The following is a 55,507-nucleotide window of genomic DNA, read 5'->3' as shown; positions in this document are numbered from 1 at the left end:
CCTCGGCGGTGCCGGCCGGCACTCTGGCGAACACGCGCTCGTCGGCGGGGTCGACGACGTCGATCGTCCCCGTACCGGCGGCGGGCCGCCAGTCGCCGTCGATGTACATCCCGTCGTGCGGCTTCATCCCTCGTCCCTCCGGGTGGACCTGCCCTGGCCCGCCCAAACTAGCGCCGATAGTTTTCCTTTTCCAGGGCGGCGCCCGAACCGTCGGGAGTCCTCCGACGGGATCGCCGCTGCCGCACCGCAGGGCGGGGTGCCCGCAGGCGACCGTCGCCGTCATGGGCGCGAGGTGCGGCACAGGTTCTCCACAGGCCCCCGCGATCCCTTGCGGTCGCGATTCCTATGGACAACCATAGGAATCGTGACCAGCACAGAGATCGCCAGCACAGAGACCTCCGGCACACGGACCCCCGGCGCACAGACCCCCGGCACACGGACCCCCGGCACCGGGATCATGAACGGCCAGGTCCTCACCTACCTCCCCGGCTTCGGCAACGAGCACATGAGCGAGGCGGTCCCCGGTGCGGTTCCGGTGGGCCGGAACTCACCACAGCGCGCCCCGCTCGGGCTGTACGCGGAGCAGCTCAGCGGCACCGCCTTCACCGAGCCGCGGCATCACAACCGCCGCTCGTGGCTGTACCGCATCCGGCCGTCGGCGGCGCATCCGCCGTTCCGCCGCATCCCCAACGGGCGGCTGCGCAGCGCGCCCTTCACGGCCGAGCCCGATCCCAACCGGCTGCGGTGGAGCCCGCTGCCGCTGCCGCAGGAGCCGGCCGACTTCATCGAGGGCCTGGTCACCGTCGGCGGCAACGGCGATGTGCTGCGGCGCGAGGGCATCGGCATCCACTGGTACGCGGCCAATCGCTCCATGGACAGCCGGGTGTTCTCCTCCTCCGACGGCGAGCTGCTGATCGTGCCGGAGCGCGGGCGGCTGCTGCTCCGCACCGAGATGGGGGTCCTGGCAGCCGGTCCCGGCCATGTCGCGCTGATCCCGCGCGGGGTGCGCTTCCGGGTCGAACTGCCGGACGGCGAGGCGCGCGGCTACGTCTGCGAGAACTACGGCCAGCACTTCCGGCTGCCCGATCTGGGGCCGATCGGCGCCAACGGCCTGGCCAACGCGCGGGACTTCATGGCGCCGGTGGCGGCGTACGAGGACCGGGAGGAGCCGGTGGAGGTGGTGAACAAGTTCGGCGGCAACCTCTGGGCCGCCGAGTACGGCCACTCCCCCCTCGATGTCGTCGGCTGGCACGGCAACCTGGCGCCGTACGTGTACGACCTGCGGCGCTTCAATGTGCTGGGCAGCGTGAGCTACGACCACCCGGACCCGTCGATCTACACGGTGCTGACCTCTCCCTCCGACACCCCGGGCCTGGCCAACGCCGACTTCGTGGTCTTCGCGCCGCGCTGGCTGGTCGGCGAGGACACCTTCCGCCCGCCGTACTTCCACCGGAACGTGATGAGCGAGTTCATGGGGCTCATCGAGGGCGCGTACGACGCCAAGGCGGAGGGCTTCGTCCCCGGCGGGGCCTCGCTGCACAACATGATGTCGGCGCACGGCCCGGACCGGACGACCTTCGACAGGGCGAGCGCAGCCGAACTGGTCCCGCAGAAAGTGGACGACGGGCTGGCCTTCATGTTCGAGACGCGCTGGCCGGTCGTGGCGACGGCGGAGGCGCTGGCGGCGGAGCACCTGCAGCGGGACTACGACGGTGTGTGGCGGGGGCTTGAGCGACACTTCAGAGCATGACGACGAGCCCGAGCCGCGCCTTCGCCCCCGACTCGCTGGTGCTGAACCGCAAGCTCCCGCTGTGGTACCAGGTCTCGCAGTCCCTGCGTGCCTCGATACTCGGCCGCCGGCCTGACGATCCGCTGCGACTGCCGACCGAGGACGCGCTCGCGGGCCACTACGGCGTCAGCGTGCTCACGATGCGCCAGGCCCTGCGGGAGCTGGAGGAGGAGGGGCTGATCAGCCGCCACCGGCGACGCGGCACGTTCATCGAACCCGCCGCGCTGCGCGGCGCGCCGGTGCGGCTGCTCGGCTCGGTCGACGCGATCGTCGCCCAGCAGTCGGGAGAGCGCACCAGCGTGCTCAGCCACGGTCCGTCGCCCGTGCCGCCGGAGTTCGCCGAGTACTTCCCGGGGCTCGCGGACACCGTCGCCTACCGCCGGCTGCGCTGCGACGAGTCGGGGGAGCCGACCAACTGGGCGGAGAACTTCGTCCTGCCGGAACTCGCCGCACGGATCGACCTGGCGGACCTGGCACGCTGGCCGATGACGAAGGTGCTCCGGGACGCCCTCGGGGTGCGGATCAGCCGCATCACCGACACCGTCGAGGCGCGGCTGGCCGACCCGGACACCGCCCGGCTGCTGCAGGTGCCCCTGCTCAGCCCGATCCTGCACTACACGGGGGTGACCTATGACGACACCGGCCGAGTGGTCGACGTGGTGCGCATCCACTACCGGGGCGACCGCTTCTCCTTCACCGTGACCATGGAGGCGCCCTGAGTGCCTCAGTAGCATGCTCACGGTGAGCCATGAAGCACCCATGCTGGCCGACCTGATGCCGTGGTCCGTCCCGCCCCTGCGCATGGGGCGGAGCTGGGTCATGGCTCCCGAGGCGGCGACTCTCACCGCCCGCTGGGACCGGTTGGTGACGGCGCGGGGCGCCGAGCGCGAAGTGCTGTTCCGCCCGACCCGGGCGCGCACCCCGCGCACCGCCGTCGCCCAGTTGCCGGGCCACCCGGCGCCCACCACGCGGCTGGAACGGGAGGACGGCCCGTGCGCGGACCCGGTGCGGGTGCTGCACGGCCCGTACGACCTGCAGTGGCTCATCCCCGACCACCGCCTCATCGACGCCGCCCGCCCCGAGTTGTGGCGGGTCGCCGACCGGGACCGGCAGGTGTACGCGGTGGAGATCGCGCGGCTGCCGCAGCTCCCGGGGCCGCCGCTGGCGTTCTCCGCGCTGCTCCCCGACGGCCACTCCCCCGCCGGGCGGCCGGGCCGGATCCGGCCGCTCTTCCGCCGCCCGGGCGGACGCGACCCGAACCTGGCACCGGGCCTGCTCGACCGCCTCGCCGAGCGGCTGGCCACCCCGGTCACCGCGGAGGACGTGCTCGCCTGGATCGCCGCCCTGGCCACGGGCTCGCCCGTCGAGGTCCCGCTGACCGCCGATCCGGCGCTGTGGGCGGAGGGGGTCGCGCTGGGCCGCCGTGTGCTGTGGCTGCACACCCGGGGCGCGCGCTACGCCGATCCGGCGCAGGACCGCCCCGCCGGGCATCCCCGCTTGCCGGGCGGTCGGCGCCCCTACGTCCGCGCGGCGCTGCCGGAGGTGCCGCGGGAGGCGCCTTCGTACGACCCGGGGGCCGAGGCGCTGATGCTGGGGAGCGGGCGGGTGGCGCCGCTGCCGGAGGCGGCCTGGGAGTTCCATGCCGCGGGGACGCGGGTGCTGGGGGCCTGGTTCGAACGGCGGATCCCCGCCGGGGCGGCCGACGGCCTGGACGCGATCGCGCCCGGCGCCTGGCCGCGGGCGAGGACGACCGAACTGCTGGAGATGATCAGTGTGCTGGCGCTGCTGGCGGAACTGCGGCCGTCACGTCGCGCGCTGGCCGCCCGGGTCGCGGACGGACCGCGGATCGGCGTCGCCGAACTGCGCGCCGCGCGCGTCCTTCCGGTGCCGGAGACGGCGCGCCGTCCGGCCTCCGTGCTGGACCATCACGAGGAAGGGCCGGACGGGCAGTTCGCCCTGCTGTGACCACAAGTCGATATGCCACAGGCCCGGACGGAGCACACCGACGCGCCGCATGACACGGCGCGGTGCCGGGACGGTGTGCTGCGCCCGAGCCTGTCCACTGAAGGAGCTCCGGAAAACGCCGGGAACTCTGAGATCAGTGGCGGCTGCCGAAGAGCGAACGGCGCAGCCGCCGCAGCGGGGCGAACAACGACACGCGCGCCCCGCGGTTGGCGTTCGCGCGCACATGGTCGCGCGCGGTCAGCTCGCGCATGAGCAGCGTGGCCTCCTCCGCCTCCCGCTGCGGCACGGCAGGGCCGGCCAGCACCGAGAGATGGCGGTCGAGACGCGCGCTGGTCGCGCTGCTCCCACACGTGATGGCAGGCACTCGCGGCCTGCTCCGCATTGCTATCTGATCCATGACACTCCCCACCCGTTCGAGGGCACCCGGCACCGGGCAGGGTAACCCTATCGTCCTGCGGCGTCACCTATGCATCCGCGCTCCCGGATTCACCTGTCCGTCAAGGGGGTTGACGAGATGCGGCTGATTCTCAGCGCTCACAGGGGGAGTTGAGCCACGGGATCCATGATCGGCTCCGCTGATCCGCCAGTCGGCTCAACCGTCACGGTGACGGTGTACGAAGGCGCCCCCGTCCCTCGGTCGCTCACGCACGGGCGCGCCGCGCGCCGCCGCGTCAGCGCCCGCGCCGACGCCGGGTGGCCCCCAGCACGCGGACGAGCGGCAGGGCACCGCGCGGCGCGGCGGGCGCCCCCGGCACCACCGCCGGTCCACTGACGCGCACACCGGCGCCGGCGACGACCGGTTGAGGGAGCTTTCCGCCGAAAGGGTCCGTTCGGCCCGAAGTTCGGTCATGCTGGACTCGGGCGGAGCGAAGGGGGCACGCCGATGACACGGCTCGTGGCGGGACGCTACCGGCTGATCAGCGAGCTGGGACGGGGCGGTATGGGCGTGGTGTGGCTGGCCCGCGACGAGCTGCTCCACCGCGAGGTGGCCATCAAGGAGGTCAAGGCGCCGGCGGGCCTGGAGGACAGCGAGATCGAGCGTCTGTACGCCCGGCTGCAGCAGGAGGGGATCGCCGCCGCCCGCGTCGAACACCCCAACGTCATCAAGGTGTACGACGTGGCCATGGCCGAGGGCAGTCCCTGGATCGTCATGGAGCTCGTGCGGGGCGTGGCGCTCGCCGACGTCCTCGACGCCGAGGGCCCCGTCGACCCGAGGCGCGCCGCGGGCATCGGCGGCAAGGTGCTGCGGGCACTGCGCGCCGGCCATGCCGCAGGGGTGCTGCACCGCGATGTGAAGCCGGGGAACGTGCTCATCGGCAACGACGGCCGCGTCGTGCTCACCGACTTCGGCATCGCCGTGATCGAGGGCACCTCGGCGATCACCCGCACCGGCGAACTGGTGGGCTCGCCCGAGTACCTGGCCCCCGAGCGGGCGCTGGGCCGCCGCCCGGGACCGGAGTCGGATCTGTGGTCGCTCGGCGTGCTGCTGTACGTGGCGGTGGAGGGCGGCTCCCCGTTCCGGCCGCGCCGCACGGCGGTGGCGGTGGGCGTGCTCGTCCTCGCACTGGGCCTCGGGGGCCTGGCCTACGCCCTGTTCGATGACGAGCCGGTCGGCCGTCCCGGTCGCGGGACCAGTGCCGGGGACACCCCCGGCGGGGGGCGATCCCCGTCCGCCGCGGACACGCAAGAGGACGACGGCGGCGACGCGGACGCCGCCGGTCACGAGACGACGGCCGGCAGCGGTTCACCGCCCTCCCCGCCCACCTCGGCGCCGCCCACCACACCCGTCCCGGTGAACGTCCACGTCACGGTGTCGGCCGTACGCGACAGCTACATCGGGAGCTGTCCACCGCCCCCGGAGCAGGCGCCGTCCTTCTCGGCGGTCGTCACGGTGGACCGCACTCCGGCGACGGTCACCTACCGCTGGACGTCGAACGCCGGCGGTTCCGGCGAGGACCGGCGGACCCTCGGCTTCGCCGAGGGGGGCCCGAAGAGCCGCACGATCCACTCCACGGAGGCGGCCTACGAGCCGGACGGCACTGTCGAGGGCTGGGTCGCGGTAGCTGTGCTGAGCCCGGTGAAGACGGAGTCCGGGCACGTCCCCTTCACGGTCACGTGCCGGGCTCCGAGCCCGTCGCCGAGCGGTTCCACCGAAACGGCGCCGACCTCTGAAGCCGACGCCCTGGAACCCACCGAGCAGCCGACGCCGTGAAACCGACCGAGCAGTCGGCGTCCCGAAACCCGCGTCCTGGGCCGCTTCCCGAAGTTCGGCCACGAAGCCGCCCTCCCGCGACCCGTCGCGCCCACCCCAGGACCGCCCGGCACGGAGGAGGGGTGCCGGGTGATGCCGGCACCCCTGGTCTCACGCCGTGCGGGTGCCGGGCGCGGCCGTCCCGCGTGCGTCACGCGGCCGAGGTGAACACCGGCAGGTAGCCGCCCGACTGCCCGGAGGCGGTGGGGTGGTACGACTCGTAGACAGGCAGGGTGAGGCTGTGCAGCCACGCCGAGCCGGAGCAGAGCTCGTGCCCGGTGAAGGTTCCCCGGACGTCGCCGAAGGCGAAGCCGTGATCGGCGGCGCGCTTGGCGGTGACGGTGTCGAGGAGGTCGGCCGCGTCGTTGATGGCCTTGCGCTTGGTCTCGCTGAGGCCGATGCAGGTCGTGCCCAGCTTGTAGAAGCGCGGGTAGCCGAGGACGACGACACGGGCTGAGGGGGCCCGGGAGCTGATGGCGTTGTAGACGGAGTCGAGGCGTGCGGGCAGCTGGTTGTTGGCGAAGTCCTTGGCCTGGTTGACACGGCTGAGGCAGGTGCTGTCCGAACTGAGGACGCAGGTGGTCATCACGTCGACAAAGCCGGCGTCGTTGCCTCCGATGCTGATGCTGACCAGGGCGGTCGAGGAGTTGAGCGGACCGAGTTGGTTGTTGAGCACGTCGGTCGTGGTCGCTCCGGAACACGCGGTGAAGGAGAACGCGGACGGGCTGTGCGCGTTGGCCCACAGTCGGGGGAACGCCTTGGTGCTGCGGTAGCAGCTGCCGCTCGAGCTGTCGTAGCTTCCGGCCCCGACTCCGGCGGAGTACGAGTCGCCCAGGGCCACGTAGACGGGACCGGCGGCCTGGGCGGTGCCGGCGCCGAACAGGGCGAGTACGGCGGTGAGGAGGAGTGTGGATGCGGCTGACACGGAACGGGACAGTCTCATGGAACCTCCCTCGGCAGGCTCTCTGCCGCGTCTTTCGTACCGCGCGGTAACCCGTTCGGGAAGTGTCCATGCCAAAAATTGTTCGCACGGTCCATTGCCGGGTCCGCAGGCAGCAGCATCTTGACGGCCGCTCAGACATCCTGCAGCCGACCGCTGAACAGCGTTTCTCCCGGACCTTTCCGCGGTGGCCCGGCTCGAACGCCGCAGCCTCCGGACCGCGCTGACACCGCCGCACGCACCCGGCGCCTCCCTCCCGCCAGGCCGGCCGGGCGCTCCGGCAACCGCATCGGCCATCGCACCCGGCGCGCGAACCGGCGTGCCTCCACCGGGCGTTCGAGGATCGCCGGGAATGGCCCCGCCCCGCAAAAACCCGGTGCGACGGGCAGCCCCGTGCCGGATCATGTGCGGCATGCCCGACGCAACGCCCCCGCATCGCGCCCTGTCCATCCGTCTCGGCATGAACGACGACGACTCGCCGTCCGACGCCATCGACGCCCTGTTCCTCAGCCGCTTCGTCACCGGCGAGCAGCCCCACTCGTGCGGCACGTCCCTGGACCGGGTCACGTCGGGGCACTCACTCGTCCCACGGGGCGGGTCGGTGCTGCGCTCCGCACGGGACAAGGACCGCGGCGCGACCCTGGCCGAGGGCGACGGCTGGACGATCCTCGTCTCGCGCTGGCACCGACGGGCCGACGTGACGGTGACGGCGGTCAGCGAGGAACTGGCGCGGCGTGTCCTCGCCGAGGCCGTCGAGGGCGCCGAGGACCAGCCGGAGCCGCAACCCGACGACGTGGCCATGGGTTTCTGGTACGTCGCCCCGCGCCGCGGGCCGCACCGCATCACCCGGCAGATCAGCGCCGCCCCCTGGGACGACGTGCGGGGCAACTACACGGCACCCGTGGCCGAGGCCATGGACGGGTTGATGAAGCTCGGCGCCGACGACGTCAGTGGCCGGTTGCTGCTCCTGCACGGCCCGCCGGGGACCGGCAAGACTTCCGTGCTGCGCACGCTGGCCCGCTCCTGGCGCGACTGGTGCCAGGTGGACTGCGTCCTCGACCCCGAGGTGCTCTTCAACGACGTCGGATACCTGATGGAGATCGCCATCGGCGAGGATGACGCCGAAGGGCCGGGCCGCTGGCGGTTGCTGCTCCTGGAGGACTGCGACGAACTCATCCGCGGCCAGGCCAAGCACCAGACCGGCCAGGCCCTGTCGCGGCTGCTCAACCTCACCGACGGCCTGCTCGGCCAGGGCCGCAACGTCCTGGTCGGCATCACCACCAACGAGGACCTTGAGCGACTGCACCCGGCAGTGGTCCGGCCCGGCCGCTGCCTGGCCCGTATAGAGGTGGGCCCGCTGACCCGCGCCGAGGCGACCGGCTGGCTCGGCACGTCCGAGGGGATCGGCCGGGACGGCGCCACGCTCGCGGAGCTGTACGCGCTGCGCCGCGCCGCCGCGTCCTCCGGCGGCGCCGCACTCCCCCACCAGACGGCCCCGGCCTCCGCCCCCGGAGGCCTCTACCTCTGACGGACGGCCCCCGGGGCCGTCCGCGGTCGCACGGCTGCTGGGACCATCTGTACGCGGCGCCGCTGTGGCCGCTGCACAGCGCCGATCTGAGGACGCTGCTGCGCACGTGCGACGCGGTCGGCGCGTGCCTGGTCGTCCCGCGCTTCCCTGGTGCCGCAGGCGCTCGGCCACGGCAACACCCTGCGGCGGCCGGTCTGCGTCCACTGGACCGTTGATCCCCTGGGCTGTTGCAGCGGCGGCGCGACCGCGGGGCGCACGTCTTCGGGCTCGAACTCGCCGACGAGGCCGTACGGCCGGCCGATCTGCCGGCAGCGCGGCGCACCACGGTCGTCGTGCTGGGGCACGAGCAGCACGGGATCCCGCCGGAGGCGCTGGACCTGCTCGACCTCGCCGTCGGGATCCCCACGGTGGGCACGGGCGCCGGCCTCGATATCGCGGCCGCCGGCTCGCCGGCGCTCTGCAAACCGGCCGACCGCTGTAGCGGCGCGGGCTACCCCTCGTACGCGGCGCGCAGCGCCTCCCGCACGGCGCTCTCCGCGGCGGCCCGGTCCAGTCCGAGGCGCCGGGCGCGCTGGGCGTAGGCGGACGCGGCCGCGGCCGCTTCCCGGGCGGCGGCGTCGCCCGCGGCCGCGACGAAGGTGCCGTTGCGGCCGCGGGTCTCGATCACACCGTCCGCCTCCAGGGCACGATAGGCCTTGGCCACGGTGTTCGCCGCCAGGCCGAGTTCGTCGGCGAGGCCGCGGACGGTCGGCAGCCGGTACCCGACCGGGAGGGCGCCGGAACGGGCCTGGTCCGCGATCTGCTCGCGCACCTGCTCGTAGGGCGCGGTGTCCACGCCCGGCCTGACGGTGATCTTGAGGCTCACGGTGTGTCGTCCTCCCGGCGGGACGGTTCGGCGTATTTTGTCGCGGCCATTGTGCTGCACGCGCCGTCCGCGAGGACGACGGCACGGTCCGGCCCCGCGGGATCGTGGGCGATGGCGTCGCCCGGATCGTGCAGATGCAGCACGAAACGCTCACCCGCACGGTATGCCTCCAGGCCTGCCCTGCAGTAGGCCACCATGTCGTCCGGCAGCGCGTGCAGCGGGAACCAGCCGAGCTCCGAGCACTTGTCGGGCTCGCGGTTGACCGGTTCGTGGGCGCCGCCGTCCGCCACGAAGAACCATCCGATGCGCTCGCGTCCGCCGGGCGCGCGGTGCTGCATGACGAGGGCGACCGAGACCTCCTCGGGGCGCAGCACGACACCCACCTCTTCGCGGGCCTCGCGGATCAGCGCCGTCAGGACGTCCTCACCGTCCTCGACATGGCCGGAGGGGGCGTGCAGCAGGCCGTCGGCATATCCGGTGTCGACGCGGCGGCCGAGCAGGACCTCGTCGCCGCGGCGGAGTACCAGGTGGACGTCGACGATCTCCGTGTGCCTGCGGGGCGGGCCGCTCCGCACGACCGCCACGTAGCGCTCGTCGTGGACCGGGCGGCCCCACAGCGCGGTGTCGTGCGCGAGCTGCTCGACCTCGGTGTGCTCGGCGAAGGGCCGCACCATGGCGGCCAGTTCGGCGGCGCGGATGCCCACCGGCTCGGCCTCCCCCCAGCGGCCCTCGACCAGCACCAGGCGCCCGCCGCGGCGCAGCAGCCCCGTCCAGCGACGCAGCACCGCCACGGGATCGGGCAGCGCCCACAGCAGGTGCCGGACGAGAACGACGTCGAACCGGCCCTCCGCGACGGGCGGTTCTGCCGCGTCCCCGAGCAGGACGCGGGCCTCGGTGCCGGCCAGCTTCGCCCGGGCCAGCGCGGCCATGCGCGGTGAGCGGTCGACGGCGGTCACCCGGTGGCCCTGCTCGGCGGCGAGCCGCGCGAGGCTGCCCGTACCGCAGCCGAGGTCGAGCACGTCCGCCGGGACCGCGGGCAGCCACTCGCGCAGCCGCGCCGCCCATGCCTCCCGCACCGCGGGCTCCCGCAAACCGTGGTCCGGCTCCTCGTCGAAGCGGTCCGCCATGCTGTCCCAGTACGCGTCTGTGCTCGAGCTCCCCATCCCGCGATCCTGCCACGCGCCACCGACAACGCCCGGCGGACGCCGGAGCCGAGGGGCCTCGGGGCGTCGGGACGCCGGGGCACGGCTTTGGCCCGCGAAGGGACGGGGCGTCAGCTCAGGCCCAGATTGCGGTAGCGGGTGCGGCGGGCGGCGAGGCGGACGGCACGGGGCCAGGTGCGCAGGGACGCGAGTTCGGCGCCCAGGACCGCGCCGAGGCGGGCGAGGAACGCCTCCGGCTCGTCCGCCGCGTCCGGCGTCTCCTCCACCACGCGGTCGACGATCCCGCGCGCGGCCAGGTCGGCCGACCGCGCACCCTGGCGGCCGGCCACTTCGTACGCCCGTTCCGTCGTCCGGTACAGGATCGCGGAGGCCCCCTCGGGCGGCAGCGGGGAGAGCCAGGCGTGCCGTGCCGCCACCACCCGGTCCGCGGGCAGCAGCGCGAGCGCGCCCCCGCCGGCGCCCTGCCCGAGCAGCAGGCACAGCGTGGGCGTGGGCACGGCCATCAGATCGGCGAGGGAGCGGGCGATCTCGCCCGCCAGGCCGCCCTCCTCGGCCTCCCGGGAGAGCGCGGCGCCCGCCGTGTCGACGACGGACAGCAGGGGCAGGTCCAGTTCCGCCGCGATGCCCATGCCGCGCCGGGCGACCCGCAGGCCGGCCGGGCCGAGCGCGGGCGGGCGGCCGTCGCCGGTCTCGCGCCGGTCGTGGCCGAGGACGACGCAGGGCGTGCCGCCGATGCGGGCGAGCGCGAGCAGGAGTCCGGGGTCCCGCTCCCCCGCACCGGTGCCGCTGAGCGGGGTCACGTCTCGGGCGGCCACCGCCAGCAGGGCCCGCAGGCCGGGCCGCTCGGGGCGCCGTGAGCGCCGGATGGACTCCTCGGCCGAGGGGACGGCGCGGGGTACGGCGGCGGCCTCGGGCTCGGTTCCGGGCTCCGGACCGGTTCCGGGCTCCGGCCCCGGCTCGGTGCGGGAGCCCCGCGCGCCCGTCGTGTCGCCGCACAGCACCCCGAGGACGCGTGCCACCGCGGCTGCGAGCTCCCCGGAGGGCAGGACCGCGTCGACGATGCCGTGGGCCAGCAGGTTCTCCGCGACCTGGACGCCGGGCGGGAACTGCTCTCCGTACAGGGCCTCGTGGACGCGCGGTCCGAGGAAACCGATGAGCGCGCCGGGTTCGGCGACGGTGACGTGCCCGAGCGAGCCCCAGGACGCGAAGACCCCGCCCGTGGTCGGATGCCGCAGGTACACCAGGTAGGGCAGGGCCGCGGCCTTGTGGTCGGCGATGGCTGCCGCGACCTTGACCATCTGCAGGAACGCGACGGTGCCCTCCTGCATCCGCGTCCCGCCCGAGGCCGGCGCGGCCAGCAGCGGCAGCCGCTCGCGGGTGGCCCGTTCGACGGCCCGTACGAGGCGTTCGCCCGCGGCGACGCCGATCGAGCCGCCGAGGAAGCCGAACTCGCCCGCCACGACGGCGACCCGGCGGCCGCGGATCCGGCCCGCACCGGTGACGACCGACTCGTCGAGACCGGTGCGCTCCCGTGCCCGGGCGAGGTCGGCGCGGTAGCCGGGATCGTCGAGATACCCGGGCAGAGCGGTCACGGGCTCGTCCCAGCCGCGCCAGGTGCCGGGGTGGACGACGGCGTCGAGGAGATCGAGGGCGGCCGCGCGCCGGGGCGTCGGTTCGGTCATGGCACCCACCCTAGGATGCCCGCGGCGACCCGCCGCCGGGGGCCGCCGCCTCACAGAACGCGGGGCGGTGTCACTCGTACGGCGCAACTCCATCACGGGTCGAGGGTCGTTGTGGGAATGTGGTCACAGTCGATCCCCAGAACGTGCCGTGTGCGCCGTCCGGGAGTGCGGTCCCCCGGACGCCGCCGGCGCCCGTCCGCCGCAGCCATCCGTACCGCCCGGCACAAGCCCTCCCCCTCGGGGAATGGATGCTCGTCCCGGGAACGGCGGGGCTCTTCGGCCGGAGTTGCGACGCCTACATCGAGCGTGGCGAGGAGCACGTTCCACTTGTGTACTGCTCTTCGGAACTGGAGCAGTTCGCCAACGAGATGGCCGGGATCGAGGGGGATTTCACCCGCCGCTGCTCCGGAGCCGATCCGGATGCGCGGTATTAGGGCGTGCATTCCCCGTACCCGCCGCCCGCGCCCGGCCCCGACAGGAATCTCTTCATGCCGCCTTTGCAGGACCGTTTCCGTTTCGAGAACGACGTGCCGTACGAGGACCACCACCTCAACGGCCACGCCATCTTCCGTCCCCGCCAGACCACGGACGACACTTCGGGGAACGGCGTGTTCTCCGCCCCGGACTACGACGTCCTGAACGGGGCGTGGACGTCCGAGGAGGAGCTGGCCCAGCTCCTGGAATCGCCTCTGCCGGAGGACGTGGACGAGGACGAGGACGACGACGTCTTCGCCGCGCCCTCCCCGCAGTCCGCGACCCACGAGCTGCCGCTCACCCGGCACCGGCACCGCAGGATCCGCCGGGCGGCGCTGCGCCAGAAGGTGAGCCGTACCCAGACGCTCAGCTTCGTCGTGGCGGCCGTCACCGCCACCATCGTGGCCATGGTGAGCGTGCTCGGCGGGATGGTCGCCCACGACCCGCTGCGCCACATCGCGTCCCCCGACGGGGCGTCGAAGCTGGCGAACTGGTGGCCGCTGCTCGTCTACGGCCCCTGGATGGTGGCCTCGTTGTCGATCCTGCGGGCCGCGCTCCACCAGCGCCGCGCCCCGCACTCCTGGGCGGTCGTCCTGCTCTTCTCCGCCTTCGCGATCCTGTTCTGCGTCGCCTCCGCCCCCCGGACGATCACCGACTGGACCGTCGCGAGCCTCCCGGCCATCGCCGCGCTGTCCTGCTTCCACCAGCTCGTGCGGCAGATCACCCTCACCCACCCCCCGCGGCGCACCTCCCGCAGCCGGCACGCCTCCTGAGGGGCGGGCACGGCGGACACCGCCCGCGATCCGCATCATTGGCGTGTCCATTGCGATGGTGTGAGGACGCCGGTGATCCAGTCGGGCAACGAGCCTTTCCTGGAGGGGACTGAACAAGCCCAGGGGCGCCTCGGTCGCCGCGGCCGTGGCCGCGACGCTCACCGGAATGCCGGCGCTCGCCGCCCCGGCGAACGCGAGCGCGCCCTGCAAGGCGTACGCGACGAGCGCGGCCTGCAAGACGGCCGGCCAGAACGTCGTCAACTCCGGCCAGGACTGCCAGTGCACGTGCACATGGGACAGCCCGGGCCACCTCCTGACGCTCTGGCTCGGCTGACGGCCCCGCCGGGACCGGGAACAGCAGCACCCGCGCCGCCTCGCCGACGACGGCGGGTGCACCGCCGCCGTCACCCGGTGCGCCGGTGCTGCTGCCCGCCCCCGCAGCCGCCGGGCGGCGGGGGCCGATGCGGACCGTCAGCTGAAGGCGTCCCCGCAGTCGGTCGCCTCGGCGTGCGCCGGGTCGAGGGCGTTGGCCGTCTCATGGAACACGATGCGGTCGGCCAGCCCGACGAGGACGTGCTCGGACAGGTCGAGCGGGCACAGGTCCTGCAGCACCACGTTGCGGACACCGGGGCCGGACAGGAACTGCGAGGTGTACGGCGTGACCACCTCGTCGTACCTGGTCGCGATCACCGTGTAGCGGATGCCTGGGAGGGTGTCCCCGCCGGCGTTCAGCCGGGTGAGGAAGGCCGATCCCGCCATCTGGTCGGTCAGTGCCTGCGGGGTGAGGTGCTCGATGGCCTCGGCCGCCCCGGGGAAGTAGGGCAGCAGCCTGAGCAGCCCGCCGAGGTCCGTCCCGTGGTTGCTGGGCGCCAGGCCGACGAGCGCGTTCACCTTCGGGGCGCCGCCCAGGAAGTTGATGTAGTGGCGCGGCATCACGCCGCCCTGGGAGTGCCCGACGATGTCGACCTTGGCCGCGCCGGTGGCCGCGAGCACCCGGTCGACGTGGTCGGCGAGCTGCCCGGCGGACGCGGCGATGGAGCCGAGCCCGTGGAAGAGGGGCACACCGGGCAGTTGGCCGTAGTCGAGGGAGTAGACGCAGTAGCCCCGCTTGACCAGGTAGGGCGCGAGGCCGAGCCAGTTGTCGACGGAGTTGCCGAAGGTCCCGTGGACGAGGACGACGGGCCGCGGGTGGGCGGCGGACGGCTTGCACGACCAGTTGTTCCACCCGCTGCTCGCGGCGGCGGTGACGGAGCCCGCGGAGGTGGCGTGGCCGGCCGCGCTGGCGGGGGGCGCGTCCGCCGCCGTGGTGGCCCTGGTGTCGTAGGCGGGCGCCTTCGCCAGCGCCGCCGGGGCGGTGTCCGCCAGGACGGGGGCGGTGATGAGGGCGGCGGTGAGAGTCAGCGCGGAGAGGAGCCGGAGCGCTGATCGCGGTCTGATGGGCGGCATCGAGCGATCTCCTCGCAGGTGGAAGGACTGGCTCCCGTGCGGCCTGTGATCCGGATCACCGGAGTGCTGAGCCTCCGTCAAATCTACGGAGGAGTAACAAGCCGTGCCAGCTACCTGCGGGTAAAAGAATCGCCGCAACGGTTGCGCGCCGGTGCCGCGACGAGGCGTCAGGCGGCGCCCGACAGCGTCGCGGGCATCAGCGCCCGCGGGCCGAAGCGGGCCCGCGCCCGGTCCGCGACCGCCTCGATCCGGCGCGCCTTCTCGTCCCCCGGATCCAGGCTGAGCTGCAGCGGCGCGAGAGCGGCGTCCGTCAGCCCCTCCGCGCGCAGCGCGAGTGCGCGCACCCGTGCCCGCTGCAGCCCCAGCCCCTCGTAGAGCCGGTACGCGGCCTCGGCGAGGACGGTGCCGTGGCCGCTCGGCTCGGGCAGCGCGCGGGTGCGGATGGTCGTGGAGCGGTCGGCATAGCGGACGGTGAGGGTCAGTGAGCCGGCGACCCTGCCCGACGCGCGCAGGGTGGAGCCCAGTTCCTCGGTGAGCGACAGCAGGGCGCGGCGGTGCCGCACCGGGTCCAGCTCGTCGTGGCCGAAGCGGCGTTCGGCGCCGGCCGAGCGGGCGGGGGCGTTCGGCACGACCGGGGTCGGGTCGATGCCGCGGGCCCGCTCGTGCGTCCTGCGACCCGCCGCGGCGCCCAGGATCCGCTGCAGGGTGCTCAGGGGCGCGGCCGCGACCCGGCCCACGGTGTCCAGGCCGTACGTGCCCAACTGCCGCGCCGTCGCCGGGCCCACCCCGTGCAGTGCCGCCACCGGGCGCTCGGCGAGGAAGGCCGCCGCGGCCGCGGGGTCGGTGGGCGCGACGCGCACCGCGCCCTCCGGTCCGTCCTGCGCCGCCATCCGGGCGAGCAGCGGGTTCGGGCCGACGCCGATCGTGCAGTCCACGCCGTGGAGCGCGAGCAGCCGCACCCGCAGCAGCGTGGCCAGTTCCGCGGCGTCGCGCCCGAAGTAGCGCAGCGCCCCGCGGACGTCGGCGAGCGCGGCGTCGGGCGGCAGTGCCTGGACGACGGGGGTGAGGTCGCCGAGCAGCGCGAGAAGCCGCTCGTACGCCGCCTCGCCGGCGTGGACATGCACGTACAGCACCTGCAGGTCGTCCGTCATCGTCCCGCGCTCCCCGGGCTGGAGTGCCACAGCTTGCGGCCGGTCGGGGCGCCCTCGCCCGCGGGCCGCAGATCGGCCCAGGGGTGCATCTCGTAAACGGTGGGCATGCGGACCCGGCGGCCCTCGGGCGGGGGCCCGGGGCGGCCTGCGGGTTCGCCCGGGGTCTCCGCCAGTCGTGCCGCGACCGCCTCCAGGCCGCCCTGCCTGCGCAGTTCGACCAGTTCGGCCAGGTTCCAGGCGGCGGCGCCGACGACGGACAGGCTCTGCGGTCCCCGGCGCTGGACCACCCCGCGGACCAGCAGCAGCCAGGAGTGGAAGACGGTGTGGGCGCAGGCCTCGTGGCTGTCGTCGAAGAAGGCGAGGTCGACCAGGCCGGTGCCGTCGTCGAGGGTGGTGAAGACGACCCGGCGCCCGGAGCGGACGGGCGGGGTCTGGGTGGCCGCCTTGGCCCCGGCGACCAGCACGGTCTCGCCGTGCCGCACCTCGCGCAGCCGGTTCGCCGGGATCGCGCCCAGCTCTTCCAGGAAGGCGAGGTGGTCGTCCATCAGATGGCGGGAGGCGTCCATGCCGAGGACGCCGAGTTCGGCGCCGAGCCGTTCGCCGTCGTCCATGTCGGGCAGGCCGATCGGCGCGAACGCCGGCTCGTCCGCCCCTCCGGTCAGGGTGAGCTGGCCGTCGTACGCCGACGCCCGGCCCTGCCGGTGCAGTTCCGCGACCTGGAGCAGCATGTCGCGGCGGTTGCCCCCGAAGGAGTCCAGCGCGCCGACCTGGACCAGGCGTTCGGCGGCGGCGCGGCCTGGGCGGGCGCGCTCCCACAGGTCCTGGAGGGAGGCGTAGGGCGCTCCGGCGGTGATCCGGGCGACCTCGGCCTCGCTGATGCCGTGCACCTCGCAGAGCGCGAGCCGCAGCCCCCACAGCTCCTCGCCACTCTCCTCACCGGACACCAGTTCGATTCGATAGGCCGCGCCCGACCGGTTGACGTCCAACGGCAGCACCGGCACCCCGCGCCGGCGGGCGTCCGCGAGCAGCAGCCGCTTGGGGTACATCCCGGGGTCGTGGGTGAGCACCCCGGCGTAGAAGGCCGCCGGGTGGTGCGCCTTGAGCCAGGCGGACTGGTAGGTCGGCACGGCGAAGGCGACGGCGTGCGCCTTGCAGAAGCCGTACGCGCCGAAGGCCGAGACGATCTCCCAGGTGTGCCGGATGACCTCGCGGGAGTAGCCGCGCTCCCGGGCCGCCTCCGCGAACCAGGCCCGCAAGCGCCCCTGCCGTGCCTCGTCCGACAGCGCGCGCCGGGCCTCGTCGGCGAACCCCCGGTCGCAGCCGGTCATGACGCACATGATGCCGATGAGCTGCTCGTGGAAGACGACCACCCCGTGGGTCTCGCGCAGCACGGGCTCCAGGTCGGGGTGCGGGTAGTGGACGGGCCTGCGGCCGTGCCGGGCCTCGATGAAGGGCCGCACCATGTCGGCGGCGACCGGCCCGGGACGGAAGAGGGAGATGTCCACGACCAGGTCGTGGAAGGTGGCCGGCTGCAGTCGCCCCACCAGGTCGCGCTGGCCGGGGGACTCGATCTGGAAGCAGCCCAGCGTCTCGGCGGAGCGGACCAGTTCGTACGTGGCGGGGTCGCCCTGCGGGATGCGGTCCAGGTCGATCCGGCCGCCGCCGGTCCGTTCCACCTCGTCCAGGGTGTGCGCCATCGCGGACTGCATGCGCACCCCGAGCACGTCGAGCTTGAGCAGCCCGAGGTCCTCGACGTCGTCCTTGTCGAACTGCGACATGGGGAAGCCCTCGCCGCTGGTCGGCACGACCGGGGTGCGGTCCAGCAGCCCGGCGTCCGACAGCAGCACCCCGCAGGGATGCATGGCGACCCCGCGGGGCAGCGCGTCCAGCGCCTCGACCAGCTCCCACAGCCGGCCGTGGTCCTCCCCCGCCACCTGCCGCAGCTCGGGCAGTTCGGCGAGCGCGGCCCGCGCGTCGCGGGCCCGGATGTGCGGGAAGGCCTTGGCCAGCCGGTCGGTCTCCTCCGGGTCCATCCCGAGGGCGGCGCCCACGTCGCGCACCGCGTGCCGGACGCGGTAGGTCTCGGGCATGGCGACGGTGGCGACTCTATCGCCGCCGAAGCGGTCCAGGATGCGCCGGTAGACCTCCAGCCGGCGGGCGGACTCCACGTCGATGTCGATGTCGGGCAGGGAGACGCGCCGGCCGGACAGGAAGCGTTCCATGAGCAGGTCGTGCTCGACGGGGTCGGCGGCGGCGATGCCCAGCAGGTGGTTGACGAGCGAGCCGGCGCCCGAACCGCGCGCGGCGACCCTGATGCCCATCCCCCGTACGTCGGCGACCACCTGGCCGACGGTGAGGAAGTACGACGCGAAGCCGAGTCGCTCGATGATCCGCAGTTCGTGGTCGAGCCGCGCCCAGTACTCCGGGTCCCGGTCGTGGCCCTCCCGGACCATCCCGGCGGCGCAGCGCGCACGCAGTACGCGGTCGGCGCTGCGGGCGCCGGCGCCGACGACCTCCGGCTCGGGGAAGTGCACCTGCCCGAGCCCCAGGTCCTCCTCCGGGTCGACGGCGCAGCCCGCGGCGGTCTCCTCGGTGGCCCGCAGCAGCCGGCGGGCGTCGCCGCGGGTGAACCCGGCCGCCTCCATGACCCGCTCGGCGGTGCGCGCCATGTCCCCGGAGTCCTTCAGCCAGCGCTCGCCGCTGTCCAGGCTCCCCGCGTCGCGTACGTCGACGGGCACCAGGCGGCGCGCCGAGTCCAGGACGTCGGCCACCTCCCCCTGGCCGGGGTCGGCGTAGCGGACGGCGTTGGTCAGCACCGGAACGACGCCCTGCTCGACGGCGAAGCCGACGGTGCGGGCGGCGAGCCGCAGCGAGCCGTGCCCGGTGCCGGTGCGGCCGTGGTGCACGGCCTCCAGACGCAGCGCGTCCCCGTACACCTCGCGCCAGGGGCGCAGCAGCCCGGCGGCCCGGTCGGGGCGTCCGGCCGCCAGCGCGCGGCCGACCTCGGAGTCCGCGCCGAGCAGCACGTACAGCCCCTCCCGGCCCAGGTCCCGCCAACCGATGCCGCCGTCGGCGTGGGCGGCGCTGACCAGCCGGCACAGCGCACCCCAGCCGCGGCGGTCCCGGGCGAGGAACACCGCCCGGTCGGTCGCCTCCGGCACGAAGGCGCCGCCGCGCACCGGGGTGCGGCGGCGGGGCTGCGGGCCGGCCTGCGGGCCGGTGCCCTCCCCCGCGTACGCCGCGGGCACCGCCAGGGAGACACCGAACAGCGGCCGCACCCCGGCCCGCGCACACGCCTTGGCGAAGCGCACCACCCCGGCCACCGTGTCCCGGTCGGTCAGCGCCAGCGCGTCCATCCCGCGTTCGGCGGCGCGCTCGGCGAGCTGCTCGGGGTGCGAGGCCCCGTACCGCAGCGAGAAACCCGAGACGGTGTGCAGGTGTGTGAATCCCGCCATGCGCACCTCCGACCGCCCGCTTCTCCCCCCTTCTCGAACCCTCTGCCTTCCACCATAGACCACTTATCGAACGCGTGTACGAAACCCGCCTCGGGTCGGCTCCCCAGCGACCCCGAGCGGGCCCGGACGGGAGCGCGCCGCGCACATCCCCGAGGTCATCACGCACAACCCGAGGTCACCGCCGCCGCACCCCACGACGCCGCTCCCGGGCACGGACCCCGCCCTCACCCCGGCATGACGACGGGAGCGAGCCCGGCCGCCCACCGCAGCAGCTCCTCGTCCTCACCGGGGCGCCCCACGACCTGCAGTCCGAGCGGCAGACCGTTCGCCGCGGACCCGGCGGGCAGGCTCACCGCGGGGAAGCCGGCGTTGCTCCACGGCAGGCACATCACCGCGTCGCCGGTGCCCGCCAGCCCGAAAGGTGCGGGGCCGGTGGCGGACGGCGCCAGCCAGAGGTCGACCGCCCCCATGGCCGCCAGCAGCCGCTCGCGGAAGACCCGGCGCTCGCCCACGGCCCGCTCGTAGTCGTCGCGGCCGATGGCGTGGCCCTCGCGGATGGCGGCGACGGTCTGCTCCCGGTAGAGGTGGCCGTACCGGGGGAACCAGTCGGCGTGCGTACGGGCGACCTCGAAGCGGTTCATGACGTACAACTGCCGGACGACCGCCGCGAAGTCGGGCATCAGCGGCACCTCGCGCACCGTCCAGCCCGCCGACTCCAGCCGCTTGACCTGCGCCGCGAAGGCTTCCCGGGCCTCCTGCCCCGCCCGGTCCAGATACGGGCCGACCGGGACGCCGAGCACCGGCGGGCCCTCGCCGGCCGGCTGCTCCCGCCAGTCGTCGCACAGGACACGGGCGCCCCGCGCCGCCGTCGCGACGTCCGCGGCGAGCACCCCGACCGTGTCGAAGCTCGGTGCGTTGGCGATCACCCCGTCCACCGGAACGCGCCCGAAGGTCGGCTTGAAGCCCACCACCCCGCAATAGGCCGCGGGCCGGATCACCGAGCCGACGGTCTGCGTCCCGACCGCCAGCGGCACCAGTCCCGCCGCCACCGCCGCAGCCGAGCCGCTGCTCGAACCCCCGGGGGTGTGGGCGGTGTTGCGCGGGTTGCGGGTGGGGCCCGGAGCGGTCACCGCGAACTCGGCCGTCACCGTCTTCCCCGCGACCAGCGCCCCGGCTCCCCGCAGCCGGTCCACCAGCGACGCCTGCGGTCCGGCCAGCGCCTCCGGCGGCACCGCGGACCCGGCCCTGGTCTCCATCCCGTCGATCCGGACGATGTCCTTGACGCCCACCATCACCGCGGACAGCGCCCCCGGCGGCGCCGCGGCCGCCTCGGCCAGCTCTGCCGCCAACCGGCCCCTCCGGTCCGGCTCTCGCACGAACGCCTTGATCCGGGCGTCGAGCCGGTCGATGCGGTCGCACGTTCGTGTCACCAGATCCGTCACGGCGGACACGCTACGCCGGACCGCCCCTCTGCACCCCGGACACGGCGTCATCGCCCCGACCCGCGGGTCCCGGTGGCGCCGGGCGGGCGGCCGGGCCGCGAGGGAGGCAGGGCAACGCACCCTCCAGGACGGCCCAAACACCGCACGGGTGCGAGATGTGTCACCTCCGGGCGCCCCATCGATGCTCCTCCGTCCCATGCGTCGACCCGCGTCACGCGAAGCGCCACCCCGGTGCTGCCGAGAAGTTGCGTCGGCAAGGGGACGGCACGGTTTACTGAACGCCATGACGGCGACCGACACCCTCTCCAAGCCCGTGACGCACCGCGGACGGCCGCGCATGGTGAGCCTCCTGCGCCGCCTCGCGGACTCGGGTCTGGTGGAACCGCCGTACGGCGCACGGCCCCCGCAGCACCCGGGGGACGAGGAAGCCGAGGTCTGGGACGACTTCCGGCACCGGCTGGCGGCCCTGCTGGTCGGCCTGCACGAGGAGGCCAAGGCGCCGCGCCCGGCGCACCGGACGGCGCACGTCGGCGCGACGGTCATGGCCTTCCCCCTGCAGCGCCGGTTCCGCTGATCTACGCGAGCCCGGCCCCCAGGGCCCTGCGCTCCGGACCCCGAGCACCGCGCCCGGCTGCCCCGGCGCCAATGCGTTCGCCCCGCAACGTGGTTGTGTGGAATCCACCCGCTGTGGGGCGGTTCCGCCCTCCCCCAGTGGCGGGAACAGGACAGGGCGCCCACCGGGCGACGGTGGCGCCGGGCCCGGCCGGCGGTCGCGGCGGGGCACCGCTTCGTCCAGGTCTACGCGACCCCGGACAGCGCCCCCATCCTGCGGCTGGGCCTGCGGCCGGTGGCGGCGGCCGTGCCGTACGTCTGGCGACCGGACGGGCCGCAGGCGGAGGACGGACTCAGCTGGCGGGTGGGGCGGACTCAGCTGACGTCGGTGGGCCGCTGCGGCCCGAGGGTGTCCAGCAGCGGGTCCGCGGCGAGGTTCCCGCGCACCTCGGCGGGAAGCTCCTCGGCGGTCCCGGTCGTCCCGACCGTCCCGACCGTCCCGGCGGTCCCGGTCGGCGGCGTGCCGGAGTCGGACGGGCCGGGCTCCGGCGCTGCGGACTCGTACGAGTCGGCGGTGCCCCGAGGAGCAGGCGTGGATGCGGGACCGGCCGCCACACCGGGTCCGGCCGGGGGCCGCTGTTCGACGACCGCGGGGTAGGCGTTCTGGGCCCGCTCGAGGAAGCGCAGCAGCTCCACCGGGAAGGGAAGCACGAGCGTGGAGTTCTTCTCCGCGGCGACGGCGACGACGGTCTGCAGCAGGCGCAACTGGAGTGCGGCAGGGGTGTCGCTCATGACTGCCGCGGCGTCGGCGAGCTTCTTGGACGCCTGGAACTCGGCGTCCGCGTTGATGATGCGCGCCCGGCGCTCGCGCTCGGACTCGGCCTGGCGGGCCATCGAGCGCTTCATGGCCTCCGGCAGCGACACGTCCTTGATCTCGACACGGTCGATCTGCACGCCCCAGCCGATGGCCGGGCTGTCGATCATCAGCTCCAGGCCCTGGTTGAGCTTCTCGCGGTTGGAGAGCAGGTCGTCCAGGTCGCTCTTGCCGATGATCGACCTCAGCGAGGTCTGGGCCATCTGCGAGACGGCGAACCGGTAGTCCTCGACGTTGATGATCGCGTCGGCGGCGTTGACGACCTTGAAGTAGACCACCGCGTCCACCCGGACCGTGACGTTGTCGCGGGTGATGCCCTCCTGGGCGGGCACCGGCATCGTCACGATCTGCAGGTTCACCTTCCGCATCCGGTCGACGACCGGCACGATCATGGTGAATCCCGGGGGCCGTACGCCGCCCCTCACCCGGCCGAGCCGGAACACCACGCCCCGCTCGAACTGCTGCACCACGCGGGCTCCTGCCAGAAAGTACAACGCTCCTGCCGAGAGCACACCGGCTATCAACTCGACGACCATCACAGCCCCCGGGTGTCTGGAATCGCGGTACTTCCACGGTACCTCGCGGGTAACCTGCGGGAAACGGGGCGGAGGCCGCTCACGGTCCCGGTGGCGCCCCGGCGGCGTCCCCCCGCGGCGCGCCCGCCGCCCGGGCGAGCCGGTCCGCGACGGCCCGGAGCCGTTCGGCCGGCTCCAAGGGCTCCCGCACCTCGCAGTCGACACCGAGCATGCCGATGGAGACGGCGAGCGCGTCGAGGGACTCCGAACCGGCGCGCAGCACGCAACTGTCCGGCCCGGTGGATTCCACGGTCGCGTACGCGGCGTACTCGGCCACCGCCTCGGCGGGGGCGTGCACGACGACGACGGCCTGGTGGCGGTAGGCCCGCGAGGTGACGCCGTGGGCGACGTACGACGCGGCGTCGGCCGGCGGCCGCCGCGGCGTGAAGCGGGGGCCGGTCGGGGACTTCAGGTCCATCCGGTCCACACGGAAGGTCCGCCAGTCCTGCCGGTCGGTGTCCCAGGCGAGCAGATACCAGCGGCGGCCATGGTGCACCAGGCTGTGCGGCTCCACGGTGCGGCGGCCGACAGCGCCGCCGTGCGCCCGGTAGTCAAGCGCAGCCGTTCGCGGTCGCGGCAGGCGGCGCCGATCACGGTCAGCGCTTCCGGGGCGACGGCGCCCGGAAAGGCCCGCGGGCCGGGAGACCGCGACGGCTTCCATGGCCTGGGCGCGGCGACGCAACCGGGCGGGCAGCACCTGCTCCAGTTTGGCCAGGGCGCGCAGCGAGGTCTCCTCGATCCCCTCGACGCTGCCGCCGGCGCCGGTGCGCAGGCACAGCGCGACCGCGATCGCCTCCTCGTCGTCGAGCAGCAGCGGGGGCAGCGCGGCGCCCGCGCCCAGCCGGTAGCCGCCGGCCGGGCCAGGCGTGGCGTGCACGGGGTAGCCCAGGGCGCGCAGCCGCTCCACGTCGCGGCGCACCGTGCGGGCGGTGACGTCGAGGCGCTCGGCGAGTTCGGGCCCCGTCCAGTCGCGCCGGGACTGGAGCAGGGACAGCAGGCGCAGCAGTCGGGCGGAGGTTTCAGGCACAGCGGCAGTCTGACAGGCATCGCGGACGGGTCCTGACCGCGATCCGCCCTACCGTGACCGCCCATGGAGACGATCCCCGAAGGCGCCGTGCTGGACCGCCGGACACTCAACCGCTCGCTCCTGGCCCGGCAGTCGCTGCCGGGCCGGGTGCGCACCGGCGCCGCGCAGATGATCGAGGGGCTGGTGGGACTGCAGGCGCAGGAGCCCGCGCCCGCGTGCCCGGCGGCCGTGCGGCCGCCGGGCACGTCCGTGACGGAAGGGAGGCGCGGACCTCCCGGAGGGTCAGAAGACGCTGACGCCGTAGACGCTGAGCGCCTCCGTCACCGGCTGGAAGAAGGTCGTCCCGCCGGTGCGGCAGTCGCCGCTGCCGCCGGAGGTCAGACCCAGGGCGATGCCGCCGGAGGTGTACAGCGCGCCGCCGGAGTCGCCGCCCTCGGCGCACACATTGGTGCGGATCATCTGGTAGACCACGTCGCCGCCGCCGTAGTTGACGGTGGCGTTGAGGCCGGTGACCGTACCGCTGTGGATGCCGGTGGTGGAGCCGTCACGCAGGACGGCCTGGCCCACGAAGGCGTTGCCGGCACTGGTGATGTCGGTGTTGCCGGCCGTACCGCTCTTGGTGACGGAGGTGTTGCTGTACCGGACCAGGGCGTAGTCGTTGGTCGGGAAGCTGTAGCCGGCGTTCGAACCCAGCACTGTGGTCTGGCCGGAGTTGGAGTACCAGGTGGAGGCGACCTCGGCGCAGTGCCCGGCGGTGAGGAAGTAGTTGGTGCTGCCGCTGCGCACGTTGAAGCCCAGCGAGCAGCGGTAGCCGCCGCCGTAGATGGCGTCGCCGCCGGCTATCAGCCGCTTGTAGGTGCCGGCCTCGCGGCGGAGGGTGACCGCGTCGCCGTAGGAGGCGGTGGCTTCCCGCAGCTTGGCCATCTCGGCGCCGGAGACGGTGCTGTCGGCCGTTATCTCCAGTCGGTTGGTCCTGGGGTCGACGACCCACGAGGTGCCCGCGACGTCCGCGGCGAGCGTGGCCTTGCCGGCCTTCTCCAACTGGGCGGTGCTGTGCGCCACGAGCTTCGGGACCGCGCCGGCCGCGCTGACGGCCCGGGCCGCCTTGTCGTTGGTGACGTTGACGACCATGGCCTTGGCCTTGGCGTCGTAGTACGCACCTGCGGTGGAGGTGGAGCCGAGGGACGTGGTGAGTGCGGCTGCGGCCTCGGGGGTCGCCGTGGGCGCGGGGGCGGCCTGGGCGGCGGGCAGGGCGAGCGCGGTGGCCGCGAGCAGACCGGACGCCACAGCGATCAGCCGTGCGCGTCTCGGGACGAGGGTGTGAGTGGTGCGCTTGATCCTCACGGTTTCCTCCTGTGGGGGAAGGGAAGTTGACCCGCGTAGCGCGGGCCGGTGAGGCGCAGTGAAGGCGCCGCCTTGCTGTGGGGATGGCGTGTTCCTGACAATTCCTACGCCTCACCGGGAGTATTCAGAGTCGGGCACAAGCGCACAAGGGCGGGTTTCGGCCGCATCACACTCCCGTAACACTCCGATACCGGCGTGTATCCGCTTACATGACGACGTATCACCTGCTACTCCACGCACCGGCTGGCGAGATGCCCGCCTTTTCGGCCCAGCCTCAGCTTTGGCGCGAAGGGACGGCTCCGCTGCCCCTGCCCCTGCCCCGGGGCCGGCGCCGGATCAGCCGGCGCTGCGTCAGCAGTCGCAGCCGCAGCAGTCGCAGTCGCAGCAGCCGTCTCCACAGCTGTCTCCGCAGCCGCAGTCGCAGTCGCACCTGGAGCACCAGCCTTCGCGCCGTTCACCGCTCCAGGGGTCGTCATAGTGCTCCTGGCAGCAGAGCCGGCAGGTGCAGCAGAGCCCCGCGAACACCGCACACCCGGCGAGGAGTCCTCGGCGGGGGCCCTGTCGGCGCGCAGGGCCGGGGGTCCGCCAGGGCGACCCCACCGGACCTCCGGGCCCGCCCGGGTGGTGTGCGCACGAGGCGCCGAACACCCGGTCCACGGACCGCCGCAGCTCGTGGGCGAGCAGGAGGCGGGCGAGGGCGCCGTCGGTGAACTCGACCTCGCGCAGCGCCAGCCGGATGCCGTGCACGGCGTCGTCGCACAGCCGCCGCGCCTCCTCCAGGCTCGCGCCGGTGGCGGTCAGCGGGTTCCACGCCCCCGCCGCCGCGTCGGCGTCCAGGTCCTCCACGGCGTCGAGCAGGTGCGCGAGACGGCCGAAGAGCCGGCCCGCCTCCTCCAGCGGGGCACGGTTCGCCGGGCGTCCGGCCAGCACGGCCGTGTGGGCGAACGCGGCGGCGGTCGCGGTCTCGGTGGGCTCGGTGACGGTCGGCAGCGATGTGCCGGGCCCCGCGGCCGCCTCCACGGCGGTCTGCCGGCCGGCCGCCTCCACCAGCACCGCGGTGTCGAAGCCGAGCCCCGAACCGGTCACGGCCCCCGCGCGGTCCCAGCGCCGGGCCACCGAGCGGGCCGCGGCGGCGACCGGGCGGCGGGCCGGCAGCCCGTCCCCGTCCGCCATGTGGTCGCGCAGCTTCGCCGAGGCCAGCACCAGCGAGACCGCGGCGGCCAGCCGGGCGCCCTCCCCTGTGGCGACGAGCGCGGTGCGCATCGCGCGCAGCGGGCACCGCCCCGCGGTGCGGCGACGGCTCTCCGTCCGTCCGGCCTGCGCCTCGACCAGCACCGAGATGACGAGCCCGTCGTAATTCGTGGCGGGCCTGGCCAGTTGACCGTGCTCATCCCGCAGGACGAGGCAGAGGCCGCACAGATGAGCCGCCCACTCCATGGCGAGCCTCTCCGGCAGACGGTGCCTGCACGGCCTGACGATTCCGAACATCGCGGTCCCCCGTACGTCATTCGCAGCAGCGGAGCATGTCATCGGCTGGTCGTCCGGTACCCCCGCCCGTTCGGCTGTCCGGCGGTGCGCCCTCACTCTACCGAGCGAGACCCTTTCCGATGATCCGTCAGAAGACGTATGACATGGGTTGACTGGGGGCCACTAGTGCGATTTATGCACCAGGTCTGTCACGAATCCACCCCACAGTGGGTATCCGCTTGGCGCAACATCCGCATCATGCACGACCATAGAGGTGCGGACGGCAGACTGACCGCGTGCGAGAGGAGGCGTCCATGGGATCGGTACGACGGGCGAGCGCCTGGCTGGGACTCGTCGACGACAACAGCGCCGAGGAGTACTACGACGAGGATTACGCCGATTACGGCGACGGCGCCGAGGCGTCCTCCCCCGACTCCTGGGTCACCGACCCCCGCGTGCGCGTGGCCTCCGACTCGGCGGAGGAGCAGGGCCGCAGGATCGCCACCGTCACCCCGGACGGCTTCCGGGACGCCCGCGGCATCGGCGAGCTGTTCCGGGACGGCGTCCCGGTCATCGTCAACCTGACGGCCATGGAGCCCGCCGACGCCAAGCGCGTCGTCGACTTCGCGGCCGGTCTCACCTTCGGTCTGCGCGGTTCCATCGACCGTGTGGCCAACCGCGTCTTCCTGCTGACCCCGCCCGACTACCTGGTCGTCAACGCCGACAACAAGCGCGGCGGCGACGGGTTCTTCAACCAGAACTGACCGCGGCGGCCCCCGGTGCCGCGGACACCGGAGCGCGCCGCGGACACCGGAGCGCGCCGCGGCCACCGGAAGGCGCCGCTCTACCGGAAGGCGTCCAGGCCGGTGAGCGCCTTGCCGAGCACGAGCTGGTGCATCTCGACGGTGCCCTCGTAGGTGAGCACCGACTCCAGATTGGTCGCGTGCCGCATGACGGGGTACTCCAGGGAGATGCCGTTCGCGCCGAGCACGGTCCGGGCCGTGCGGCAGATCTCGAGCGCCTCGCGCACATTGTTGAGCTTGCCGAAGCTCACCTGCTCCGGACGGAGCGTCCCCGCGTCCATGCGCCGCCCGAGGTGGTGGGCGAGGAGGACGCCCTTGTGCAGTTCCAGCGCCATGTCGGCGAGCTTCGCCTGGGTCAGCTGGAAGCCGCCGATGGGCCGGCCGAACTGCTCACGGGTGCGGGCGTACTCCAGAGCCGCCTCGAAACTGCTGCGCGCGGCGCCCATGGCGCCCCAGACGATGCCGTAGCGGGCGTGGTTCAGGCAGCTGAGCGGACCGCGCAGGCCGGTGACCTCGGGGAGGACGGCGTCGGCGGGCAGGCGCACGTCGTCCATCACCAGCTCGCTGGTGACGGAGGCGCGCAGCGACCACTTGTGCTTGATCTCGGGGGCGGAGAACCCGGGGGCGTCCGTGGGCACGGCGAAGCCGCGGATGCCCTCGTCGGTGCGGGCCCACACCACGGCGACGCCGGCGACCGAACCGTTGGTGATCCACATCTTGCGGCCGTTCAGGATCCAGTCGGATCCGTCCCGCTTGGCGTGGGTGCGCATGCCCGCCGGGTCCGAGCCGTGGTCCGGTTCGGTGAGTCCGAAGCAGCCGATGACCTCGCCGGCCGCCATCTGCGGCAGCCACCGCTGCTTCTGCTCCTCGGAGCCGTAGCGGTGGATGGCGTACATCGCCAGCGAGCCCTGGACGGAGACCAGCGAGCGGATGCCGGAGTCGGCCGCCTCCAGCTCCAGGCAGGCCAGGCCGTACTGCACGGCGGTGGCGCCCGCGCAGCCGTAGCCCGTCAGCGACATGCCCAGCGCGCCGATCGAACCCAGTTCCCGGGCCAGCTCGCGGATCCCGGGCAGTTCGCCGCGCTCGTACCACTGCGCCACGTGCGGCAGCACGCGGTCGGCGGCCCAGCCGCGGACGGTGTCCCGCACCGCGCGGTCCTCGTCCTCCAGCAGGTCGTCGAGGCCGAGCGGGTCGTACGGGTCGAACTGCGGCTTTCCAGCGGACATCGTCGTCCTCTCCGGTGATCACTGCGCTTCGCCGACGAAGCTACTTCCGCGGCGGGAGCGGGTAAAGCCCCCGGAGGTGTGCTCAGCGCGACGCGTCGGCGCCGGCCAGGGCGTGCTCGCGGGGCGCCGGGATCCCGGGCGCCGCGGGCCACTGGGCCGCCGCGCCGCACTCCATACGGCGGGGCAGCCGCAGCGCGGCGACCGCGCCGAGCAGCAACAGGGCCGCGCTGACCACCAGGGTGAGGTGCATCCCGTGGACGAAGGCGTGGCGTGCGGCATGCCGCAGGGACGCCCCGGCCGAACCGCCGAGGTGGTCGGAGACCTCGTAGGCCTCGCCGAGCGACTTCCCGGCCGACGCGCGGGCGTCCGCCGGCACTCCGGGGACCCGGCCGACGGCGGGGGCGTAGGCGGCGTTCATGACGCTGCCCAGCAGGGCGATGCCGAGGCCGGCGCCCAGTTGGTAGGACGTCTCGCCGATCGCCGCCGCGCCGCCCGCCTGTTCCGCGGGTGCGTCGCTGAGCATGGACTCGTACGCGCCGAAGAGCGTGGTCTCCAGCCCGAAGCCGAGCAGAACGAAACCCGCGGTCAGCACAGCGGGCCGGTCGTGCTGGCCCATCAGGGTCAGCACGAGCACCGCGCCTGCGGTGAGGACGAAACCGGAGCTCACCATGGCACGCGGGCCGAGGCCGCCGAGCATCCGCGAGCCCAGGAGCCCCGCGGCCATGGCGGCGAGGGTGAGCGGCAGCAGCCGCACCCCCGTCTGCAGCGGGCTCAGGTCGAGGACCAGTTGCAGATACTGAACGGCGATCAGTTCGAGGCCGACGAGGGCGAGCAGCGCCAGCACGATGCAGCCCACGGAGGTGCCGAAGGCCGGCCTGCCGAACATGCGTATGTCGATGAGCGGGTGCTCGCGCCGCCGCTGCCGGCGTACGAACAGCACCAGCAGGGCCGCCCCGGCGAGCAGCGGGACGAGCGCGGAGGGCTCGTACGGAGCCGCTCCGCCGCCGATCTGCTTGACGCCGAGGATGGCGCCGAGGATGCCCAGCGCGGCCATCACCGCGCCGAGGACGTCCCAGGGACCGTCCAGCTTGCCGCGCGACTCCGGCAGCAGCCAGCGGGCCACCGGAAGGATGGCTGCCATCAGCGGGATGTTGATCAGAAAGACCGAGCCCCACCAGAAGTGCTCGACGAGGAAGCCGCCGAGGACCGGCCCGACGGCCGCGCCGACGGCCGCGACGGCGCTCCACACGCCGATGGCGACGGCCCGCTCCTGGCGGTCGGGGAAGACCTGCCGGAGGATCGACAGCGTCGCCGGCATGATCATCGCGCCGCCGACGCCGAGCAGAGCGCGGGCCGCGATGAGGACGCGCGGGTCGGGTGCGAAGGCGGCCACCGCCGAGGCTGCCGCGAAGATCGTGTAACCGAGCAGCAGGATCCTGCGCCTTCCGACCCGGTCGCCCAACGTGCCGAAGAGGATGAGCAGGGACGCGGCGACGAGCGGGTAGGCGTCGACGATCCACAGCAGCTCTATCGCTCCGGGGCGCAGGTCCTCGCTCACCGCGGGAACGGCGACGTGCAGCACGGTCGCGTCGAGCGCGACGAGCAGCAGGCTGACGCAGAGGACGATCAGCACGGTCCAGCGGTTGACCGGCCGAGTGTGCCGTGGGACGGCGGCAGGCGCGGGGATGCCGGCCGAGGACGTCCCTGTCATGTACGTACCTCCCAGCGGTGCGCTCGCGGTCGCTGGGCAGGACGAGGGGACGGTCCTGGGGGAACCCAGTGACGAGGGCGAGTGAAGTCGTCAGACTACGCGAGTCCGCGCCGATGGCGAGTGGCGCGTGTCACGTTCTCCCGTGACCGGCACAGCGCAGGCCACGCGCCGGCCACCCACGGGTCACCCGTGCGAGAACTGCCGGACACCTCCCTTGCGCGGGCGAACGGGCATCCGCCCGGATCGCCGGCGCTCGGACCGGCCGGGCCGGCGAGCCGCCCCGAGGGGGGCGAGCCCCGGCGGAAGTGACGGCCGATCAACGGCGGCCACTGCGCACGAAAAACCATGGCCGTATTTTCCGCGAACAGCACTCGGCGCACGTCGAAACACAAAAACAATGAGTTCCCGCATTCGGCTCAATGCACATGCCGGCCCTGCCGCCATTGGGTGGAGTGAGACGCAGTCCACATCACATGGTCATTACGAACCAGCCCTTCCGGCCGAACTCCGCCATCACACGCTGTAACGTCGATTGAGTGCGTACCGATGACAAGCCTCGCCTCGTGGAGGAGCCCGGGACAGCTCAGGCGCCACCCGGCATGAGCCGGACACGCGTACTGCTGTTCGGCTCGACGCTCGTGGCCTATGTGGCCATCGTCGTAGCCGTCCTGACCACGTCCAAACTCGTGACGCTGGACTGGCAGGTGATGATGTGGCGGCCGTACAAGCAATGGCCGCAGATCCACGCGTTCCTCGACTACTTCGTCGTCCTGGGACAGCGCGGCCCGACGGCCGTGATCGTGGCCTCCTGGCTGGGCTGGCGCGCCTGGCGTCAGCGCACCCTGCACCCGCTGCTCGTGCTGGGCACGTCGCTGCTGCTGCTGAACGTCACGGTGGGCGCGGTGAAATACGGTCTCGGCAGGCTGGGCCCGCACTACGCGACCACCGCCGGATCCGCCGAACTCTTTGCCGGCGGCGATATATTTCCCTCCGGTCACACCGCGAACGCCGTGGTGACCTGGGGCGTCCTGGCCTATCTCGCCTCCACCCCGTGGGTCCGCCGGGTCGCCTCCGTGATCGCCGCCCTGCTGGCGCTGGGCGTCGGCATGACCACCATCTACCTCGGCACCCACTGGGTCAGCGACGTCCTGCTCGGCTGGGCGGCCGGCCTGCTGATCCTGCTGGCACTGCCCTGGTTCGAGCCCCTGATGGCCTCCGCCGAGCAGCGGATCACAGCCGCCTGGGAGCGGCGCCGCGCCACCGGCCCGGTTCCGGCGGCAGCCCGCCTCGCGAACACGGCGGCGGCCCCCGGCCAGCTCTGCGACAACCCGGACGGCCTACTCGAGCCCGTCGTTCTCAGCGGCCGCGCGACGGCGTCCGCCTCGGGGGTACCGCACCACCCGGCACATCCGCACACCAACCGGCACGAGCGCACCCCGGTCACCCCCTCCGGCAGCCGCCGACCGCCCGCCGACCGGCCGGGCCGCCCGGCGCCCGTCGGCCAGGCCGGCGCTGCCCGCCGCCGCGGCGCCACCGGCTGACCGGCCGCGGGGCAGGTACGCACGCTCCCACCCCGCCCAAGGCCGCACGAAGGCCCTGACCGCCCCGAGACGGGCGGCCAGGGCCTTCTTCCGTACGGGGCGCCGTGTCCTTCTGCGCGGCGCCGTGCGGGGGCCGGAGACCTCAGCCGCTCCAGCAGCGGATCACCCGGCCGCCCTGGACGGTGAAGTTGAGCCGGCCCACCCGGTACTCCATGGTGATGACGGCGCCCGGCGGCAGGGCGCGCACCGTGCTCCAGCCGCGCTCGGTGGCCCGGCGCTCGGCGTCGTCGGCCGGGAGGCCGACGTAGGAGTCCGGTTCGTCCTGCGGTTGCCGTGCGGCGATCGGATCGGTTGCCATATGAGCAACCGTAGGCGCACACGAGCCGTGACGGAAGGAGTGGGCGACTTGATCGTCACACTTGTGTCACAGAATCCCGGTCGGCGTTTGGCGTGCACCGTTCACTCTTTGGGGGTGACTTTTCCCGGCGGCCACCGAATTCACGGACCTGGCCCCTGAATATCGTCCGGAGCGGTCGCGCGGAATTCCCGGCGAACGTCCCACACACATCCCTCACATCACATCCCAAGCGTCGACAACTCGTCGTCCGTCAGCAGTCGGGAACGAATGAGAAACCGGTTGCCCGTCGGCGCTTCCAGCGAGAAGCCGCTGCCGCGCCCGGGCACCACGTCGATCGTCAGATGGGTGTGGCTCCAGTAGGCGAACTGGTCGCGCGACATCCACACCGGCACCGGATCGATGCCCGGGACGCCGAGGTCGCCGAGGTGCACGTCGGAGTCCCCGGTGAGGAACTCCCCCAGCGGGTAGCACATGGGCGAGCTGCCGTCACAGCAGCCGCCGGACTGGTGGAACATCAACGGGCCGTGCTGGTCGGCGAGGCGCCGCAGCAGCCTCGCTGCCTCATCGGTGACGGCGACCCGGGCGGCCCTCGGTGCGGTTGAGGTCATGGGGTCAGAGTGCTCCCGCCGAGCGCCGCCCGCCAGACCGCCGCAGGACGTGCCGCCGGGCGGAGCCCACGGTCGACGCGGCCTCGCGTTCCGGCAGACCGACGCGGACGGCCGCTTCGACCATCCGGGCGGCGACGTGGTCCCCGTGCCCGTTCTCGAACGCCCGGCAGGCGGCCCAGAAGAGCCGCTCGTTGCGCTCCCCCACCGGCGAAGCGAGGACGAAGCGGATCAGCGGCTCGGCCGCGCCCGCCGTCGTGCCCGTCGTGGCCCGCCCGGCCCGGCGCTGCGGGGACGCCAGCAGCAGCCGCAGCAGCCGCCTTGGCACGGCGGCAGGCGGCATCGAGGCCGTCGGCGGGTCCCAGCGGTAGCGGCCCGCCGTGGTGACCGAGCCCGGCCCCACCAGGTAGCCGCCGCTGCCGCGCACGTCGATCCCAGGGCCGAGCCTGCGCACGGAGTTCGGCACGATCACTTCGGCCGGCCCGCGCAGCCACAGGTGCCGGCCGCCGCTCGGGGTGAGCACCGTACGCGTCCACGGCACGGCGAAGCCCCACCGGGCGGCGAGGTCCACCAGGTCGGTCACACCGTCGACGCCGTCCTTGCGGTCGAGGTCGAGGCCGATCAGATGGTGCGGCGACCGCCCGCACGCGATCCCGTACCCGCTGGCCCAGGGCGCCGCCGCGAACAACTCGGCTATCCGGGCGGGCTCGGTGGCGGCGTCGTGCACCCCGTGACCGAGCCGTCCGCACTGTCCGCGGCACATGCCACGGCCGGTCTCCCCGCGGTGCGGTGAACGGATCGCGGGGAGCTTGGTCCGCGACAGCGGGATGACCGGGAGGCCGCGCCGCGCGGCCGCGAGCGCGCATTCCAGCGCGCGGTCGTGCTCCGGATGCGTCACGGGGTGCCCCCCTCGATGCGCTACGGCATGACCCCCTCATCGTAATTTCGTTCGACCGGACGCTCAATGACGCACCGAGCAGGCAGAACGCGCCCGCGAGCCGCCCCACCGGATCCGGCCGATCACGAACGGCGGGGACCGGCCGGAGCGGGCGCGATCAGGCCCGACCTCCCGGCACTCGGCGTCGACCTCACCGCGGACTCCTCCGAACCCGCCGTCGGGAGATCTCTCCCTCCTCATCCCTCTTCATCGGCGACGCCGGTGTGGTCCCCGGCGACGCCCGCCATCCGCGCCCGCCGTCCCCGCCGTCCGCCTCGCGCGCGGCCGGGGTCCCACCGTGCCGGACGCGGGCAGCCGGCACCCTCCTCCGGGCGGAGCCGTTCGACGACACGCGCTATCGGTCGGTCGGCCCCCCGACCGGCGATCCACCCTTCGTTCCGTGCCCGCGAAGCATGCCCCGCGCCTTGCCCCGCAGCTTCTTGCGGAGGCGGCGAGCCCGCCGCCGCGCCGCGCCGGCCAGGTCCTTGCCGGAGTACGCGACACCCACGCCCAGGCCGCCGACATGGCGTCCGACGGCACGCAGCCTGCCCCCCGTCCCCGCCCGGCGGGCGACCAGTTCCTCCATCAGGCCCTCGAAGGCGCCGGCGATCTGCGCGGGGTCGTAGCGGGCGCCCTTCTCCAGGGCTGCCCTGCCCATCCGCTGACGGAGCTCGTCGTCGTTGATCAGCCGGAGTATCGCCGCCGCCAGCCCGTCCACGTCCCGCGGGGGCACCAGCAGACCGTCCACCCCGTCGCCGATGATCTCGCCGGGGCCGAGCGGGCAGTCCGTGCTCACCACCGGCAGGCCCACCCGCATCGCCTCGACGATGGTCATGCCGAACGACTCGGTGCTGGAGGACACCGCGAGCAGCGAGGCCTTGGCCATCTCCGGCTCGATCGGCGACGCCGCGCCCATCATCGTCACCCGGTCCCCGACGTCCAGGTCGGCGATGAGCCGCTCCAGCTTCTGCTTCTCCCCGCCCGTGCCGTACAGCCGCAGACCCCAGTCGGGGCGTTCCCGCGCGACCTTGGCGAAGGCTCGGATGAGGTCCCCGTAACGCTTGACCGGGGCCAGCCGGCCGACGGCCACGACGTACCTGGCGTCCAGGGTGCTGGGCGCGATGCCCGGGTCGGGGACGCTGTTCGGCACGGCGACCACCCGCACCCCGGGCAGCCGCAGTCTGCGGCGGTAGCAGGCGGCGTCGGCCTCGGTGGTCGTGGTGACGGCGTCCAGCCGTGGGTACAGCCGGCGCAGCGTGAGCACCAGCGGCACGGAGTGGGTGTCCAGCGTCAGGTGCTCCTGCGCGATCCGGACGGCGTGACGCGGGGCCTGCAGGGCGATGTGGACGTTCAGCCCGGGGCGCGTGCCGATGACGACGTCGGCGTCCAGGGACGCCAGATGGGCCGCGATCCGCCGGTCGGTGAGGGCGTTGTACTGCTGGTAGCGGTTCTCGCCGGACGGGAAGACCTTCGCCGGCCTGCCGTACAGCGGGTCGTCGAGATCGCACGTCCCGCCGCCGCGGCGCAGGTCCAGCAGATGGCGCAGGCCGACGCGCGGGTCGAGGGCGAACGTGGGCTCGTCACGGTGGCGGAAGACGGAGACGATCTCGACCTCGTGCCGTTCAGCCAGGGCGCTGGCCAGGTTGTAGGTCGTGCGGATGGTGCCCCCGACCCCGTACGCATTGTGGATCAGTATGGAAATACGCATGCGTCCCCGTGTTCCTGCTCCCATGGACCGGTGCCCGCCGTCGTGCTGGAAAGACCCCGCTCACCAGACCCACAGGTTGTACCGGTTCGCCTTCTCGTACGCCCTCGTGTCCGCACTGTTTCCCCCCTGTGACGTTTGTCACCGGTTCCGGGGCGGCGGGCAGGCGCTCCACGCTGCCTTCCCCGGATCGGCCGGCCGCTCGGGCCACGGGTGGCGCTGTCACCCCGCCGGGCTACGGACAGGGACTCGCCGGGTGACGGCCGCGGGCCGCGGGCGCGGGCACGACGGTGGGGCGGGCGGTCCGGCGTGAGCGCGGCAACGGCCGGGACGCTGCGGCCGAAACGGTGCGGCCTGACCGGCGGTCCAGGTCGGAGCGCCGCCGCAGTGCTCCCGACGGCCTCACTTCGGCAGGCGCAGCAGTGTCCCCGGGGTGAGCTGCCGGTTCGGGTCGGAGCCGATGACGTCCTGGTTGAGCCGGTACAGCTCCGCCGCGCCGCCGCTGACGTCGAAGCGCCGGGCCACCGACTCCAGGGTCTCGCCGCGCTGCAGCGCGTGCGCCCGCCCGGACAGCCGCAGGCGCTGCGCGCAGGTCGGCCAGGCCTCCCAGCCCTGGTCGCGCAGGATCTCCTCGGCGACGGTCACCTGCTGGTCGGGGGTGGCGCGGTCGGGCCTGGGAGCCAGGTCGAGACCACCGTGTTCGGCCCAGGTGGGCTGGAAGATCTGCAGCCCACCGTAGAAGCCGTTGCCGGTGTTGGTGTTCCAGCGGTTGCTGCTCTCGCAGGTCGCCAGCTCCAGCCAGACGGGTGCGTGTCCGTCGGCCTGCGCGGCCCCTGACGCGAGGGCCGCCGACGCGGCGAGCGATACGAGCGCGGTCACCGCGAGACGGCGGGGACGGGACATGCGGGCCAGGTTAGGCGCGGCGGTGGCGGCAGCCGCCTCCCGCCGCGCCGTGCGCGCCCCGGGGCCCACCCGGTCGGAGCACGGCCGGGTGGGCAGGGGTGCGCGGAGGGTCAGATCGACAGCCGCTGACCGGGAAGGATCAGGTTGGGGTCGGCGCCGATCACGGACCGGTTGACGGCGTAGAGCTTCTTCCAGGTCGTCCCATGGGCCGCCGCGATGCCGCTCAGGGTGTCGCCGCTGCGGACGCGGTAGTCGCCGTGGCCCTTCGCGACCCGGCTCTGGCCGCGGTCGGTACGGCCTGCGGCACCGCGCGACTGCCGCTGCGGCGCCGGGGACGTGTGCCGCCTCTCGGGCGCGGTCGGGGCGGCGCCGAGGGCGGGGGCGCTCCCGTAGGCGCCGGCACGGGCGGAGCAGGTGGGCCATGCCCCCCAGCCCTGCGCCCGCTGCACCTTGACGGCGACGGCGATCTGCTGCTCACGGCTCGCCCGGTCGGCGGTCGCCGCGTACACGGTCCCCCCGTAGGCGCGCCATGTCCCGGCCGAGAACTGGAGTCCTCCGTAGTATCCGTTACCGGTGTCGATGTGCCAGTCTCCCCCGCTCTCGCAGCGCGCGATGCGGTCCCAGACCCCGCTGTCGGCGGCCTTCGCGGGCCCCGCGACGGCCATGAGGGCCAGCGGGGCGAGGACGGTGACGCCGGCGGCGGCTGCGGACCGGCGGTACGTGCCTGATACGGCCATCAGATCCCTCTCCACGGACCCGGGACTCCCCCACGTCGCCGCACCCCTGGTGCGGCGGCCGGCGGACGGGCACCCGCGCGTCCGGCGCGGCCCCCGTCCCCGTCGCTCGCCGACCGACGGCTTTCCGATCCGCGGTCGCCCTCCGTGCGAGCCCTCCCGGGTGGTGCTCCCTGCACACGGCGGGCAAATCTAGGCAGAGTCGCGTTCCGTCACCAAGCATGTGCCTTGCGTCGCAGGCCAGTTGCCGGTTACCGGAAGTAAAGTCCTATTCCGGACAGTGGATTGATGGCGCTTTTTACGGCATGTCCGTACAGCGCATATGCACCATGTGATCCGTCTCATAGGCGCATGGGCATCGCGGGGTGAAAGGTGGGACGGGGAGTGATCGGCTACGCGCCTCCGCTCACTCTCCGCAGGCGGACGTGCGAGCACGCGCCAAGTAGGCCGTGACTCCCGCCACAGATCGGCCGTTGTCACTGTGTGCCGGGCGAGGCTCGGCAAAGGAGCTCTTAGCCGTCATTCCCAAGGAGGCTTCAGTGCCGCCCATGCTCGACGTCAGCGACGAGGTACGAGCCGAGATCGGCGATGAGGAGGCGGCACGCCTGCTGGCCGGCGTCAGCGCGCCCGGCACGTACGACTGCACCTCCTGCCGTACTCCGGGGGACACCGCCACGGAGCGCACCAGCACCGTGCTGTTCGTCGGCGAGGAGACGGCCGTGCTGGCCTTCGCCCACGCGACCTGCATCCCCTCCCAGGTCGTGCCGGTACCGGAGGAGCAACTGCAGGGCGCCGTGCAGAGCATGGCCGTCGAGGAGACGGCCGGAGCCGCCACCGCGGCCGCCGCGCCGCGCCAGGCGGTGCTCGGCATCACCTGCGGCCTCATCCTCCTCAAGGAGGAGGTGTGCCCGGCCCTCGTCATCGAACCCACTGGTCCGATCGCCCGCCCGGGGCACGACGGCCCCGGCGACGACTTCCTGCCGATCCTCATCGAGCAGGGCTTCCTCCCCGTGAACGACCTCTCCACACCGCCCTCCCCGCTGCCCGGCTGGTCCGTCCTGCTGGCCATGGGGCAGCTGCACGCCATCCTGCAGCCCGGCAACGCCGGGGCGTGGTGGCAGGCGCACCAGCCGCTCGCGGTCAGCGAGGGCTGGCGCCAGGCGGTCAACAGGTCCAACGCGGTGTACGTGTACGCCGCCCCGTACGGCACCATCGGCCAGCAGCCCCGCGAGGACCTGCTGCGCGACGCTCTCGAGCGCGCCTGCGGGCGCGGACTCCTCGTCGCGGCGACGATGCCCCTCTCCGGGACCTGACGGCCCCGGCTCACGCAGAAGGCGCGTACGGCCGACCGTACGCGCCTTCTGCGCGTGGCGGTGCATATGCGTGATTCATCCGCCCGACCCGCATCCCCGCAGCTGAGCCGCTCGTTGCCACGACGTGCACACCTTTGACGCTTCCTCACGAGCCCAGTACCGCAGCCCCATCCCTCCCATGCGCACCGCGCAGGAGGCGTCCGCGCGTGAAGGCACGCCGATCTACGACGCGCTCTACTCCGAGTACCGCAGGCTCTTCCGCACCCTCCCCGGCGACCGCACCGGCGAGGAGGACCTGCAGTTCAACGGGTTCGCCGACCGCGGCGGCGCCAACTCCGCCTACCGCTCCGGCCGCCATCGCGGCGACCTGCCCGCGCTTCCCCCGGGGTTGGCCGAGAACCGCATGCACGGCGGGCTCTGATCTGACCGCTCGCCCCGCGCGAACAGCCGCCCGCCGGGACTGCCTCCGAGGAGGCGGCCCGGCGGGCGGCTCCATGTCCGGACCCGGAAAAGCTACTTCTTGCGTCCGCGCTTCTCCCGCACCCGGACCGACACCTGGATCGGCGTCCCCGCGAACCCGAACTCCTCGCGCAGCCGGCGCTCGATGAAGCGGCGGTAGCCGGCCTCCAGGAAGCCGGAGGCGAAGAGCACGAAGCGCGGGGGCTTGGTGCCGGCCTGGGTGCCGAAGAGGATGCGGGGCTGCTTGCCGCCGCGGATCGGGTGCGGGTGGGCGGCCACGAGCTCGCCCAGGAAGGCGTTGAGGCGGCCGGTGGGTACCCGGGTCTCCCAGCCCGCCAGGGCGGTCTCGATGGCCGGGACCAGCTTCTCCATGTGGCGGCCGGTACGGGCCGAGACGTTCACCCGGGGCGCCCACTGGACCTGCACGAGGTCCTTCTCGATCTCGCGCTCGAGGTAGTAGCGCCGCTCCTCGTCCAGCAGGTCCCACTTGTTGTAGGCGATGACGATGGCGCGGCCCGCCTCGACCGCCATCGAGATGATGCGGGTGTCCTGCTCCGCGAGCGTCTCTCCGGCGTCGATCAGGACGACGGCGACCTCCGCCTTCTCCAGGGCGGCCGCGGTGCGCAGCGAGGCGTAGTAGTCGGCGCCCTCCTGGAGGTGGACCCGGCGGCGGATGCCCGCGGTGTCCACGAACTTCCAGGTCTTGCCGCCGAGCTCGATGAGCTCGTCGACCGGGTCGCGGGTCGTGCCGGCCAGTTCGTTGACGACGACGCGCTCCTCGCCGGCCACCTTGTTCAGCAGCGAGGACTTGCCGACGTTCGGGCGGCCGATCAGCGCGACCCGGCGCGGGCCGCCGACGGTGTTCGCGAAGGACTGCATCGGCGCGTCGGGCAGCGCCTCCAGCATCGCGTCCAGCAGGTCGCCGGTGCCGCGGCCGTGCAGCGACGAGACGGGGAAGGGCTCGCCGAGGCCGAGGTTCCACAGCATGGCGGCGTCCGCCTCGCCCGAGGGGCCGTCGACCTTGTTGGCGCACAGCACGACCGGCTTCCCCGCCTTGCGGAGCAGCCTGACGACGGCCTCGTCGGTGTCGGTCGCGCCGACCGTGGCGTCCACCACGAAGACCACGGCGTCGGCGGCGTCGATCGCGAACTCGGCCTGCGCCGCCACGGACGCGTCGATGCCGAGTACGTCCTGCTCCCAGCCGCCGGTGTCGACGATCTTGAAGCGGCGGCCGTTCCAGTCGGCCTCGTACGTGACACGGTCGCGGGTGACGCCGGGGCGGTCCTCGACGACCGCCTCACGGCGGCCGATGATCCGGTTCACCAGAGTCGACTTGCCGACGTTCGGGCGGCCGACGACCGCGACGACCGGCAGCGGGCCATGACCCGCTGCCGCGAGGTCGCCCGCGACCTCGTCGAGGTCGAAGCCCTCCTCGGCGGCGAGCTCCATGAACTCGGCGTACTCGGCGTCGTCGAGCGCGCCGACTTCGCCGTACTCGTTCTCGATGTCCATGAAAGCTTCTCCGTCGATCGTCAGATGTGCGGGGGCTTGCACGCCCCAGTGTGGATCAGGCCGCCGCTAGGAGGTGCGGCCCGTGGTGCGCCGGGCGTACTCGAGGTGGCCGGTGAGGTGCTTCTGGATGCGCACGGTGGCGGCGTCCAGCGCCGTACGGGTACGGCGCCCGGTGCCGTCGCCGGCGTCGAAGGGGTCGCCGAAGACGATGTCGACCCGGCCGCGCACCGGCGGCAGGCCGCGGATCAGCCGTCCCGGCCGGGATGTGCCGAGGACCGCGACCGGCACTATGGGCGCGCCGGAGCGCACCGCGAAGTACGCCAGGCCCGCCCGCAGGTCGGCGAAGTCGCCCTCGCCGCGGGTGCCCTCGGGGAAGATGCCGAGGACCCCGCCGCGCTCCAGCACGCCGAGCGCGCTGGTCACCGCGGCGCGATCGGTGCTCTTGCGGTCCACCGGGAGCTGGCCGATCCCACGCAGGAACGGGTCCAGCGGCCCGATGAACGCCTCCTTCTTGATCAGGAAGTGCACGGGACGCGGGCTGGTGCCCATGAGCACCGGCCCGTCCACGTAGTGCGAGTGGTTCACGGCGAGGATCACAGGCCCGGTGGCGGGCAGCCGCCAGGCGCCGAGCACCCGGGGGCGCCAGAGGCTGTTGATGATCCCGATGCCGAGGCGGCGGCCGACAGCCGCGCCCTTGGGCCCCGGAACCGCGGAGGTGTCGCTCACGAACCGGCTCGCTTCTCCTCGATCAGGGTGACGACGGTCTCGATGACCTGGTCGAGGGTGAGGTCACTGGTGTCGACCTCTATGGCGTCGTCGGCCTTGGCCAGCGGGGAGGTCTTGCGTCCGGAGTCGGCCGCGTCGCGCCGCACCAGGGCCTCCCGGGTCGCCGCGAGATCGACCTGGGCGCTGCCGGCGGCCTTCAGCTCGCCGCCGCGGCGGGCGGCCCGGGCCTCCGGGGAGGCCGTGAGGAAGATCTTCACGGTGGCGTCAGGCAGCACGGTGGTGCCGATGTCCCGGCCCTCGACGACGATCCCGGCCGGCGCGGCGGCGGCCGCGTCGCGCTGCAGCCCGACCAGCCGGGTGCGCACCTCCGGCACCGCGCTGACGGCGCTGACCGCCGCGGTGACCTCCTGGGAGCGGATCGGGCCGGAGGCGTCCACGCCGTCCACGGTGATCGTCGGCGCCGCCGGGTCGGACCCGGAGACGAGCACCGGCTTCTCCGCGGCGGTGGCGACGGCTGCCGCGTCGTTCACGTCGACGCCGTTGCTCAGCATCCACCAGGTCATCGCCCTGTACTGCGCGCCGGTGTCCAGGTAGCTCAGGCCGAGCTTGGCCGCGACCGCCTTCGAAGTGCTGGACTTGCCAGTGCCCGAGGGGCCGTCGATCGCGACGATCACCGGATTCGACACAGTCGGGGGACCTTCCTTGTGCGTGGAACAGGTACACGGCTGGCACGATGCCATCCCCACAAGGTTACCGGCCCACCCATTCGGCTCTGTACCGCGAATGCGCCGACCCCGCCTCTGCGCGCGGTGACCTGTCCCGGCCGGCCCACGCACGCCCCTGCCGTGCCCGGGGCCGGCGCCGCGCCCCGCTCACTTCGCCCGGCCCCGTCCACCGCCCCTCAGGCGCGCAGCGACCAGCCGCGCTCCCGCAGCGCCGCCGACAGGCGCGCGGCCGCGGCCGGCTCCACCATCAGCTGCACGAGACCCGCCTGCTGCCCCGTCGAGTGCTCGATGCGCACGTCCTCGATGTTGACCCCCGCCGCCCCGGCGTCCGCGAAGAGCCGCGCGAGCTCCCCGGGCTGGTCGCCGATGAGGACGGCCACAACCTCGTAGGTCTTGGGAGCCGAACCGTGCTTGCCCGGGACCTTGGCCCGGCCGGCGTTGCCGCGGCGCAGGAGGTCCTCGATACCGGCGGCGCCGTCGAGGCGCTTCGCGTCGTCCGCGGACTGCAGGGCCCGCAGGGACGCGACGGTCTCGGTCAGGTCGGCGGCGATGTCGGCGAGGACGTCGGCGACCGGGCCCGGGTTGGCGGAGAGGATGTCGATCCACATGCCGGGCTGGGAGCCCGCGACCCTGGTGACGTCGCGGATGCCCTGGCCGCACAGACGCACCGTGCTGTCCTCGGCGTGCTGCAGGCGCGCCGCGACCATGCTGGAGACGAGCTGCGGGGTGTGCGAGACGAGGGCGACGGCGCGGTCGTGGGCGTCGGCGTCCATGACGACCGGGACGGCGCGGCAGAGCGCGACCAGCTCCAGGGCGAGGTTGAGCACCTCGGTGTCGGTGACCGGGGTCGGGGTGAGCACCCAGGGGCGGCCCTCGAAGAGGTCGGCGGTCGCGGCCAGCGGGCCGGAGCGCTCGCGGCCCGCCATGGGATGGGTGCCGATGTACGAGGTCAGGTCGCAGCCGAGCGCCTCCAGGGCGCGGCGCGGTCCCGCCTTGACGCTGGCGACGTCGAGGTAGCCGCGGGCGACCCCGCGGCGCTGGGCGTCGGCGACGGTCGCGGCGACGTGGGCCGGCGGCACGGCGACGATCGCCAGGTCGACCCGGCCGGACGGGGGCTCGTCGGTGCCCGCGCCGAGCGCGGCGGCGGTGCGCGCCTCGGCGGGGTCATGGTCCTCCAGGTGCACCTCGACGCCGCGCGCCGCGAGCGCGAGGGCGGCGGAGGTGCCGATGAGGCCGGTGCCGATGACGAGGGCGGTCCTCACTGGGCGATGTCCTTGCGGAGGGCTGCCGCGGCGCCGAGGTAGACGTGGGCGATCTCCTCCTTGGGCAGTGGGGACTCGACGTGGGCCAGGATGCGCACGACCCGCGGCATCGCGCCGGTGATGTCGAGTTCCTGCGCGCAGATCAGCGGGACATCGGTGATGCCGAGCTTGCGCGCGGCGACCGCCGGGAAGTCGCTGTGCAGATCCGGGGTGGCGGTGAACCACATGCTGATCAGATCGTCCACCGCGAGGCCGTTGCGCTCCAGGATGGCGGTGATCAGCTCGGCGACCCGCTCGTGCATGTGCTCCGCATCGTCGCGCTCCAGCTGCACGGCTCCGCGGACCGCTCGTACCGCCACGTCTTCGCTCCCTGTGTTGCTGCGCACACGTACCTGGTCAGCGTAGTCGCGGTGGACGGGGTGCGGTGGACACGCCCGCCCTGCGAGACGCGAGGGGCGCCGCGGTACACCATGAAGCATGATCTTCCACCTGGTTCCGCTGGACGACTGGCTGCGCGACCCGGACCGTCCGTACGCGCCCTCGTCGCTCGCCGAGGACGGGTTCGTGCACTGCGCGCCCGACGAGTCGGTGGCGCTCGCCGTCGCCGACGCCTTCTACCGGGGCACCACTGGGCCGCTGATGGTGCTGCTGATCGACGAGGAGGCCCTGGAGGCCCGTGTGCTGTGGGAGGACGCCGAACCGGCTGTGCCGCCCGGGGTGCCGCGGGAGACCCGCTTCCCGCACGTATACGGGCGCATCAACCGCAGTGCGGTGGTCGGGATGCTGGAGGTGCGGCGGGACGCCGAGGGCCGGGCGGTGGCGCTGGCGGTGTGGTCGTGAACGCCTCTGCGCGGCCCGCCGCCGCGTGCGCGGCCGGCAACCATTGGGCTGTCCGAAGTACAGCGGCCGCGTGATCGGGCACGCGCTGTCCGGGTGCTTCGTTTTCGGGGCATTCGCCGCAAAGATGCTTCTGCTGCGGGCCGGACGACTGCCGGACCGGCCGCTGCCGGTCGGCAGCGGGCTGGTCCGCACCGCGTCGACGGCCGCGGCCGACATCAGCGTTGGGGTTCTTCGAACAGTCGGGGTGACAACATGAAGCGACGCATGGTGCTGCTGTCCACGGCGGCGCTCGCGGCATGCGGCAAGTCCGGTGACGAGAGCGCGCCGCAGGGCGCGGCGACATCGGCGCCGCCTCCCTCGGATCCGGCCACCGCGCCGGCCTCGGCGAAGGCGGAGGGCGAGTCGCTGGTGAAGACCGCCGACGTGCCCGTGGGCGGCGGCACGGTGATCACGGACAGAAAGGTCGTGGTGACCCAGCCCCAGGCCGGCGAGTTCAAGGCCTTCTCCGCCGTCTGCACCCACCAGGGCTGCCTTGTGAACAACGTCTCCGACGGCACGATCAACTGCCCCTGCCACGGCAGCAAGTTCCGGATCACCGACGCCTCGGTGGCCGCCGGACCTGCCGAGAGGCCGCTCCCCGCCGAGTCGATCACCGAGAAGGACGGCGAGATCTTCCTCGTGTGACCCCGTACGATCCGGCCATGCGCGACCACGACCTCATACGCCGCCACACCGTCTACGCCTGTGTGATGGGCTCGCGCGCCTTCGGCCTTGCCACGGACGGCAGTGACACCGACCGCCGCGGGGTGTACGTGGCGCCCACCCCGCTCTTCTGGCGCTTCGACAAGCCACCCACCCATGTGGACGGCCCCGAGCGGGAGCAGTTCTCCTGGGAGCTGGAGCGGTTCTGCGAGCTCGCGCTGCGCGCCAACCCCAACATCCTCGAGTGCCTCCACTCCCCCCTCGTCGAGTACGCGGACGACACCGGGAAGGAACTGCTCGCGCTGCGCGGCGCCTTCCTCTCCCGGCACGTCCACGAGAGCTTCGCGCGCTACGCCACGGCCCAGCTGCGCAAGCTCGAGGCCGACGTCCGCACGCACGGTGCGCCCCGCTGGAAGCACGCCATGCACCTGCTGCGGCTGCTGATCAGCGCCCGCGACCTGCTGCGCACCGGCGAACTGCGCATCGAGGTCGGCGACCACCGCGAGCGGCTGCTGGCGGTCAAGCGGGGCGAGGTCGGCTGGGCCGAGACGGAAACCTGGATGCTGCGGCTGCACGACGAGGCCACGGCCGCCGCACCGCGCAGCCCGCTCCCGCACGAGCCCGACCGGGCCCGCGTCGAGGACTTCCTCTTCCGGGTACGACGGGCGTCAGCCGCCGACGCCGTCCCACAGGACCCCGAAGGCGAGTAGCTCGCCGCGGTACTCGAGCCGCTCCACCCAGGCATCCGGCCACGCCGCCAGGCCCTACCGCGCACCCGGCAAACGCATCGAGGTCGGCGACCACCGCGAGCGGCTGCTGGCGGTCAAGCGAGGCGAGGCCGGCTGGGCCGAGACGGAAACCTGGATGCTGCGGCTGCGCGACGAGGCCTCGGCCGCCGCACCGCGCAGCCCGCTCCCGCACGAGCCCGACCGGGCGCGCGTCCAGGACTTCCTGTACCGGGTACGACGGGCGTCAGCCGCCGACGCCGTCCCCATCCCAAAGGGCGCCGAAGGCCAATAGCTCGTCACGGTGCTCTAGCCGCTCCACCCAGGCGTCGGGCCACGCGGCCAGGCCGTGGTGCGCTCCGGCGAAGGCGCCCGTCAGGCACGCGATGGAATCGGAGTCACCGGAGGAGCACGCCGCCCGGCGCACCGCGGTGACGGGCTCGTCCGGGAAGAGCAGGAAGCACAGCAGGCCGGTCGCCAGCGCTTCCTCGGCGATCCAGCCGGCGCCGGTGGCCAGGCACGGGTCGGCCTCCCGGTCGGGCGCCGCGAGCGCCGCGTCGAGGCGGTCGAGCACCCCGAGGCACTCGTCCCAGCCGCGCCGGACGAAGGCCAGCGGTCCGTGGTCGTGGGCGCGCGTCCACAAATCACCGAGCCACCACTCGTGGTAGGTATCGCGCTGCTCCACCGCGTAGTGGCGCAGCAGGCCGGGCAGTTCGCCCGGGGCCGCACCCTTCGCGAGGAGGTGGACGGCGTGCGCGGTGAGGTCGGAGGCCGCGAGCGCCGTGGGATGGCCGTGGGTCAACGCGGACTGCAGCTGCGCCGCCCCCGCCCGTTCCTCGGGTCGCAGCCCGGGGACGAGACCGACCGGGGCGACCCGCATGTTCGCGCCGCAGCCCTTGGAGCCGGTCTGGCTGGCCTCCTGCCAGGGCCGGCCCGGCTTGTCCAGCTTCTGGCAGGCGGTCAGGCAGGTGCGGCCGGGGGCACGGTTGTTGTCGGGCGAGTGGTACCAGTCCACGTACTCCTCGCGCACCGGGCGGGCGAGCCGGGAGGGAGTGAGGGGGCCGCGCTCCGTCGCCGTGCGCAGCCCGCGGGCGAGGGCGAGGGTCATCTGCGTGTCGTCGGTGACGAAGGCCGGGCGGGGCAGCTCCATCTCCCGCCACGGGCCGCACTTCGCCAGGATGGACGGGACGTCGTTGAACTCGGTCGGAAAGCCGAGCGCGTCACCGATCGCCAGCCCCGCCATCGCCCCCGCCGCCGCCCGCCGCCCGGTCACGGCGGAGCTCATGCGGCGGCCGTCCGGGTGCGGACGACCAGGTCGTGGAGGGCGTCGTAGGCCGTCGGCTCGCCGGGCAGCCGGCTGTCGCGCTGCGCGTCGTCCAGGACCGCGTGGAGTGCGTCGACATCGGCACGGACGCGTCGCGGGTCGAGATCCATGGCGAGGCCGTGCTCGGCGGCGGCCTTCTCGTGGATGAGTTCGCGGACGTAGCCGGGGGCGGTGACGTGCTCCAGCAGCGTCGGCAGGTGCGCCTCGACGGCGCCGGTGCGCATCAGGTGGATGCCGGTCAGCAGCACCCGGAAGGTGTAGAGCAGCGGCTTGAGTTCGCCGGTCTTCTCGTACAGCTCCCACTGGGTACGGGCGAAGCCACGGTAGTGGTGGGCGTGCTGGGCGGTGATGACGCCGGGCGCCAGGTCGGCCAGTCGGGCGTGGACCTCGCTGGTGTGCACCACGAGCGGCGACAGCAGCTGCTCCAGCACATAGCCGTTGCGCCGCAGCATGAGCCGGACGAACTTCAGCAGGTCGTGGGTGACCAGGTCGAGTTCGAGGCCGTCCTGCTCCCACATGCGGGTCTGGGTCTCCTCCCCCTCCCGCAGCCCGATCAGGTCCGCGAGTGGAAGGAGGTGGACGCCGCGCAGGTCCACGTCCGAGTCGCGGGAAGGGAAACCGTACAGGTGCGCGCCGGAGACGGTGGCGAACAGCAGGGGGTGTCCCTGCTGGACGAGGGCCGGGGTGAGTTCGGGCAGCCCGGCCTCGCGCAGAGGTTCGGCGTGGATGGTCATCGCGCCATCCTCCCCGGTGCGGCGGCCTGCGGGAAAGTCCTTATCCGCGGCCGGGCGGCCGGGAAGCCGCTCCGGTACGGGGCGTGGGCCGCCCCGTACCGGCGGTCACGGGCGGCTCAGAGATCGACCTCGCGCATGAGCATGCCCACCTCGGTGTTGGTGAGCCGCCGCAGCCAGCCCGACTTCTGGTCGCCGAGCGCGATGGGTCCGAAGCTGGTGCGGACCAGCTTGTCGACCGGGAAGCCCGCCTCGGCCAGCATCCGGCGCACGATGTGCTTGCGGCCCTCGTGCAGGGTGACCTCGACCAGGTAGTTCTTGCCCGTCTGCTGCACGACGCGGAAGCTGTCTGCGCGGGCGTAGCCGTCCTCCAGCTGGATGCCGTTCTTCAGCTGCTTGCCGATGTCGCGCGGCAGCACACCGCTGATCGCGGCGAGGTAGGTCTTCTGCACGCCGTAGCGGGGGTGTGTGAGGCGATGGGCCAGCTCGCCGTGGTTGGTGAGCAGGATGATGCCCTCGGTCTCGGTGTCCAGCCGCCCGACGTGGAAGAGCCGGGTCTCGCGGTTGGTGACGTAGTCGCCGAGGCACTGGCGGCCCTCGGGGTCCTCCATCGTGGAGACGACGCCGGCCGGCTTGTTCAGGGCGAAGAACAGGTACGACTGCGTGGCGACGGTCAGCCCGTCGACGCGCACCTCGTCCTTGTCCGGGTTCACGCGCAGGCCCTGCTCGGTGACGATCTTGCCGTTCACCTCGACCCGGCGCTGCTCGATCAGTTCCTCGCACGCGCGCCGGGAGCCCATGCCGGCCCGGGCCAGCACCTTCTGCAGGCGCTCGCCCTCCTGCTCGGCGCCCGGGAAGGTCTTGGGCAGGTTCAGCTTGGGCTTGCTGTGCCGCTCGCGGTTGCGCTCCTCGATCTGGGCGTCCAGTTCGCGCGGGCGCGCGGGGGCCGACCTGCGGGGCTTGCCGGACGCGCCGCCCGGCTTGCCGCCGGTGCCGCGCTTGGCGCCGCCGCCCGCTCCACCGGGTCCGCCGGGTCCGCCGGAGCTGCCGCCGACGTCGTAGCGGCGCTCCTCCGGACGGGGTCGGCCCGCGCGCTTCTGCTTGTCGTCGCGCCCGTTGCCGGCACCCCGGTAATTCCGGTTGCCACCGCTGTTCCTGCCGCTGCCGCTGCTGCTTCGCATCAAGTTTCCGTCGTCGAGTCCGGGTCGAATGAGGGGACGCCCTCCAGGGAGTCCGCCTCGACGGCGTCCGCCTCCGGGAGGAACGGGGCGAGCTCGGGCAGCTCGTCCAGGCCGCGCAGGCCCAACCGCTCCAGGAAGTAGTTCGTCGTCCTGTACAGGATCGCACCTGTCTCGGCTTCCGTCCCACACTCCTCCACAAGACCCCGCTGCAGGAGGGTGCGCATCACACCGTCGCAGTTGACCCCGCGCACCGCCGAGACCCGGGACCGGCTGACCGGCTGCCGGTACGCGACGACCGCCAGCGTCTCCAGCGCGGCCTGGGTGAGCCGGGCCTGCTGTCCGTCCAGGACGAACTTCTCCACGGCCGCGGCATAGGCGGGCCGGGTGTAGAAGCGCCAGCCTCCCGCGACGAGGCGCAGGTCGAAGCCGCGGCCCTGGGCGGCGTACTCCCCGGCGAGGTCGTGGAGCGCGGTCGCGATCTCCCGGCGCGGGCGCTCCAGCACCTTGGAGAGCGTCTCCTCGGTGACGGGCTCGTCCACGACCATCAGGACCGCCTCCAGGGCAGGCCGCAGCTCCAGATCCGCCACCGAGAGCAGTCCCGCGGGGGCGCCCTGCTCCTCCCCGGCGGTCTCCGCCACCGCGGTCATTCCCGTGACCTCCGTCACGTCAGCCATCCTTACCGTCCTTCGCGGCGGGCGCCTGGTCGAATTCGTCGGTGACGAGCGGCCGGTCAGGGGCCGCCGCACCGCCCGTCCAGCGGACCTGGAGCGTACCCAGGGCCTCTTCCTGGTCGAGCGCGACCGCCTTCTCCCGGTACAGCTCCAGCAGGGCCAGGAAGCGGGCCACGACGGTCAGGGTGTCCGGTGCGTCGAGGGTGAGTTCCGCGAAACTCGCCTCGCCCCGCTCCCGGAGCATGGCGACGACGTGGCCGGCCTGCTCGCGCACGCTCACCAGCGGCGCGTGGATGTGGTCCACGTACACCTGCGGCTTCGGCTTGGGCTGCATCGCCTTGACGGCGAGCTGTGCGAAGCGCTCCGGCCCGATGCCGAGCACCACCTCGGGCAGCAGTTCTGCGTGCTGCGGCTCCAGGCCCACGGTGCGGGGGTGGTGCAGCGCCTCGGCCTCCAGGCGTTCGGCGAAGATCGCGGCGATCTGCTTGTAGGCGCGGTACTGGAGCAGCCGGGCGAAGAGCAGGTCCCGGGCCTCCAGCAGGGCGAGGTCCTCCTCGTCCTCCACCTCGGCGGCGGGCAGCAGCCGCGCGGCCTTCAGGTCCAGCAGGGTCGCCGCGACGACGAGGAACTCCGTGGCCTGGTCGAGGTCCCAGTCCGGTCCCATGGCACGGATGTGCGCCATGAACTCGTCCGTCACCTTGGACAGGGCGACCTCGGTGACGTCGAGCTTGTGCTTGGAGATCAACTGCAGCAGCAGGTCGAAGGGGCCCTCGAAGTTCGCCAGCCGGACGGTGAACCGGCCGTCGTCCGGGGAGGCGGCGCCGTCCTCGTCCTGTGGCGCGGGGGCCTCCGGGCCGGACGCGGGGGCCTTTGCCGCGGGAACGGGCGACGGGCCGGCGTCGGGCGGCGGCGCATCCGGAACCGGGGCCGGCTCCGCCGGGGCTTCGACGGCGGTGGCTTCGACTGCCGCTTCGGCGACTGCCGGAGGCGGCGGGGCGGTGTCGCCGAACTCACCGGCCGCGTCGCTCACACCCGCCTCGCCCGTGCCCTCCTCGGCCACCGCCCGGGGCGGCACAGGGCGCGCGCCCGGGCCGCGGCCGAGGAGGCGGCGGGGGCGCTGCGGACTGGCGGGGACGTCGGGGGGCATGAAGATCCAGGTGCTGCTGACGGGGCCGTACGGAGGACGGCACCGTATCGCGATGGGCGCGTCAGCGGCCGCGCAGGCGTCGTACGAGGATGCTCGCGTCGCCTCGGGACTCGAGGTCGGCCAGGACCACCGCGACCGCCTCCCGCACGATCCGGCCGCGGTCCACGGCGAGCCCGTGCTCGCCGCGCAGGACGAGGCGGGCGTGCTCGAGGTCCATGAGCTCCTCGGCGGAGACATAGACGGTGATCTTCTCGTCGTGGCGTTCCCGCCCGCTGGGCCGCCTCGGGGCCCGTCCGGACTTGCGGCGCGGCTGCTGGGGCTGCGGGGGCTGCGGCGGCTGGGAGGCCGCCTGAGGGCCCGTGGAGGCCGCTGCGGGGGCCTGCGGGCCGCGTCGTACGGGCGCGCCGGAAGGACCCGCCTGTTCCGGGACGGAACGGGCCGCTGGGACCGGCGAGGCGCCCGGGCCGGCGCCGTTGTCCCGTCCGCCGTGCTCGGCGGAATCGGAGGGCGCCGCGGAATCGCGGACCGGCGCCTCCTCCGGCGCCGGCTCCTCGACGGGGGCCGGGACGGACCTCAGGGGGCGTTCGCCGGTGCCGCCGGTGTCCGCGCCCGGGCCGGCGCCGGGGCCCGTGCCGGGAGTCTCACCGCCGGAGTGCTGCCGCGGTGTCGAGGACTGGAGCCCCCGCCCCCCGGTCGTACGGAACAGTTCGTCGGCCCCGGGGAGACTCACTCGGCGTGACACCGGGCGAGCACCTCCCTGGCGAGCTGGCGGTAGGCTGCGGCGCCCACGGAGTTGGAGGCGTAGGTCGTGATCGGCTCACCGGCGACCGTGGTCTCCGGGAAGCGGACGGTCCGTCCGATGACGGTGTGGAAGACGTGGTCGTCGAAGGCCTCGACGACACGCGCCAGCACCTCCCGGCTGTGCACGGTGCGCGAGTCGTACATCGTCGCGAGGATGCCGTCCAGCTCCAGCTCGGGGTTGAGCCGCTCCCTGACCTTCTCGATGGTCTCGGTGAGCAGCGCGACACCGCGCAGCGCGAAGAACTCGCACTCCAGCGGGACGATCACCTGGTGGGCTGCCGTCAGGGCGTTGACGGTCAGCAGGCCGAGCGACGGCTGGCAGTCGATGATGACGTAGTCGTAGTCGGGCAGCAGCGGCTTCAACGCCCGCTGCAGCGAGGACTCCCGGGCCACCTCGCTGACCAACTGGACTTCGGCGGCCGACAGATCGATGTTGCTGGGCAGCAGATCCATCCCCGGCACCGCCGTCTTCAGCAGCACCTCGTCGGCCGACAGCCCGCGTTCCATCAGCAAGTTGTAGACCGTGACGTCCAGTTCCATCGGGTTGACGCCGAGGCCGACGGAGAGCGCGCCCTGCGGGTCGAAGTCGACCAGGAGGACGCGGCGGCCGTATTCGGCGAGCGCGGCACCGAGGTTGATGGTGGACGTCGTCTTGCCGACGCCGCCCTTCTGGTTGCACATTGCGATGATCTTCGCCGGGCCGTGGTCCGTCAGCGGGCCGGGGATCGGGAAGTACGGCAACGGGCGGCCGGTGGGGCCCACGCGCTCACGGCGCTGACGCGCCGCGTCGGGCGCGAGGGTGGCCGCGTACTCGGGGTCGGGTTCGTACTCCGCGTCGGGGTCGTAGAACTGACCGTCCTGCAGCTCTTCTTCGTATTGCGCCATGGGGTTCGCGTAACGCGTCTCGTTGTCTGTACCGGCCCTGCGCGCCTCGAACGTGCGGACGGCCACGGAGGCCACCGGCTCGAGTCGTGCGGAGCCCTCGGTCTGCACGGTCATTCCTGGCTGACCACCCCCGGGAGCAAATGTCGACTCATTCACAAGTCGTCTTACCTCCTTGGTGACCAGGAAACTTCTCTATAGGTCAGCGTTGCAGCATGCCGACGGTTGGCGACTCTATGGCGTGTCGGTGGTTCACAGCAACACAATCCGCCGGACACGGCACGATGTGTCGGCAACCGAACGTCTCGCTGTCAAGGGTGTAACGGCGACGCCGGGGACGTTTCACAGGGGTGCGAATCGGCAAAACAGTATGGTTCCGCGCGAACGGCCGGGCCCTGTGGACAAGGACCCGGCCGTGCGTCGCACGTCGGCGACACGTTGACGCCGAGGCGAAATATCGACCAATCGATGAGGCGGCGTCAGCCCAGGACGCTGACGAGCTCCACCGCGTCCAGGCCGTGCGCCTCGGCGACCGGCCCGTAGACGACCTGGCCCTCATGGGTGTTGAGGCCCTTGGCGAGTGCGGCGTCCCGGCGCAGTGCCTCGCGCCAGCCGCGGCCCGCCACCTCCACGATGTAGGGCAGCGTCGCGTTGGTCAGCGCATAGGTGGAGGTGTTGGGCACCGCGCCCGGCATGTTGGCGACGCAGTAGAACACCGAGTTGTGGACCGTGAAGGCCGGCTCGGCGTGCGTGGTCGGACGGGAGTCCTCGAAGCAGCCCCCCTGGTCGATGGCGATGTCGACGAGCACCGAGCCCGGCTTCATGCGCGAGACCAGTTCGTTGCTGACCAGCTTGGGCGCCTTGGCGCCGGGGATCAGGACCGCGCCGATGACGAGGTCGGCGTCGAGGACCGCCTTCTCCAGCTCGAAGGCGTTGGAGACGATGGTCTGCACCCTGGTGCCGAAGACCTTGTCGGCCTCGCGCAGCTTGGTGATGTCCCGGTCGAGCAGGGTGACGTGGAAGCCCATGCCGACGGCGATCTGCGCGGCGTTCCATCCGGAGACACCGCCGCCGATGACGACGGCCTTGGCGGGGGCCACACCCGGGACGCCGCCGGGGAGCACACCGCGGCCGCCGGCCGAACGCATCAGGTGGTAGGCGCCGACCTGCGGGGCGAGCCGGCCGGCCACCTCGGACATCGGGGCGAGCAGCGGCAGCTGGCGGTTGGCGAGCTCGACGGTCTCGTAGGCGATCGCGGTGGTTCCGGACTCCAGCAGGGCGTCGGTGCACTCGCGGGACGCGGCCAGGTGAAGGTAGGTGAAGAGGGTCTGGCCCTTGCGGAGCCGGTGGTACTCCTCCGCGATCGGCTCCTTGACCTTCAGCACCAGGTCGGCGACGCCCCACACCTCGTCGGCGGTCGGGAGGATGGTCGCGCCGGCGGTGACGTACTCCTCGTTCGGGATGGACGAGCCGAGGCCGGCGTCCTGTTCGACGTAGACCTCATGGCCGCCTCGGACGAGCTCGTGCACGCCCGCGGGGGTGATGGCCACGCGGAACTCGTTGTTCTTGACCTCGCGGGGGATGCCGACCTTCACGTCGATCACGGTCCTGTTCACGGGAGTGGAAGATGTGGGCAGGTCTCGGAACAAATCACCCTTTGTAAGGGTACGTCGGACCCGGCCGCGATGTTCTGCGGTGTGACCAAGTGTAGTGAAGGAGGAGTCGCTGTCCAGCCTTACAAAGTGACTACTTCCAGCGAAGGCATCAGTGGTTTCGCAGGCATGACCCGTGTCGGGACGGGCCCTGAGGGGCCCCGCCGGGCACCCCGCCCGGGAAACCGGGCTCCTCACTCCTCATCGGGCCGCGGGATCTCCTCCGGGGGCAGCAGCCGGCGTGCCGCGGCCCGCTGCAACTGGGCGCCCGCCGGGTCACCCAACCGATCCAGGGTGTCGGCCATGCGCAGCAGCACCGCGCCTTCCAGCCGCCGCTCCTTCGCCAGCCGGGCCCAGTACAGCGCGTCGCGGCAGGTCCGCAGCGCGTCCTCCGGGTGCCCCGCGTACTCCTGGACCCTGGCCACCTCGCTGAGGGCACGGGCCTGTGCGGGCAGGTCCTTCAGCCGGCGGTGGGCGGCGGAGGCCGCACGCCACTCGCGCAGCGCGTTGCCGTAGTGGCCCGCGTAGGTGAACAGGGCGCCGAGCCGCCCGTGCAGTCGCGCCTGGTGCGCGAGTTCGCCGCGGGCCTGCCGCAGGGCCAGCGCCCTGCCGTACCAGTCGGAGGCGCGCTGCGGGTCGTCCAGTTCCAGATAGGTACCGGCGACGGCCTCCAGCGCGCGGCCCTCGGCGTCCCCGTCGAAACCCTCCCGGGAGGCGACCAGCGCGGCCCGGTAGCGGTCGAGGGCGTCGAGCGGGCGGCCCGCCTCCACGTCCAGGTCGCCGATGTTCAGCAGGGCCGCCGCCTTCTCGCGGTGCAGTCCGCGTCGCTCGGCGACGTCCAGCACCAGATGGTGGAGCCGGTAGCGCTCGGGCGCCGTCGCGCCGCCGTCCGGGTCCGCGGCCAGGGCCCGCACGAGACCCGCCATGAGACGGCGGGCCAGGGTGTCCAGTTCGCCGTCCGCGACCGCCAGCCGCGCCGAGGCCAGCAGGACCGGCAGCCGCATCCGCAGCCAGCCTGCCGCGACCGGACGACTGGGGAAGCGCAGCGAGGTCGGCAAGCCGTCCGGTTCCGTCTCCCCCTCCAGGCGCATTCGGCAGGCATGGAGCAGCCGCACCGTGCGCTCCAGCAGCCGTGCCCGGGCGAGCTGCACCTCGGACGGCTTCTCCGTGCTCTCCAGCAGCGCCCGCAGCGGTGGGGTCAGCCAGCCGGGGAGGCGATACTGCGCCTGCGCGTCGGGCAGGCCGGCGGGCGACGGCTCCGGGTGCAGCAGCCCGCAGGCGGCGAGGTCCGCCAGGGTGGCCTGCGCGGCCTCGACGGAGCAGCCGCCCAGCGCGGAGGCGGTCTGCGCGTCGGTCAGGCCCGAGGGGGTGAGCACCAGCAGTCGCAGCATGCGGGCCACGGCGGGCGAGAGCGCCTCGTAGACGAAGCGGAAGGCGCGCAGCAGCTCCGGGGCCGGGGTGGCGCGCGGGGTCGGCGGCGGGGCACTGTGCCGTTTCTGCGTCGCCTCTCCGGCTCCCGCGGCGTCCCCGGCACCGTCGCCCGCCTGCGCGGCCGGGCCGGCGCCGAC

General features: G+C 73.4%; 53 protein-coding genes (1 of these 53 cut by a window edge). 17 read left to right on the top strand and 36 right to left on the bottom strand.

Features of this window, described 5'->3' with window-relative positions; all coding sequences use genetic code 11:
• On the bottom strand, window positions 1-127 hold the 5' portion of the coding sequence (locus tag AC3ET4_RS05705; RefSeq protein WP_431946563.1) for an aldehyde dehydrogenase family protein. Its footprint begins 1,268 nt before the window's first position; only the first 127 of its 1,395 coding nucleotides appear in the window; the start codon lies at window positions 125-127; its stop codon lies beyond the left edge, outside the window.
• 330 nt (window positions 128-457) lie between these two features.
• On the opposite strand from AC3ET4_RS05705, the gene hmgA reads away from it, so the two are divergent.
• The 3 genes from hmgA to AC3ET4_RS05690 are packed head-to-tail and all read left to right on the top strand — an operon-like array spanning window position 458 to window position 3,754.
• The gene (gene hmgA, locus AC3ET4_RS05700) at window positions 458-1,750 is read left to right on the top strand and encodes a homogentisate 1,2-dioxygenase (RefSeq protein WP_431946690.1); all 1,293 of its coding nucleotides are present in this window, start codon (window positions 458-460) and stop codon (window positions 1,748-1,750) included.
• Window positions 1,747-2,508: a GntR family transcriptional regulator gene (locus tag AC3ET4_RS05695; RefSeq protein ID WP_431946561.1), complete on the top strand. Its 762-nt coding sequence runs from the start codon at window positions 1,747-1,749 to the stop codon at window positions 2,506-2,508. The genes hmgA and AC3ET4_RS05695 overlap by 4 nt, the downstream gene beginning before the upstream one ends.
• 13 nt (window positions 2,509-2,521) lie before the next feature.
• Window positions 2,522-3,754, top strand: coding sequence for a type ISP restriction/modification enzyme (locus AC3ET4_RS05690; RefSeq protein WP_431946559.1), 1,233 nt, complete (start codon window positions 2,522-2,524; stop codon window positions 3,752-3,754).
• Window positions 3,755-3,887: 133 nt separating this feature from the next.
• On the opposite strand, the gene AC3ET4_RS05685 is transcribed toward AC3ET4_RS05690, so the two are convergent.
• Window positions 3,888-4,151 carry a hypothetical protein gene (locus tag AC3ET4_RS05685; protein ID WP_431946557.1) on the bottom strand — a complete coding sequence of 88 codons (264 nt, stop codon included), beginning with the start codon at window positions 4,149-4,151 and terminating at the stop codon, window positions 3,888-3,890.
• A gap of 486 nt (window positions 4,152-4,637) precedes the next feature.
• Here AC3ET4_RS05685 and AC3ET4_RS05680 point away from each other — a divergent pair, with 486 nt between their 5' ends.
• Window positions 4,638-5,966, top strand: a complete 1,329-nt coding sequence (locus AC3ET4_RS05680) for a serine/threonine-protein kinase (protein WP_431946555.1) — start codon at window positions 4,638-4,640, stop codon at window positions 5,964-5,966.
• A 190-nt stretch (window positions 5,967-6,156) separates the two neighbouring features.
• On the opposite strand, the gene AC3ET4_RS05675 is transcribed toward AC3ET4_RS05680, so the two are convergent.
• Window positions 6,157-6,948: an SGNH/GDSL hydrolase family protein gene (locus tag AC3ET4_RS05675; protein WP_431946553.1), complete on the bottom strand. Its 792-nt coding sequence runs from the start codon at window positions 6,946-6,948 to the stop codon at window positions 6,157-6,159.
• A 349-nt stretch (window positions 6,949-7,297) separates the two neighbouring features.
• Here AC3ET4_RS05675 and AC3ET4_RS05670 point away from each other — a divergent pair, with 349 nt between their 5' ends.
• Complete coding sequence (locus AC3ET4_RS05670) at window positions 7,298-8,473, top strand: DUF5925 domain-containing protein (RefSeq protein WP_431946551.1); 1,176 nt, start codon at window positions 7,298-7,300, stop codon at window positions 8,471-8,473.
• A 227-nt stretch (window positions 8,474-8,700) separates the two neighbouring features.
• Window positions 8,701-9,054 carry a TrmH family RNA methyltransferase gene (locus AC3ET4_RS05665; RefSeq protein WP_431946549.1) on the top strand — a complete coding sequence of 118 codons (354 nt, stop codon included), beginning with the start codon at window positions 8,701-8,703 and terminating at the stop codon, window positions 9,052-9,054.
• Here AC3ET4_RS05665 and AC3ET4_RS05660 read toward each other — a convergent pair.
• The 3 genes from AC3ET4_RS05660 to AC3ET4_RS05650 all read right to left on the bottom strand — a co-directional run bounded on the left by AC3ET4_RS05660 (window position 8,964) and on the right by AC3ET4_RS05650 (window position 12,183).
• On the bottom strand, window positions 8,964-9,338 hold the full coding sequence (locus tag AC3ET4_RS05660) for a GntR family transcriptional regulator (protein ID WP_431946547.1): 375 nt from the start codon (window positions 9,336-9,338) through the stop codon (window positions 8,964-8,966). The genes AC3ET4_RS05665 and AC3ET4_RS05660 overlap by 91 nt on opposite strands.
• A complete protein-coding gene (locus tag AC3ET4_RS05655; RefSeq protein ID WP_431946545.1) occupies window positions 9,335-10,501 on the bottom strand; it encodes a methyltransferase domain-containing protein in 1,167 nt (388 codons plus the stop codon). The genes AC3ET4_RS05660 and AC3ET4_RS05655 overlap by 4 nt, the downstream gene beginning before the upstream one ends.
• Before the next feature lie 110 nt (window positions 10,502-10,611).
• The gene (locus AC3ET4_RS05650) at window positions 10,612-12,183 is read right to left on the bottom strand and encodes a carboxyl transferase domain-containing protein (protein WP_431946543.1); all 1,572 of its coding nucleotides are present in this window, start codon (window positions 12,181-12,183) and stop codon (window positions 10,612-10,614) included.
• 488 nt (window positions 12,184-12,671) lie between these two features.
• Between AC3ET4_RS05650 and AC3ET4_RS05645 the strand changes: the two genes are divergently transcribed.
• On the top strand, window positions 12,672-13,430 hold the full coding sequence (locus AC3ET4_RS05645; RefSeq protein ID WP_431946541.1) for a DUF2637 domain-containing protein: 759 nt from the start codon (window positions 12,672-12,674) through the stop codon (window positions 13,428-13,430).
• Between the two features lie 166 nt (window positions 13,431-13,596).
• The gene (locus AC3ET4_RS05640) at window positions 13,597-13,764 is read left to right on the top strand and encodes a hypothetical protein (RefSeq protein ID WP_431946539.1); all 168 of its coding nucleotides are present in this window, start codon (window positions 13,597-13,599) and stop codon (window positions 13,762-13,764) included.
• Window positions 13,765-13,901: 137 nt separating this feature from the next.
• Here AC3ET4_RS05640 and AC3ET4_RS05635 read toward each other — a convergent pair whose 3' ends face one another.
• From AC3ET4_RS05635 to AC3ET4_RS05620, 4 genes are all read right to left on the bottom strand, one after another.
• Window positions 13,902-14,876 carry an esterase/lipase family protein gene (locus AC3ET4_RS05635; protein ID WP_431946537.1) on the bottom strand — a complete coding sequence of 325 codons (975 nt, stop codon included), beginning with the start codon at window positions 14,874-14,876 and terminating at the stop codon, window positions 13,902-13,904.
• A gap of 167 nt (window positions 14,877-15,043) precedes the next feature.
• Window positions 15,044-16,027, bottom strand: coding sequence for a DNA polymerase Y family protein (locus AC3ET4_RS05630; RefSeq protein WP_431946535.1), 984 nt, complete (start codon window positions 16,025-16,027; stop codon window positions 15,044-15,046).
• Window positions 16,024-19,482 carry a DNA polymerase III subunit alpha gene (locus AC3ET4_RS05625; RefSeq protein ID WP_431946533.1) on the bottom strand — a complete coding sequence of 1,153 codons (3,459 nt, stop codon included), beginning with the start codon at window positions 19,480-19,482 and terminating at the stop codon, window positions 16,024-16,026. The genes AC3ET4_RS05630 and AC3ET4_RS05625 overlap by 4 nt, the downstream gene beginning before the upstream one ends.
• A 224-nt stretch (window positions 19,483-19,706) precedes the next feature.
• The gene (locus AC3ET4_RS05620; protein ID WP_431946531.1) at window positions 19,707-20,924 is read right to left on the bottom strand and encodes an amidase; all 1,218 of its coding nucleotides are present in this window, start codon (window positions 20,922-20,924) and stop codon (window positions 19,707-19,709) included.
• A 283-nt stretch (window positions 20,925-21,207) separates the two neighbouring features.
• Here AC3ET4_RS05620 and AC3ET4_RS05615 point away from each other — a divergent pair, with 283 nt between their 5' ends.
• Window positions 21,208-21,498, top strand: a complete 291-nt coding sequence (locus AC3ET4_RS05615) for a hypothetical protein (protein WP_431946529.1) — start codon at window positions 21,208-21,210, stop codon at window positions 21,496-21,498.
• 353 nt (window positions 21,499-21,851) lie between these two features.
• On the opposite strand, the gene AC3ET4_RS05610 is transcribed toward AC3ET4_RS05615, so the two are convergent.
• The 4 genes from AC3ET4_RS05610 to AC3ET4_RS05595 form a co-directional block, all read right to left on the bottom strand.
• The gene (locus AC3ET4_RS05610) at window positions 21,852-22,886 is read right to left on the bottom strand and encodes a slipin family protein (RefSeq protein ID WP_431946688.1); all 1,035 of its coding nucleotides are present in this window, start codon (window positions 22,884-22,886) and stop codon (window positions 21,852-21,854) included.
• Window positions 22,887-22,965: 79 nt separating this feature from the next.
• Window positions 22,966-23,952, bottom strand: coding sequence for a helix-turn-helix transcriptional regulator (locus AC3ET4_RS05605; RefSeq protein WP_431946527.1), 987 nt, complete (start codon window positions 23,950-23,952; stop codon window positions 22,966-22,968).
• 282 nt (window positions 23,953-24,234) lie between these two features.
• Window positions 24,235-25,296: a S1 family peptidase gene (locus AC3ET4_RS05600; protein ID WP_431946525.1), complete on the bottom strand. Its 1,062-nt coding sequence runs from the start codon at window positions 25,294-25,296 to the stop codon at window positions 24,235-24,237.
• A gap of 351 nt (window positions 25,297-25,647) precedes the next feature.
• Entirely contained in the window at window positions 25,648-26,784 is a 1,137-nt protein-coding gene (locus AC3ET4_RS05595; protein ID WP_431946523.1) for a DUF5685 family protein, read from the bottom strand.
• A 293-nt stretch (window positions 26,785-27,077) separates the two neighbouring features.
• Between AC3ET4_RS05595 and AC3ET4_RS05590 the strand changes: the two genes are divergently transcribed.
• On the top strand, window positions 27,078-27,527 hold the full coding sequence (locus AC3ET4_RS05590) for a cell division protein SepF (protein WP_431946521.1): 450 nt from the start codon (window positions 27,078-27,080) through the stop codon (window positions 27,525-27,527).
• Between the two features lie 80 nt (window positions 27,528-27,607).
• Here the strand turns inward: AC3ET4_RS05590 and AC3ET4_RS05585 are convergent, their stop codons facing one another.
• Both AC3ET4_RS05585 and AC3ET4_RS05580 read right to left on the bottom strand, forming a co-directional pair.
• Complete coding sequence (locus AC3ET4_RS05585; protein WP_431946519.1) at window positions 27,608-28,792, bottom strand: acyl-CoA dehydrogenase family protein; 1,185 nt, start codon at window positions 28,790-28,792, stop codon at window positions 27,608-27,610.
• 82 nt (window positions 28,793-28,874) lie between these two features.
• Window positions 28,875-30,503, bottom strand: coding sequence for an MFS transporter (locus tag AC3ET4_RS05580; RefSeq protein WP_431946517.1), 1,629 nt, complete (start codon window positions 30,501-30,503; stop codon window positions 28,875-28,877).
• A gap of 536 nt (window positions 30,504-31,039) precedes the next feature.
• Here AC3ET4_RS05580 and AC3ET4_RS05575 point away from each other — a divergent pair.
• A complete protein-coding gene (locus tag AC3ET4_RS05575) occupies window positions 31,040-32,044 on the top strand; it encodes a phosphatase PAP2 family protein (protein WP_431946515.1) in 1,005 nt (334 codons plus the stop codon).
• Window positions 32,045-32,186: 142 nt separating this feature from the next.
• Here AC3ET4_RS05575 and AC3ET4_RS05570 read toward each other — a convergent pair whose 3' ends face one another.
• From AC3ET4_RS05570 to AC3ET4_RS05545, 6 genes are all read right to left on the bottom strand, one after another.
• Window positions 32,187-32,402 (bottom strand): I78 family peptidase inhibitor, encoded by a 216-nt coding sequence (locus tag AC3ET4_RS05570; protein ID WP_431946513.1) that lies wholly within the window; start codon window positions 32,400-32,402, stop codon window positions 32,187-32,189.
• A 218-nt stretch (window positions 32,403-32,620) separates the two neighbouring features.
• Window positions 32,621-33,010: a DUF779 domain-containing protein gene (locus tag AC3ET4_RS05565; RefSeq protein ID WP_431946511.1), complete on the bottom strand. Its 390-nt coding sequence runs from the start codon at window positions 33,008-33,010 to the stop codon at window positions 32,621-32,623.
• A gap of 4 nt (window positions 33,011-33,014) precedes the next feature.
• On the bottom strand, window positions 33,015-33,905 hold the full coding sequence (locus AC3ET4_RS05560; RefSeq protein WP_431946509.1) for a bifunctional DNA primase/polymerase: 891 nt from the start codon (window positions 33,903-33,905) through the stop codon (window positions 33,015-33,017).
• Window positions 33,906-34,299: 394 nt separating this feature from the next.
• Entirely contained in the window at window positions 34,300-35,652 is a 1,353-nt protein-coding gene (locus AC3ET4_RS05555; RefSeq protein WP_431946507.1) for a glycosyltransferase family 4 protein, read from the bottom strand.
• Between the two features lie 399 nt (window positions 35,653-36,051).
• Complete coding sequence (locus AC3ET4_RS05550; RefSeq protein WP_431946505.1) at window positions 36,052-36,552, bottom strand: transglycosylase family protein; 501 nt, start codon at window positions 36,550-36,552, stop codon at window positions 36,052-36,054.
• Between the two features lie 110 nt (window positions 36,553-36,662).
• Entirely contained in the window at window positions 36,663-37,289 is a 627-nt protein-coding gene (locus tag AC3ET4_RS05545) for a LysM peptidoglycan-binding domain-containing protein (RefSeq protein WP_431946503.1), read from the bottom strand.
• Window positions 37,290-37,825: 536 nt separating this feature from the next.
• Here AC3ET4_RS05545 and AC3ET4_RS05540 point away from each other — a divergent pair.
• Window positions 37,826-38,599, top strand: a complete 774-nt coding sequence (locus AC3ET4_RS05540; RefSeq protein ID WP_431946501.1) for a hypothetical protein — start codon at window positions 37,826-37,828, stop codon at window positions 38,597-38,599.
• Window positions 38,600-38,777: 178 nt separating this feature from the next.
• A complete protein-coding gene (locus AC3ET4_RS05535) occupies window positions 38,778-39,020 on the top strand; it encodes a hypothetical protein (protein ID WP_431946499.1) in 243 nt (80 codons plus the stop codon).
• A gap of 92 nt (window positions 39,021-39,112) precedes the next feature.
• Here AC3ET4_RS05535 and der read toward each other — a convergent pair whose 3' ends face one another.
• From der to aroH, 5 genes are all read right to left on the bottom strand, one after another.
• The gene (gene der, locus AC3ET4_RS05530) at window positions 39,113-40,570 is read right to left on the bottom strand and encodes a ribosome biogenesis GTPase Der (RefSeq protein WP_431946497.1); all 1,458 of its coding nucleotides are present in this window, start codon (window positions 40,568-40,570) and stop codon (window positions 39,113-39,115) included.
• Window positions 40,571-40,636: 66 nt separating this feature from the next.
• A complete protein-coding gene (locus AC3ET4_RS05525) occupies window positions 40,637-41,296 on the bottom strand; it encodes a lysophospholipid acyltransferase family protein (RefSeq protein WP_431946495.1) in 660 nt (219 codons plus the stop codon).
• Window positions 41,293-42,036, bottom strand: coding sequence for a (d)CMP kinase (gene cmk / locus AC3ET4_RS05520; RefSeq protein WP_431946493.1), 744 nt, complete (start codon window positions 42,034-42,036; stop codon window positions 41,293-41,295). Before cmk ends, AC3ET4_RS05525 begins: the two co-directional genes overlap by 4 nt.
• 161 nt (window positions 42,037-42,197) lie before the next feature.
• Entirely contained in the window at window positions 42,198-43,283 is a 1,086-nt protein-coding gene (locus AC3ET4_RS05515; protein ID WP_431946491.1) for a prephenate dehydrogenase, read from the bottom strand.
• Window positions 43,280-43,642 (bottom strand): chorismate mutase, encoded by a 363-nt coding sequence (gene aroH, locus AC3ET4_RS05510; RefSeq protein ID WP_431946489.1) that lies wholly within the window; start codon window positions 43,640-43,642, stop codon window positions 43,280-43,282. Before aroH ends, AC3ET4_RS05515 begins: the two co-directional genes overlap by 4 nt.
• Window positions 43,643-43,760: 118 nt before the next feature.
• Here aroH and AC3ET4_RS05505 point away from each other — a divergent pair, with 118 nt between their 5' ends.
• From AC3ET4_RS05505 to AC3ET4_RS05490, 4 genes are read left to right on the top strand one after another with little or no spacing between them, the layout of a single operon-like run.
• Complete coding sequence (locus AC3ET4_RS05505) at window positions 43,761-44,123, top strand: DUF952 domain-containing protein (protein ID WP_431946487.1); 363 nt, start codon at window positions 43,761-43,763, stop codon at window positions 44,121-44,123.
• The gene (locus AC3ET4_RS05500; protein ID WP_431946485.1) at window positions 44,050-44,379 is read left to right on the top strand and encodes a DUF6529 family protein; all 330 of its coding nucleotides are present in this window, start codon (window positions 44,050-44,052) and stop codon (window positions 44,377-44,379) included. The genes AC3ET4_RS05505 and AC3ET4_RS05500 overlap by 74 nt, the downstream gene beginning before the upstream one ends.
• The gene (locus AC3ET4_RS05495) at window positions 44,376-44,807 is read left to right on the top strand and encodes a Rieske (2Fe-2S) protein (RefSeq protein WP_431946483.1); all 432 of its coding nucleotides are present in this window, start codon (window positions 44,376-44,378) and stop codon (window positions 44,805-44,807) included. Before AC3ET4_RS05500 ends, AC3ET4_RS05495 begins: the two co-directional genes overlap by 4 nt.
• A 17-nt stretch (window positions 44,808-44,824) precedes the next feature.
• Window positions 44,825-45,535: a nucleotidyltransferase domain-containing protein gene (locus AC3ET4_RS05490; protein ID WP_431946481.1), complete on the top strand. Its 711-nt coding sequence runs from the start codon at window positions 44,825-44,827 to the stop codon at window positions 45,533-45,535.
• A 262-nt stretch (window positions 45,536-45,797) separates the two neighbouring features.
• On the opposite strand, the gene AC3ET4_RS05485 is transcribed toward AC3ET4_RS05490, so the two are convergent.
• From AC3ET4_RS05485 to AC3ET4_RS05445, 9 genes are all read right to left on the bottom strand, one after another.
• Window positions 45,798-46,835, bottom strand: coding sequence for an ADP-ribosylglycohydrolase family protein (locus AC3ET4_RS05485; protein WP_431946479.1), 1,038 nt, complete (start codon window positions 46,833-46,835; stop codon window positions 45,798-45,800).
• On the bottom strand, window positions 46,832-47,608 hold the full coding sequence (locus AC3ET4_RS05480) for a nucleotidyltransferase domain-containing protein (protein ID WP_431946477.1): 777 nt from the start codon (window positions 47,606-47,608) through the stop codon (window positions 46,832-46,834). Before AC3ET4_RS05480 ends, AC3ET4_RS05485 begins: the two co-directional genes overlap by 4 nt.
• A gap of 116 nt (window positions 47,609-47,724) precedes the next feature.
• Window positions 47,725-48,786, bottom strand: coding sequence for a pseudouridine synthase (locus AC3ET4_RS05475; protein WP_431946475.1), 1,062 nt, complete (start codon window positions 48,784-48,786; stop codon window positions 47,725-47,727).
• Complete coding sequence (gene scpB, locus AC3ET4_RS05470; RefSeq protein ID WP_431946473.1) at window positions 48,786-49,460, bottom strand: SMC-Scp complex subunit ScpB; 675 nt, start codon at window positions 49,458-49,460, stop codon at window positions 48,786-48,788. Before scpB ends, AC3ET4_RS05475 begins: the two co-directional genes overlap by 1 nt.
• Window positions 49,453-50,604, bottom strand: a complete 1,152-nt coding sequence (locus AC3ET4_RS05465; RefSeq protein WP_431946471.1) for a segregation and condensation protein A — start codon at window positions 50,602-50,604, stop codon at window positions 49,453-49,455. Before AC3ET4_RS05465 ends, scpB begins: the two co-directional genes overlap by 8 nt.
• A gap of 61 nt (window positions 50,605-50,665) precedes the next feature.
• The gene (locus AC3ET4_RS05460) at window positions 50,666-51,334 is read right to left on the bottom strand and encodes a hypothetical protein (RefSeq protein ID WP_431946686.1); all 669 of its coding nucleotides are present in this window, start codon (window positions 51,332-51,334) and stop codon (window positions 50,666-50,668) included.
• Window positions 51,331-52,404: a ParA family protein gene (locus AC3ET4_RS05455; RefSeq protein ID WP_431946469.1), complete on the bottom strand. Its 1,074-nt coding sequence runs from the start codon at window positions 52,402-52,404 to the stop codon at window positions 51,331-51,333. Before AC3ET4_RS05455 ends, AC3ET4_RS05460 begins: the two co-directional genes overlap by 4 nt.
• A gap of 362 nt (window positions 52,405-52,766) precedes the next feature.
• Window positions 52,767-53,882: an alanine dehydrogenase gene (gene ald, locus AC3ET4_RS05450; RefSeq protein ID WP_431946684.1), complete on the bottom strand. Its 1,116-nt coding sequence runs from the start codon at window positions 53,880-53,882 to the stop codon at window positions 52,767-52,769.
• Between the two features lie 251 nt (window positions 53,883-54,133).
• A partial coding sequence (locus AC3ET4_RS05445) for a tetratricopeptide repeat protein (protein ID WP_431946467.1) occupies window positions 54,134-55,507 on the bottom strand: 1,374 nt, incomplete at its 5' end.

It is taken from the genome of Actinacidiphila sp. bgisy167 (genome assembly GCF_057707665.1).
This window is presented reverse-complemented; position numbering and strand designations above follow the sequence as displayed.

Bases quoted from the DNA above. Each gene is read 5' to 3' on its own strand.
- hmgA (WP_431946690.1), top strand. From the start codon at position 458: ATGAACGGCCAGGTCCTCACCTACCTCCCCGGCTTCGGCAACGAGCAC.
- AC3ET4_RS05695 (WP_431946561.1), top strand. From the start codon at position 1,747: ATGACGACGAGCCCGAGCCGCGCCTTCGCCCCCGACTCGCTGGTGCTG.
- AC3ET4_RS05690 (WP_431946559.1), top strand. From the start codon at position 2,522: ATGCTCACGGTGAGCCATGAAGCACCCATGCTGGCCGACCTGATGCCG.
- AC3ET4_RS05685 (WP_431946557.1), bottom strand. From the start codon at position 4,151: ATGGATCAGATAGCAATGCGGAGCAGGCCGCGAGTGCCTGCCATCACG.
- AC3ET4_RS05680 (WP_431946555.1), top strand. From the start codon at position 4,638: ATGACACGGCTCGTGGCGGGACGCTACCGGCTGATCAGCGAGCTGGGA.
- AC3ET4_RS05675 (WP_431946553.1), bottom strand. From the start codon at position 6,948: ATGAGACTGTCCCGTTCCGTGTCAGCCGCATCCACACTCCTCCTCACC.
- AC3ET4_RS05670 (WP_431946551.1), top strand. From the start codon at position 7,298: ATGGCCCCGCCCCGCAAAAACCCGGTGCGACGGGCAGCCCCGTGCCGG.
- AC3ET4_RS05655 (WP_431946545.1), bottom strand. From the start codon at position 10,501: ATGGGGAGCTCGAGCACAGACGCGTACTGGGACAGCATGGCGGACCGC.
- AC3ET4_RS05650 (WP_431946543.1), bottom strand. From the start codon at position 12,183: ATGACCGAACCGACGCCCCGGCGCGCGGCCGCCCTCGATCTCCTCGAC.
- AC3ET4_RS05645 (WP_431946541.1), top strand. From the start codon at position 12,672: ATGCCGCCTTTGCAGGACCGTTTCCGTTTCGAGAACGACGTGCCGTAC.
- AC3ET4_RS05640 (WP_431946539.1), top strand. From the start codon at position 13,597: ATGCCGGCGCTCGCCGCCCCGGCGAACGCGAGCGCGCCCTGCAAGGCG.
- AC3ET4_RS05635 (WP_431946537.1), bottom strand. From the start codon at position 14,876: ATGCCGCCCATCAGACCGCGATCAGCGCTCCGGCTCCTCTCCGCGCTG.
- AC3ET4_RS05630 (WP_431946535.1), bottom strand. From the start codon at position 16,027: ATGACGGACGACCTGCAGGTGCTGTACGTGCATGTCCACGCCGGCGAG.
- AC3ET4_RS05625 (WP_431946533.1), bottom strand. From the start codon at position 19,482: ATGGCGGGATTCACACACCTGCACACCGTCTCGGGTTTCTCGCTGCGG.
- AC3ET4_RS05615 (WP_431946529.1), top strand. From the start codon at position 21,208: ATGACGGCGACCGACACCCTCTCCAAGCCCGTGACGCACCGCGGACGG.
- AC3ET4_RS05610 (WP_431946688.1), bottom strand. From the start codon at position 22,886: ATGGTCGTCGAGTTGATAGCCGGTGTGCTCTCGGCAGGAGCGTTGTAC.
- AC3ET4_RS05595 (WP_431946523.1), bottom strand. From the start codon at position 26,784: ATGTTCGGAATCGTCAGGCCGTGCAGGCACCGTCTGCCGGAGAGGCTC.
- AC3ET4_RS05590 (WP_431946521.1), top strand. From the start codon at position 27,078: ATGGGATCGGTACGACGGGCGAGCGCCTGGCTGGGACTCGTCGACGAC.
- AC3ET4_RS05585 (WP_431946519.1), bottom strand. From the start codon at position 28,792: ATGTCCGCTGGAAAGCCGCAGTTCGACCCGTACGACCCGCTCGGCCTC.
- AC3ET4_RS05580 (WP_431946517.1), bottom strand. From the start codon at position 30,503: ATGACAGGGACGTCCTCGGCCGGCATCCCCGCGCCTGCCGCCGTCCCA.
- AC3ET4_RS05570 (WP_431946513.1), bottom strand. From the start codon at position 32,402: ATGGCAACCGATCCGATCGCCGCACGGCAACCGCAGGACGAACCGGAC.
- AC3ET4_RS05565 (WP_431946511.1), bottom strand. From the start codon at position 33,010: ATGACCTCAACCGCACCGAGGGCCGCCCGGGTCGCCGTCACCGATGAG.
- AC3ET4_RS05555 (WP_431946507.1), bottom strand. From the start codon at position 35,652: ATGCGTATTTCCATACTGATCCACAATGCGTACGGGGTCGGGGGCACC.
- AC3ET4_RS05550 (WP_431946505.1), bottom strand. From the start codon at position 36,552: ATGTCCCGTCCCCGCCGTCTCGCGGTGACCGCGCTCGTATCGCTCGCC.
- AC3ET4_RS05545 (WP_431946503.1), bottom strand. From the start codon at position 37,289: ATGGCCGTATCAGGCACGTACCGCCGGTCCGCAGCCGCCGCCGGCGTC.
- AC3ET4_RS05535 (WP_431946499.1), top strand. From the start codon at position 38,778: ATGCGCACCGCGCAGGAGGCGTCCGCGCGTGAAGGCACGCCGATCTAC.
- der (WP_431946497.1), bottom strand. From the start codon at position 40,570: ATGGACATCGAGAACGAGTACGGCGAAGTCGGCGCGCTCGACGACGCC.
- cmk (WP_431946493.1), bottom strand. From the start codon at position 42,036: ATGGCATCGTGCCAGCCGTGTACCTGTTCCACGCACAAGGAAGGTCCC.
- AC3ET4_RS05505 (WP_431946487.1), top strand. From the start codon at position 43,761: ATGATCTTCCACCTGGTTCCGCTGGACGACTGGCTGCGCGACCCGGAC.
- AC3ET4_RS05495 (WP_431946483.1), top strand. From the start codon at position 44,376: ATGAAGCGACGCATGGTGCTGCTGTCCACGGCGGCGCTCGCGGCATGC.
- AC3ET4_RS05490 (WP_431946481.1), top strand. From the start codon at position 44,825: ATGCGCGACCACGACCTCATACGCCGCCACACCGTCTACGCCTGTGTG.
- AC3ET4_RS05485 (WP_431946479.1), bottom strand. From the start codon at position 46,835: ATGAGCTCCGCCGTGACCGGGCGGCGGGCGGCGGCGGGGGCGATGGCG.
- AC3ET4_RS05480 (WP_431946477.1), bottom strand. From the start codon at position 47,608: ATGACCATCCACGCCGAACCTCTGCGCGAGGCCGGGCTGCCCGAACTC.
- AC3ET4_RS05475 (WP_431946475.1), bottom strand. From the start codon at position 48,786: ATGCGAAGCAGCAGCGGCAGCGGCAGGAACAGCGGTGGCAACCGGAAT.
- scpB (WP_431946473.1), bottom strand. From the start codon at position 49,460: ATGGCTGACGTGACGGAGGTCACGGGAATGACCGCGGTGGCGGAGACC.
- AC3ET4_RS05465 (WP_431946471.1), bottom strand. From the start codon at position 50,604: ATGCCCCCCGACGTCCCCGCCAGTCCGCAGCGCCCCCGCCGCCTCCTC.
- AC3ET4_RS05455 (WP_431946469.1), bottom strand. From the start codon at position 52,404: ATGACCGTGCAGACCGAGGGCTCCGCACGACTCGAGCCGGTGGCCTCC.